This window comes from Pseudomonas sp. ANT_J28 (genome assembly GCF_008370005.1).
Lineage (GTDB): Bacteria > Pseudomonadota > Gammaproteobacteria > Pseudomonadales > Pseudomonadaceae > Aquipseudomonas > Aquipseudomonas frigoris.
Map to the genome: position 1 here is coordinate 1 of NZ_VOBM01000021.1, position 57,157 is coordinate 57,157.

52 protein-coding genes (1 of these 52 cut by a window edge) are annotated in these 57,157 nt (G+C 59.5%); 23 read left to right on the forward strand and 29 right to left on the reverse strand.

All coding sequences use genetic code 11. The annotated features are described in order from the left end of the window. Positions 1–213: 213 nt before the first annotated feature. From FQ187_RS16095 to FQ187_RS16110, 4 genes are all read right to left on the reverse strand, one after another. Positions 214–948, reverse strand: a complete 735-nt coding sequence (locus FQ187_RS16095; RefSeq protein ID WP_149630261.1) for a helix-turn-helix transcriptional regulator — start codon at positions 946–948, stop codon at positions 214–216. 69 nt (positions 949–1,017) lie between these two features. Continuing rightward, positions 1,018–1,575: a Smr/MutS family protein gene (locus FQ187_RS16100; protein WP_008146127.1), complete on the reverse strand. Its 558-nt coding sequence runs from the start codon at positions 1,573–1,575 to the stop codon at positions 1,018–1,020. A 75-nt stretch (positions 1,576–1,650) separates the two neighbouring features. Beyond that, the gene (locus FQ187_RS16105) at positions 1,651–1,971 is read right to left on the reverse strand and encodes a hypothetical protein (protein ID WP_129436945.1); all 321 of its coding nucleotides are present in this window, start codon (positions 1,969–1,971) and stop codon (positions 1,651–1,653) included. 131 nt (positions 1,972–2,102) lie between these two features. Beyond that, positions 2,103–2,693 carry a cysteine hydrolase family protein gene (locus FQ187_RS16110; protein WP_008146122.1) on the reverse strand — a complete coding sequence of 197 codons (591 nt, stop codon included), beginning with the start codon at positions 2,691–2,693 and terminating at the stop codon, positions 2,103–2,105. Between the two features lie 238 nt (positions 2,694–2,931). Here FQ187_RS16110 and prmB point away from each other — a divergent pair, with 238 nt between their 5' ends. Next, positions 2,932–3,840, forward strand: coding sequence for a 50S ribosomal protein L3 N(5)-glutamine methyltransferase (gene prmB / locus FQ187_RS16115; RefSeq protein WP_149630262.1), 909 nt, complete (start codon positions 2,932–2,934; stop codon positions 3,838–3,840). A gap of 49 nt (positions 3,841–3,889) precedes the next feature. On the opposite strand, the gene FQ187_RS16120 is transcribed toward prmB, so the two are convergent. Together FQ187_RS16120 and FQ187_RS16125 are read right to left on the reverse strand one after the other, a co-directional pair. Continuing rightward, on the reverse strand, positions 3,890–4,681 hold the full coding sequence (locus FQ187_RS16120; RefSeq protein ID WP_149630263.1) for a hypothetical protein: 792 nt from the start codon (positions 4,679–4,681) through the stop codon (positions 3,890–3,892). Positions 4,682–5,048: 367 nt separating this feature from the next. Next, the gene (locus tag FQ187_RS16125; protein WP_149630264.1) at positions 5,049–6,047 is read right to left on the reverse strand and encodes an alpha/beta hydrolase; all 999 of its coding nucleotides are present in this window, start codon (positions 6,045–6,047) and stop codon (positions 5,049–5,051) included. A gap of 83 nt (positions 6,048–6,130) precedes the next feature. On the opposite strand from FQ187_RS16125, the gene aroC reads away from it, so the two are divergent. Genes aroC through mtnC form a run of 5 tightly spaced genes read left to right on the forward strand, consistent with a single transcriptional unit; the run spans position 6,131 to position 10,279 of the window. After that, complete coding sequence (gene aroC, locus FQ187_RS16130) at positions 6,131–7,222, forward strand: chorismate synthase (RefSeq protein WP_149630265.1); 1,092 nt, start codon at positions 6,131–6,133, stop codon at positions 7,220–7,222. A 34-nt stretch (positions 7,223–7,256) separates the two neighbouring features. Further along, complete coding sequence (locus tag FQ187_RS16135; RefSeq protein WP_149630266.1) at positions 7,257–8,402, forward strand: MFS transporter; 1,146 nt, start codon at positions 7,257–7,259, stop codon at positions 8,400–8,402. Next, the gene (locus FQ187_RS16140) at positions 8,399–9,025 is read left to right on the forward strand and encodes a methylthioribulose 1-phosphate dehydratase (protein ID WP_149630267.1); all 627 of its coding nucleotides are present in this window, start codon (positions 8,399–8,401) and stop codon (positions 9,023–9,025) included. The genes FQ187_RS16135 and FQ187_RS16140 overlap by 4 nt, the downstream gene beginning before the upstream one ends. A gap of 20 nt (positions 9,026–9,045) precedes the next feature. Then, the gene (locus FQ187_RS16145; RefSeq protein WP_149630268.1) at positions 9,046–9,591 is read left to right on the forward strand and encodes an acireductone dioxygenase; all 546 of its coding nucleotides are present in this window, start codon (positions 9,046–9,048) and stop codon (positions 9,589–9,591) included. Positions 9,592–9,595: 4 nt separating this feature from the next. Continuing rightward, a complete protein-coding gene (gene mtnC, locus FQ187_RS16150; protein WP_149630269.1) occupies positions 9,596–10,279 on the forward strand; it encodes an acireductone synthase in 684 nt (227 codons plus the stop codon). Between the two features lie 188 nt (positions 10,280–10,467). Here mtnC and FQ187_RS16160 read toward each other — a convergent pair whose 3' ends face one another. Continuing rightward, complete coding sequence (locus FQ187_RS16160) at positions 10,468–10,746, reverse strand: DUF3509 domain-containing protein (RefSeq protein ID WP_149630270.1); 279 nt, start codon at positions 10,744–10,746, stop codon at positions 10,468–10,470. Between the two features lie 344 nt (positions 10,747–11,090). Here FQ187_RS16160 and FQ187_RS16165 point away from each other — a divergent pair, with 344 nt between their 5' ends. Both FQ187_RS16165 and FQ187_RS16170 read left to right on the forward strand, forming a co-directional pair. Further along, complete coding sequence (locus FQ187_RS16165) at positions 11,091–12,929, forward strand: long-chain-acyl-CoA synthetase (protein ID WP_149630271.1); 1,839 nt, start codon at positions 11,091–11,093, stop codon at positions 12,927–12,929. A gap of 111 nt (positions 12,930–13,040) precedes the next feature. Beyond that, positions 13,041–13,559, forward strand: coding sequence for an ankyrin repeat domain-containing protein (locus FQ187_RS16170; protein WP_123366263.1), 519 nt, complete (start codon positions 13,041–13,043; stop codon positions 13,557–13,559). A 159-nt stretch (positions 13,560–13,718) separates the two neighbouring features. Here FQ187_RS16170 and FQ187_RS16175 read toward each other — a convergent pair whose 3' ends face one another. Further along, complete coding sequence (locus FQ187_RS16175; protein ID WP_149630272.1) at positions 13,719–15,059, reverse strand: substrate-binding domain-containing protein; 1,341 nt, start codon at positions 15,057–15,059, stop codon at positions 13,719–13,721. Between the two features lie 79 nt (positions 15,060–15,138). Continuing rightward, a complete protein-coding gene (gene xthA / locus FQ187_RS16180) occupies positions 15,139–15,951 on the reverse strand; it encodes an exodeoxyribonuclease III (protein WP_149630273.1) in 813 nt (270 codons plus the stop codon). A 329-nt stretch (positions 15,952–16,280) separates the two neighbouring features. Between xthA and FQ187_RS16185 the strand changes: the two genes are divergently transcribed. The 7 genes from FQ187_RS16185 to FQ187_RS16215 all read left to right on the forward strand — a co-directional run bounded on the left by FQ187_RS16185 (position 16,281) and on the right by FQ187_RS16215 (position 27,392). Beyond that, positions 16,281–16,931, forward strand: coding sequence for an N-acetyltransferase (locus tag FQ187_RS16185; protein ID WP_149630274.1), 651 nt, complete (start codon positions 16,281–16,283; stop codon positions 16,929–16,931). A gap of 65 nt (positions 16,932–16,996) precedes the next feature. Further along, the gene (locus tag FQ187_RS16190; RefSeq protein ID WP_149630275.1) at positions 16,997–18,724 is read left to right on the forward strand and encodes an autotransporter assembly complex family protein; all 1,728 of its coding nucleotides are present in this window, start codon (positions 16,997–16,999) and stop codon (positions 18,722–18,724) included. After that, positions 18,721–22,395 carry a translocation/assembly module TamB domain-containing protein gene (locus FQ187_RS16195; RefSeq protein WP_149630276.1) on the forward strand — a complete coding sequence of 1,225 codons (3,675 nt, stop codon included), beginning with the start codon at positions 18,721–18,723 and terminating at the stop codon, positions 22,393–22,395. The genes FQ187_RS16190 and FQ187_RS16195 overlap by 4 nt, the downstream gene beginning before the upstream one ends. A gap of 244 nt (positions 22,396–22,639) precedes the next feature. Then, positions 22,640–23,113 (forward strand): MarR family winged helix-turn-helix transcriptional regulator, encoded by a 474-nt coding sequence (locus FQ187_RS16200; protein ID WP_134422670.1) that lies wholly within the window; start codon positions 22,640–22,642, stop codon positions 23,111–23,113. After that, on the forward strand, positions 23,110–24,579 hold the full coding sequence (locus tag FQ187_RS16205) for an efflux transporter outer membrane subunit (protein ID WP_149630277.1): 1,470 nt from the start codon (positions 23,110–23,112) through the stop codon (positions 24,577–24,579). The genes FQ187_RS16200 and FQ187_RS16205 overlap by 4 nt, the downstream gene beginning before the upstream one ends. Positions 24,580–24,594: 15 nt before the next feature. Next, positions 24,595–25,797, forward strand: a complete 1,203-nt coding sequence (locus FQ187_RS16210) for an efflux RND transporter periplasmic adaptor subunit (protein ID WP_149630278.1) — start codon at positions 24,595–24,597, stop codon at positions 25,795–25,797. A gap of 65 nt (positions 25,798–25,862) precedes the next feature. Then, positions 25,863–27,392 carry a DHA2 family efflux MFS transporter permease subunit gene (locus tag FQ187_RS16215; protein WP_149630279.1) on the forward strand — a complete coding sequence of 510 codons (1,530 nt, stop codon included), beginning with the start codon at positions 25,863–25,865 and terminating at the stop codon, positions 27,390–27,392. A gap of 10 nt (positions 27,393–27,402) precedes the next feature. On the opposite strand, the gene lpxH is transcribed toward FQ187_RS16215, so the two are convergent. Then, the gene (gene lpxH, locus FQ187_RS16220) at positions 27,403–28,155 is read right to left on the reverse strand and encodes a UDP-2,3-diacylglucosamine diphosphatase (RefSeq protein WP_149630280.1); all 753 of its coding nucleotides are present in this window, start codon (positions 28,153–28,155) and stop codon (positions 27,403–27,405) included. Continuing rightward, positions 28,152–28,655, reverse strand: coding sequence for a peptidylprolyl isomerase (locus tag FQ187_RS16225; RefSeq protein WP_128869400.1), 504 nt, complete (start codon positions 28,653–28,655; stop codon positions 28,152–28,154). The genes lpxH and FQ187_RS16225 overlap by 4 nt, the downstream gene beginning before the upstream one ends. A gap of 260 nt (positions 28,656–28,915) precedes the next feature. Between FQ187_RS16225 and FQ187_RS16230 the strand changes: the two genes are divergently transcribed. After that, positions 28,916–30,613: a glutamine--tRNA ligase/YqeY domain fusion protein gene (locus FQ187_RS16230; RefSeq protein ID WP_149630281.1), complete on the forward strand. Its 1,698-nt coding sequence runs from the start codon at positions 28,916–28,918 to the stop codon at positions 30,611–30,613. Positions 30,614–30,628: 15 nt separating this feature from the next. Then, positions 30,629–32,011 (forward strand): cysteine--tRNA ligase, encoded by a 1,383-nt coding sequence (gene cysS, locus FQ187_RS16235; protein WP_149630282.1) that lies wholly within the window; start codon positions 30,629–30,631, stop codon positions 32,009–32,011. A gap of 217 nt (positions 32,012–32,228) precedes the next feature. Here cysS and FQ187_RS16240 read toward each other — a convergent pair whose 3' ends face one another. Next, complete coding sequence (locus tag FQ187_RS16240; RefSeq protein ID WP_149630283.1) at positions 32,229–34,061, reverse strand: sigma-54-dependent Fis family transcriptional regulator; 1,833 nt, start codon at positions 34,059–34,061, stop codon at positions 32,229–32,231. A gap of 272 nt (positions 34,062–34,333) precedes the next feature. Between FQ187_RS16240 and FQ187_RS16245 the strand changes: the two genes are divergently transcribed. From FQ187_RS16245 to FQ187_RS16270, 6 genes are read left to right on the forward strand one after another with little or no spacing between them, the layout of a single operon-like run. After that, entirely contained in the window at positions 34,334–35,428 is a 1,095-nt protein-coding gene (locus FQ187_RS16245; RefSeq protein WP_149630284.1) for an ABC transporter ATP-binding protein, read from the forward strand. Continuing rightward, a complete protein-coding gene (locus tag FQ187_RS16250; RefSeq protein ID WP_149630285.1) occupies positions 35,428–36,519 on the forward strand; it encodes an ABC transporter ATP-binding protein in 1,092 nt (363 codons plus the stop codon). The genes FQ187_RS16245 and FQ187_RS16250 overlap by 1 nt, the downstream gene beginning before the upstream one ends. A gap of 2 nt (positions 36,520–36,521) precedes the next feature. Then, a complete protein-coding gene (locus FQ187_RS16255) occupies positions 36,522–37,388 on the forward strand; it encodes a carbohydrate ABC transporter permease (protein ID WP_129436920.1) in 867 nt (288 codons plus the stop codon). Between the two features lie 8 nt (positions 37,389–37,396). Continuing rightward, a complete protein-coding gene (locus FQ187_RS16260; protein ID WP_017339615.1) occupies positions 37,397–38,197 on the forward strand; it encodes a carbohydrate ABC transporter permease in 801 nt (266 codons plus the stop codon). Between the two features lie 10 nt (positions 38,198–38,207). Next, positions 38,208–38,480: a DUF2160 domain-containing protein gene (locus tag FQ187_RS16265; RefSeq protein WP_149630286.1), complete on the forward strand. Its 273-nt coding sequence runs from the start codon at positions 38,208–38,210 to the stop codon at positions 38,478–38,480. A gap of 47 nt (positions 38,481–38,527) precedes the next feature. Next, positions 38,528–40,270, forward strand: a complete 1,743-nt coding sequence (locus FQ187_RS16270) for an ABC transporter substrate-binding protein (RefSeq protein WP_129436918.1) — start codon at positions 38,528–38,530, stop codon at positions 40,268–40,270. 45 nt (positions 40,271–40,315) lie between these two features. Here FQ187_RS16270 and FQ187_RS16275 read toward each other — a convergent pair whose 3' ends face one another. The 17 genes from FQ187_RS16275 to nuoC all read right to left on the reverse strand — a co-directional run. Further along, on the reverse strand, positions 40,316–41,191 hold the full coding sequence (locus FQ187_RS16275; protein WP_149630287.1) for an alpha/beta fold hydrolase: 876 nt from the start codon (positions 41,189–41,191) through the stop codon (positions 40,316–40,318). Next, on the reverse strand, positions 41,191–42,150 hold the full coding sequence (locus tag FQ187_RS16280; RefSeq protein WP_149630288.1) for a trans-aconitate 2-methyltransferase: 960 nt from the start codon (positions 42,148–42,150) through the stop codon (positions 41,191–41,193). Before FQ187_RS16280 ends, FQ187_RS16275 begins: the two co-directional genes overlap by 1 nt. Beyond that, a complete protein-coding gene (locus FQ187_RS16285) occupies positions 42,147–43,382 on the reverse strand; it encodes a YcaO-like family protein (RefSeq protein ID WP_149630289.1) in 1,236 nt (411 codons plus the stop codon). Before FQ187_RS16285 ends, FQ187_RS16280 begins: the two co-directional genes overlap by 4 nt. Before the next feature lie 45 nt (positions 43,383–43,427). Continuing rightward, positions 43,428–43,556, reverse strand: a complete 129-nt coding sequence (locus FQ187_RS30410; protein ID WP_256667330.1) for a hypothetical protein — start codon at positions 43,554–43,556, stop codon at positions 43,428–43,430. A gap of 510 nt (positions 43,557–44,066) precedes the next feature. Then, entirely contained in the window at positions 44,067–44,444 is a 378-nt protein-coding gene (locus FQ187_RS16290; RefSeq protein WP_134422646.1) for a type II toxin-antitoxin system VapC family toxin, read from the reverse strand. Next, positions 44,441–44,872 carry a type II toxin-antitoxin system Phd/YefM family antitoxin gene (locus tag FQ187_RS16295; protein ID WP_149630290.1) on the reverse strand — a complete coding sequence of 144 codons (432 nt, stop codon included), beginning with the start codon at positions 44,870–44,872 and terminating at the stop codon, positions 44,441–44,443. Before FQ187_RS16295 ends, FQ187_RS16290 begins: the two co-directional genes overlap by 4 nt. Before the next feature lie 206 nt (positions 44,873–45,078). Continuing rightward, positions 45,079–46,542 carry an NADH-quinone oxidoreductase subunit NuoN gene (gene nuoN, locus FQ187_RS16300; RefSeq protein WP_149630291.1) on the reverse strand — a complete coding sequence of 488 codons (1,464 nt, stop codon included), beginning with the start codon at positions 46,540–46,542 and terminating at the stop codon, positions 45,079–45,081. 7 nt (positions 46,543–46,549) lie between these two features. Then, positions 46,550–48,082, reverse strand: a complete 1,533-nt coding sequence (gene nuoM / locus FQ187_RS16305; protein WP_149630292.1) for an NADH-quinone oxidoreductase subunit M — start codon at positions 48,080–48,082, stop codon at positions 46,550–46,552. A 39-nt stretch (positions 48,083–48,121) separates the two neighbouring features. Then, positions 48,122–49,975: an NADH-quinone oxidoreductase subunit L gene (gene nuoL, locus FQ187_RS16310; protein WP_149630293.1), complete on the reverse strand. Its 1,854-nt coding sequence runs from the start codon at positions 49,973–49,975 to the stop codon at positions 48,122–48,124. Then, positions 49,972–50,280: an NADH-quinone oxidoreductase subunit NuoK gene (nuoK, locus tag FQ187_RS16315; protein ID WP_007946416.1), complete on the reverse strand. Its 309-nt coding sequence runs from the start codon at positions 50,278–50,280 to the stop codon at positions 49,972–49,974. The genes nuoL and nuoK overlap by 4 nt, the downstream gene beginning before the upstream one ends. 2 nt (positions 50,281–50,282) lie before the next feature. After that, complete coding sequence (gene nuoJ / locus FQ187_RS16320; RefSeq protein ID WP_149630294.1) at positions 50,283–50,786, reverse strand: NADH-quinone oxidoreductase subunit J; 504 nt, start codon at positions 50,784–50,786, stop codon at positions 50,283–50,285. Positions 50,787–50,795: 9 nt separating this feature from the next. After that, on the reverse strand, positions 50,796–51,341 hold the full coding sequence (gene nuoI / locus FQ187_RS16325; protein ID WP_019648466.1) for an NADH-quinone oxidoreductase subunit NuoI: 546 nt from the start codon (positions 51,339–51,341) through the stop codon (positions 50,796–50,798). Positions 51,342–51,353: 12 nt separating this feature from the next. Then, positions 51,354–52,361 carry an NADH-quinone oxidoreductase subunit NuoH gene (gene nuoH, locus FQ187_RS16330; protein WP_008146046.1) on the reverse strand — a complete coding sequence of 336 codons (1,008 nt, stop codon included), beginning with the start codon at positions 52,359–52,361 and terminating at the stop codon, positions 51,354–51,356. After that, positions 52,358–55,072 carry an NADH-quinone oxidoreductase subunit NuoG gene (gene nuoG / locus FQ187_RS16335; protein WP_149630295.1) on the reverse strand — a complete coding sequence of 905 codons (2,715 nt, stop codon included), beginning with the start codon at positions 55,070–55,072 and terminating at the stop codon, positions 52,358–52,360. Before nuoG ends, nuoH begins: the two co-directional genes overlap by 4 nt. Before the next feature lie 137 nt (positions 55,073–55,209). Then, positions 55,210–56,565, reverse strand: a complete 1,356-nt coding sequence (nuoF, locus tag FQ187_RS16340; RefSeq protein ID WP_008146041.1) for an NADH-quinone oxidoreductase subunit NuoF — start codon at positions 56,563–56,565, stop codon at positions 55,210–55,212. After that, positions 56,562–57,059 (reverse strand): NADH-quinone oxidoreductase subunit NuoE, encoded by a 498-nt coding sequence (gene nuoE / locus FQ187_RS16345; protein WP_008146039.1) that lies wholly within the window; start codon positions 57,057–57,059, stop codon positions 56,562–56,564. The genes nuoF and nuoE overlap by 4 nt, the downstream gene beginning before the upstream one ends. Before the next feature lie 2 nt (positions 57,060–57,061). Then, positions 57,062–57,157: the end of an NADH-quinone oxidoreductase subunit C/D gene (gene nuoC, locus FQ187_RS16350; RefSeq protein WP_008146037.1), read on the reverse strand. Its footprint extends 1,689 nt past the window's final position; only the last 96 of its 1,785 coding nucleotides appear in the window; its start codon lies off the right edge, out of view — the gene reads right to left on this strand; it ends in the stop codon at positions 57,062–57,064.

A 57,157-nucleotide genomic window follows, 5' to 3' on the forward strand; every position in this document is an offset into this window, starting at 1 on the left:
TCAGCAAAATCCAAAACCGCGCTTAAATCCTGAGCAACAGACATAAAAAATCCGGAATCCTTATCAGATTCCGGATTTTCCTGCTGCCTGAGGATTAGTCAACAATCCTTAAGTGAACAGCATTGCGCGCTTGGCGGGCTTCCCTTGGGTGGGCGTCAATTTGCCGTATTGCACGTCATGGCACTGGACACTCCCGAATCACTGCAACTCAGTTCACCGCGAATACATCGCCCACCAAAAGACATGACCCAGGATTGCAATCTGCTGCTCCTGAATCTGGGCGAACGTGTAGTCCTCGTCCGGATGCTCGTCACGGTTGAAACTGCGTAGGCGGATCCCACCGGGCAGCCGGTAGACCTGTTTCACGCGGAGCTGGCCGTTGTGGTTGATCGCGTACATGTCGCCGTCGACGATGTCGCCCAACGAGTTCTTTCCGACGTTCATGCCAACGGTAGCGCCGTCGCGCAGTACCGGGAGCATGCTGTTTCCGCTCACCACCACGCACCTGGCGTTGCTGAATTGCACGTTGTTGTGACGCAGGTCTTTCTTGAAGAAACGCAGCTTGGCGCTGTCGCTTTCTGAGATCACGAAACGGCCTGAGCCGGCCGCCAGTTCAACTTCACGCAGGAAGGGGACATAAACCTCATCGTCATCCAGGGGCGTGCTGTCGTCCCAAGGCTGGATGTCTGACATTGAAACGCTTGGAGGGGTGCGCTTCAACGGAGCAGCATCAGACACCCCTTTAAGCATGTCACCGACCCCTTCAGCCAGCCACATCGGTGAAACGCCACACGCTGAAGCGATCTGGGCAGCAAAGGCTGTTGCCTTCGATTTCCCGCGCTCAAGGTCGGAGATAGAGGTTTGCGTCAGGCCTGCGCGCGCGGCAAGCTCGGTCTGATTGAGCTTGGCGTGTTGGCGGGCTGCTTTGAGTCGTTTATTAAATTCCATTTGCGGAGTATTACGGGAGCTCCCATATCATTGCAAATCGTTATCCCGATAATTTGCTAGGCGACAGCTTTATTCGTCGCGACCTTCCATCATGGTCCGTTTGAGCATCACATAAACCGCTCCGGCGCCGCCGTGTTTCGCTTGGCACGAGGTGAAGCCGAGCACTTGTGAATGTTGGCGCAGCCAGGTGTTGACGTGGCTTTTGATCATCGGTCGCTTGCCGTCCAGTCGCACAGCCTTGCCGTGGGTGACGCGCACGCAGCGGATTTCGAATTTGGTCGCTTCGGCCAGAAACGCCCAGAGGGTTTCCCGAGCCTTTTCCACGCTCATGCCGTGGAGGTCGAGGCTGCCTTCGAACGGAATCTGTCCGATCTTGAGCTTGCGCATCTGGCTTTCCTGAACACCGTCACGCGCCCACATCAGCTCGTCTTCCGGGCCAACATCGATGACGAACTGATCGGACAGCCCGTCAACGGTGGTGGCATCGGTGCGCACGGTGGCGGCCTGACGCAACTTGGCGATTTGCGCGCGGTCAGCTTTGGGTTTGCCGGTTTCGGCGCGATCGTGTTTGATCGGCTTGACGCCTTGGATCGCGCTTTTGAACAGGGAAAAATCGTCGTCTTGCATGTCAGCCTCCGCGAAGGGCGGCCAGTTTACCCAACTCGAGGCGAATGGGGCGCGAGAAAACGCGCAACGCTCGGCTCAGTCGTGCTTTTTCATCAAATGCGGGGAGATGTTCAGCTCTTGCGACTGCCGCGAGCGGCGACGGCAGCGACGCCACAGCCACACGCCGAGGTACAGCACGAACAGGCCAATCGCCAGAATCACTGCCGAACCGACCCGGTTGGTATTCAACTCGCCCAGGGCGGGTGCGTGGCCAAGCAGGCTGGCGGCACCGGCCATCACCAGCAACACACCGCACATCGACAGCAAGGCAGCAAATGCCGCGCCGATTCGAAAACGCCAGTTGCGTTGGCCTTTGGGCCGCAAGCGGCGAGCGTCAAAACCATCGGATAACTTCATTCCGACCTTCCTCAATGGGTATCGGCCCTTCGACCGGGAGTTGACCGGGATGTTCCTGAGGCTAAAACAATTACAGCAAATGATAGATTTTTGCGGATGAGCGGCGGCATGGACCGCTCATCGAGCGTCGATCAGATCAGTTCGTGAGTCAGTGCGAGGGTGGCAAAGTTGTCCGCCATGATCGCCATTTCAGTCTGCTGAACGTGGTCTGCGCTCAATACGCCGCCCTTGTAAGGCAGGTCGCGAGTCGCGCAGGCGTCTTCCACCAGCGTGCAACGAAAGCCCAGGTTCTTCGCGGCGCGCACCGTGGTGCTGACGCTGGAGTGGCTCATGAAACCGCATACGATCAGGTCCAGCGAACCGAGATTCTGCAGGCGTTCCAGCAGTTCGGTGCCGTGGAACGCGCTCGGCAGCAATTTGCCGATGATGGTTTCGTCGCCCTGTGGTTCCAGGCCCGGGATGAACTCACCGCGTTCGCCTTGTGGATCGAACAGCCCACCGACGGTCCCGAGGTGGCGGACATGGACGATCGGCCGGCCGGCTGCACGGGCAGCGGCCACCAGTTGCTTGATGTTCGCGACGGCAGCATCCATGCCACTCAAGGCCAACGGGCCGCTGAGGTATTCTTTCTGGGCATCGATGATGACAAGGGTCGCATGGCTCAGAACGGCAGCTGCATAACCGCGGCCGCTGAGTTGAAACATCGTTTTTGGAACGGACATTCTGGGGCTCCTTCGAGTGGGGCTTTTGCGACATTGTCCTCTGGCTGAGCGCTTCTGTGAATCGCTACCATCGTAGGCGCCGTCTTTGCTGGCTCGCAGCCTTGTCAATAGGCGCGTTTTGTTCAATAGCCAGTCGAAAAAATAGAATAGTCCTACATTTGCCCTGGTGGTTTTCCCGCGTCGTCGAGACGCGTTTTGGCTGTTAGAATCGCCAGTCGTTTTTTTTGGAGTTTGCCCCGTGATCACTTCCCGACTTCGTACCCTGCGTGACCATATCCGTTGGGCCGTCAGCCGCTTCCATGGGGAGGATCTGTTTTTCGGCCATGGGACCGACAACGCCTGGGACGAAGCCCGTCAGTTGGTATTGGGTGCCTTGCACTTGCCGTGGGAAATCGCCGACAGCTACCTCGACTGCAATCTTGAAGAAGACGAGTTGGTCAACCTGCAACGCTTGCTCAAGCGCCGTATCGAAGAACGCATTCCTACCGCCTACCTGTTGGGTGAAGCGTGGTTCTGTGGCATGTCGTTCATTGTTGATGAGCGCGTATTGATCCCGCGTTCGCCGATTGGCGAGCTGATCGAAAAACGTTTCGAGCCGTGGCTGGGCGCCGAACCTGCGCGGATTCTCGACCTGTGCACCGGTTCCGGCTGCATCGGTATCGCCTGTGCCTACGAGTTCCAGAACGCCGAAGTGGTGCTGGCCGACCTGTCGTTCGAAGCACTGGAAGTGGCCAACCAGAACATCGAGCGTCATGGCGTCGATGAGCGGGTGTACACGGTGCAGGGCGACGGATTCGATGGTTTGCCGGGTCAGCGTTTTGACCTGATCGTGTCGAACCCGCCTTACGTCGATGCGGAAGATTTCGCCGACATGCCGGACGAATACCAGCACGAACCGGAGTTGGGCCTGGCCTGCGGTGATGATGGTTTGAACCTGGTGCGTCGCATGCTTGCCGAAGCGGCGGATCACCTGACCGAGAAAGGTTTGCTGATTGTCGAAGTGGGCAACAGCCAGATTCATGTCGAGGCACTGTACCCGGAAGTCGACTTCGCCTGGCTTGATTTCGAGCGCGGCGGGCATGGTGTATTCATGCTGACGGCGGAACAGTGCCGTGATCATCAGGCGCTGTTCGCTTCCCGCGTCTGACCCCGCAATGATCGTTCCCACGAGCGTGGGAACGATCAGATCTGCGCGATCAGCGGTGCGTGGCAATCCAGATCAGCAATCCAGCCTGAAACACCGCAAACGCCACCAGGCAGGTAATGATAAAGCGCAGCCCGGCGTCTTCGCGCTTGTACTTGCTGACTTTTTCTTCGTGTTTCTTGAGTTTGACTTCCTGCTCGGCCAGATTTTGCTCGGCTTGCTGGAGCATCTGCGCCGCCTCAAGAATTTCCACGACCTGCAGTTTTTCCGTACTCCAGTCACCCAACAGGTCGCCGACTTGCACTTCTTTGACGCTGCCCTTCAAATGCTGGGCGTCGGCGTAGATCACATCGAAACCGTGCATCCGCAAAAAGTGATCGCGGCGCAGGCGAGTGTCTTCGTTCAGCGCATCCTTGTTTTTCAGGTCTGTGCCGTCGACGGTGTAGCCGGGCCATTTCTTTTTCGCCCAGGTAATGCCCTGAGCGGCCATGAAGCGACCGATGCCACGATTCATCGGTTCGATCTGCAAACCGCTGTCAGGCCCGAAATGCACGCGCTTGGTGGCGTGATCGACCCACACGTCAAGATGATTCTGTTCCTTGCGCACGCGCTGGCCGGGCAGCGAAATGCTCATGCGCATCAGGCTGTGTTCCTTGTTGTTGCGCTCGGCGTAACCGAATTCAACAAAGCGCAGCGGCCGTCCACCGGTGTTGCGGTCGGTTTGCAATGGCGCCAGACGGAGCATCTTGTGGTGCTCGGCGTGGACGTCCGCCCACGGCAGCTCGACTACTGGTGGTGCGTCTTTTTCAGCAGTGGTGTCGGGTGAAGTCTGGGTATCAGTCATAACGGCGAGATCCTGTCCAAGCTCTGCTTGCCGCCAGTCATAGCGCTGGCGACAAAGGCTTATCGGCCGTTTTTTTCAGGACTGGAGGGCCAGGGGGCGTTCTCAACTGGTTTTCACGCCGCGCCGGGTCTGCTGTTGTGCAGGGCAAGGCGCGAGAAGCGTGGTTTGGTCATTCCAAATAAGCTTTGAGCAACGCAGCCCTGCACAACAGCAGACCCGGCCCTTCGGGTTGTGCCTTAAAGCGGGCCAGCCTGCGTTGCAGGCCTTGGAAAGGGAACAACCATTACCAGCGGCCTGCGCCTTGCCTGGCCCGCTTTAAGGCGACAACGCGGCGTGAAAACCAGTTGAGAACGCCCCCTAGCACCGCTTAACGGGTGCGAAGTCCGTCAATAAACCCGAGGATTCGCGTGCCGAGTTCAGCCGCCAGTGGCAATTGCGGATCTTTGTAAGAGGCCAATTGCCGTTTTACATCGTTGGTCACGATGCGCATGACGTGGTTCATGCCTTCGATCAGCGCCAGCTCGGCGTCCGGTTTGGCGGCCTTCAACAGCTTGGCGTCACCGACACCGACCTGGATGTCATTGCTGCCCTGGATGATCAGCGCCGGCATCTTCAACTTGGCAAACGCCGCCGCCGGGTCCTGGCGGAACAATGAAATCAGATACGGCTGCACGCTTGGGCGGAAAATCACCTGCAACTGCGGCGGCACGTTGTCGTCGGTGTGGCCGGCCTTGAGGCTGTCGAGCAATTCATTGCTGCGCAGCATCAGCGGTGGCGGCAGGCGATTGCTCAATTGTTGGCGCAGTACTTGATCGATCGGCCGGGCGCTGCCAGACATGGAGATGACTGCGGCGGCATTCAGGCTCGGCGCCGCGAGGCTGGCGATCAAGGCGCCTTCGCTGTGGCCCAGCAGAATCAGTTGGCCAAAGCGCGGGTCGGATTTGAGCTTGCGGCCCCAGGCCTCGGCGTCGGCCACGTAGGCTTCAACCGACAGATTGCGTTCATCCGGGGTCGCCGCAAGGCTCGCCGCCACGCCGCGTTTGTCATAACGCACGCTGGCGATGTTGTGTTTGGCCAGTACCCAAGCGAGACGCTTGAGGCTGTCGTTGCGTCCGCCGTCGGGGTTGTTTCCGTCACGATCTGTAGGACCGGAGCCAGAAATAATCAGGACAACCGGTACCGGGGTGTCGGACTTTGGCAGCAATAACGAGCCGAAAAGCTCGCCGGTGCCGGTGTCCAAAGTAATCGGGCGTTGCAGGACAGTGGCCTGTACAAAGCCGGTAATCAGGGTAAGGCTCAAGGCTATAACTCGCAGCATCATCACGCCATCATGAACAAGATGCCGGTTGGACTCGCAGGCACCCATAAGGTTCGAGGATGAACTAGTTGGGTAGCCTGCGTATACTGGCGCGCATTACGTATTTGGTTCGAATTCACGGAGCGTCCTGCATGTCCGGCAATACCTACGGCAAGCTGTTCACTGTCACCACCGCAGGCGAAAGCCATGGTCCGGCGTTGGTCGCCATTGTCGACGGCTGCCCGCCGGGCCTGGAGATCTCTCTGGAGGATCTGCAGCGTGACCTGGATCGCCGCAAACCCGGCACCAGCCGCCACACCACCCAGCGCCAGGAAGCCGACGAAGTCGAAATCCTCTCCGGCGTGTTCGAAGGACGCACCACCGGTTGCGCCATCGGCTTGTTGATCCGCAACACCGACCAGAAGTCCAAGGACTACTCGGCGATCAAGGACCTGTTCCGCCCGGCCCACGCCGACTACACCTATCACCACAAATATGGCGAGCGCGATTACCGTGGCGGCGGTCGCAGCTCGGCCCGTGAAACGGCCATGCGCGTGGCCGCCGGAGCGATTGCGAAAAAATACCTGGCCACTCAGGGCATCGTCATTCGTGGCTACATGAGCCAGCTCGGCCCGATCGAAATCCCGTTCAAGACCTGGGATTCGGTGGAGGAGAACGCTTTCTTCAGCCCTGATCCGGACAAGGTCCCGGAGCTGGAGGCCTACATGGACCAGTTGCGCCGCGACCAGGATTCGGTTGGCGCGAAGATCACCGTAGTCGCTGAAGGCGTAATGCCGGGCCTCGGCGAGCCGATCTTCGACCGTCTCGATGCCGAACTCGCTCACGCGCTGATGAGCATCAACGCGGTCAAAGGCGTGGAAATCGGCGCCGGTTTCGCCAGCGTTGCCCAGCGCGGCACCGAACACCGCGATGAAATGACCCCGCAAGGTTTCCTCAGCAACAACGCGGGCGGCATTTTAGGTGGCATTTCGTCGGGGCAGCCGATCGTCGCGCACCTGGCGCTCAAGCCAACCTCGAGCATCACCACGCCGGGCCGTTCCATCGACATCCATGGCAACCCGGTGGAAGTTGTCACCAAGGGGCGTCATGACCCGTGCGTTGGCATCCGCGCCACGCCGATTGCCGAAGCGATGATGGCCATCGTGCTGATGGATCACCTGTTGCGTCATCGCGGGCAGAACGCCGACGTGCGCGTGAGCACGCCGGTGCTGGGTCAGCTTTAATGGCTGACCTCAACGCCGCTGCGGTCTGACGGCAGTGGCGGCGCTCCCCTACTGGCGGCTCTCCAGTTTCTATCTGTTCTATTTCGCCTTGCTCGGTTCGACAGCGCCGTTCCTGGCGCTGTACTTCGATCACCTGGGGTTCTCCAGCGCGCGCATCGGCGAGCTGGTGGCGATCCCGATGCTGATGCGCTGCGTGGCGCCGAACATCTGGGGCTGGCTCGGTGATTACACCGGCCGACGCCTGGCCATCGTGCGCTTCGGTGCGGTCTGTACGTTACTGACGTTCTCGCTGATCTTCGTCAGCAAAACTTACGCCTGGCTGGCAATGGTCATGGCCCTGCACGCGTTCTTCTGGCACGCGGTGTTGCCGCAGTTCGAAGTCATCACGTTGGCGCACTTGCAGGGCCAGACTAACCGTTACAGTCAGATCCGCCTGTGGGGTTCCATCGGTTTCATCATCACCGTGGTCGCGCTTGGCCGGTTGTTCGAGTGGCTCAGTCTCGATATTTACCCGGTGGCGTTGGTGCTGATCATGGCCGGCATTGTCGTCAGCAGCCTGTGGGTGCCTAACGCTCAACCCGTCCAGGGTGAACGACCGGCGGGGGACGGTTTTCTCAAGCAGTTGCGCAGTCCCGGGGTGTTGGCGTTTTACGGTTGCGTGGCGCTGATGCAGATGAGCCACGGTCCTTATTACACCTTTCTGACCTTGCACCTGGAGCGACTCGGCTACAGCCGTGGGCTGATCGGCGTGCTCTGGGCGGTCGGCGTGGTCGCCGAAGTCTTGATGTTTCTGGCCATGAGCAAAATCCTCGCGCGTTTCTCTGTGCGTCGGGTGTTGCTGGCGAGTTTTCTGCTGGCGGCGTTGCGTTGGTTGTTGCTCGGTTCGTTCGCTGAGTTCCTTTGGGTGCTGTTGTTTGCCCAGGTACTGCACGCGGCGACATTCGGCAGCTTTCACGCGGCTGCCATCCAGTTCGTGCAACGTAGCTTCGGCGCGCGCCAACAAGGGCAGGGCCAGGCGTTGTACGCCGCACTGGCCGGCACCGGCGGCGCACTGGGCGCGTTGTATTCCGGCTATAGCTGGAATGCCCTCGGCGCCACATTGACCTTTAGTATTGCCAGTCTCGCAGCCCTGGCGGCTGCCGTTATCATTGCGACACGTATGCAAGAGGACAGGCCATGAGCCTCACCCGTGAGCAACTCGTCCAGGAAATCATCGATGCCGGGCGTTTTCTGTATGGCCGCGGCTGGTCGCCGGCCACCAGCAGTAACTACTCGACGCGGCTGTCGCCGACTGAAGCGCTGCTGACGGTGTCCGGCAAGCACAAAGGCCAACTTGGCCCCGACGATGTGCTGGCGACCGATCTGTCCGGCAACAGCCTGGAGCCGGGCAAAAAACCGTCCGCCGAAACCTTGCTGCACACCCAGCTCTACAACTGGCGTTCGGAGATCGGCGCGGTGCTGCACACGCATTCGGTGAACGCCACGGTGCTGTCGCGCCTGACGCCGCAAGACTTCATCGAGTTCGAAGACTACGAACTGCAAAAAGCCTTCAGCGGTGTGTCGACCCACGAGTCCCGGGTACGTGTGCCGATTTTCGACAACGATCAAGACATTGCACGCCTCGCCGCCAAGGTGCAGCCTTGGCTCCAGGCCCATCCCGATTGCGTCGGTTACCTGATCCGCGGCCACGGTCTCTACACCTGGGGCGCGCGCATGAGCGATGCACTGCGGCAGATCGAGGCCTTTGAATTTTTGTTCGAGTGCGAGTTGAAGACGCGCTCGCTCTCGAACCATAAAGCATGAACCGTTAAGGAGTTGCCCTGATGAGCAGCCTGTCCGTTTACCACGTCTCAAGCCCTGACTTGCCAAACAAGGTGCTGACGCATTTCGAAGACATCGCCTCGACCCTGGCCGAGCAGGGCGTGCGTTTCGACCGCTGGCAAGCCACTGCGAAAATCCAGCCCGGCGCCAGTCAGGAAGAAGTGATCGCCGCGTATCAGGAGCAAATCGACAAGCTGATGACCGAACGCGGTTACATCACCGTCGACGTCATCAGCCTGAACAGCGATCACCCGCAAAAAGCCGAATTGCGCGCCAGGTTTCTCGACGAACATCGCCATGGCGAAGACGAAGTACGAATTTTCGTCGCCGGCCGGGGCTTGTTCACCCTGCACATCGACGATTACGTCTACGCGGTGCTGTGCGAGAAAAACGACCTGATCTCGGTGCCGGCCGGCACCCCGCACTGGTTCGACATGGGCGAGCATCCGCATTTCGTCGCGATCCGTCTGTTCAACAACCCTGACGGCTGGGTGGCCAATTTCACCGGCGAAGACATCGCCAGTCGCTTCCCGCGTCTTGAGGACTGAGGCGATGCCGATCAAAGCGATTCTCACCGACATCGAAGGCACTACGAGCGCGGTGAGTTTTGTGTTCGACGTGCTGTTTCCCTACGCCGCCAAACACTTGCCGGATTTTGTTCGCCAGCACGCCGAGCGTACGGATGTTGCCGAGCAACTGGCCGCCGTTCGCCGGGATACCAACGAGCCGAGCGCCGACGTCGAGCGGGTGATCGACATACTTCTGAGCTGGATCGCCGAAGACCGCAAAGCCACGCCGCTGAAAGCGTTGCAAGGCATGGTCTGGGAGCAGGGCTATCAGGCTGGGGAGTTGAAAGGCCACATTTACCCGGACGCCGTTGAAGCGCTCAAACGCTGGCATCAGGAAGGCTTCAAACTGTTTGTTTATTCGTCCGGTTCGATCCAGGCTCAAAAGCTGATCTTTGGCTGCTCGCAAGCGGGGGATCTGTCACCACTGTTCAGTGGCTATTTCGACACCACCCCGGGGCCCAAGCGTGAAGCGCAGTCCTACGAGCGCATTACCCAGGCTATTGGCCTGGACGCTTCGCAGATCCTGTTTCTGTCCGACATCGTCGAGGAACTGGACGCGGCGCACACGGCGGGAATGGCTACGTGCGGGCTGGCCCGAGAGGGCGGGGAGTTGGCGGGGCATGTGACCGTCGAAAGTTTTGCGCGGATCGATCCTGCCGCGTTTTAAGCCACGACGCACATAACCTGTGGGAGCGGGCTTGCTCGCGAATGCGGTGTGCCATTCAACATTGACGCTGTCTGACACACCGCATTCGCGAGCAAGCCCGCTCCCACAGGGGATTGCGTGATTCCAGAAACAAAACAGGCCGTGAAGCGAAAGTCTCACGGCCTGTTTGTTTACAGCTCTGGAACGGTTTAAACCGAGTGATACGTCGGCAGGGCAAACCGCTGCTGGCTTTGCAGCATGGAAATCTGCGGCAGTTCGCTGGCCTGTTCGGCGATGTCACGGCGAATTGCACTGATCACCCAGGAAAGCTGATCACCCGCATGCAATTGCTGGTAGGAAATCGAGCGTTTGAAGACTTTGCCGTCGGTGCTGCTCAAGGTCAGCAGAATGCCACCGTCAGGACGTGGCTGGGTGGCCACTTCGAAGTTGGAGAACAGGGACGAAAATTTTTCTTGGATCAGGTTCATGTCTATCAGCTCCGTTAGCTCTTGAATGGCAAGCATGCAGAGGTAGTTGCAGTGATTGTGCCAGCACCTTAATTTTTAAAAAGCGTTATAAATCAATAAGTTAATTTTCTATTGATTTTTGGATTTCGTGCAATCTGCATGAATGGCCATCGTGCATCCTGCATTTTGCGTGGTCGACATCGATTCGATGGAACCAATTGCCCGGCGCAAGCTCACGATTTCAAGTACCGCAGACGTGGATACAAATCATTTCAAAAACCGCGTGTACAGGTCAGGAACCGCTGACGTATTTTCGGCCTCAATCAACGCCGCCCGAACAATAAAAAGATCGACCGGGAGCAACCATGAGCCGCACGCCGAACGACACGATTACGTGGAGCATGATGCTCCGCAAGCTGCCTTCCATTGCCAAAGCCATTCCTCGCGTGGTGAAGGGCATTAAAGCCGCCAACGTCAAGGACCCGACCCAACCGTGTGGCCTGGGCTGGAGCTTCGAGCAAGCGACGTTGCGCAATCCCGATGGCCCGGCATTGCTGCAGGGCGAGGTAGCGCTGACTTATTTTCAGGTCAACCAATGGGCCAATCGCATTGCCCATCATCTGATTGCCCAAGGCATCCGCAAGGGCGATGCGGTGGCGGTCTTTATCGAGAATCGCCCGGAGCTGCTGGTAACGATTCTGGCGGTGGCCAAGGTCGGCGCGATCAGTGCCTTGCTCAATACCTCGCAAATCCGCGATACCCTGGCTCACAGCCTGAACCTGGTGGCACCTGCGGCGATCATTGTCGGAGAAGAGCTGGTGCCGGCGTTTTCGGCAGTTCGCGAACGGGTGTCGATCGAGGCGGCGCGCATCTGGTTCGTCGCTGATCAAGACACCTTCAGCCATCCGGGCATTGCGCCCGACGGGTTCATCAACCTGATGACAGCCAGTGCCGACAGCTCCAGCGCCAACCCCGCCAGCAGTCAGCAGGTTTTTTTCGACGACCCTTGTTTCTATATCTACACCTCAGGCACCACCGGCTTGCCCAAGGCCGGGGTGTTCAAGCACGGACGCTGGATGCGCAGCTCCGCAAGCTTCGGGATGATCGCCTTGGATATGCGCCCGGAGGATGTCGTCTATTGCACCTTGCCGCTCTATCACGCCACTGGGCTGTGCGTATGCTGGGGCTCGGCGATCAGTGGCGCCTCGGGCTTTGCCATTCGCCGCAAGTTCAGCGCCAGTCAATTCTGGAACGATGTGCGCAAGTACCGCGCGACCACCCTCGGTTACGTCGGCGAACTGTGCCGCTACCTGGTGGATCAACCGCCCAGTGCCGACGACAGCAAGCACCGCGTGACGAAGATGATCGGCAATGGCCTGCGCCCCGGCGCGTGGGGCGAGTTCAAGACACGATTTGCGGTGAATCACATCTGCGAGCTATACGCCGCCAGCGACGGCAACATCGGCTTCACCAACATCCTCAACTTTGATAACACCGTCGGTTTTTCCCTGATGTCATGGGAGTTGGCGGCGTACGACCACGACAGCGGCGCGCCGACTCGGGATGCCAAGGGCTTCATGCGCAAAGTCGCCAAAGGCGAGCAGGGGCTGTTGCTGGCGAAAATCGACGACAAGGCACCGCTGGACGGCTACACCGATCCGCAGAAGACTGAAAAGGTTGTGCTGCACGACGTGTTCGAGAAGGGCGACCGTTACTTCAATACCGGTGACCTGCTGCGCAACATCGGTTTTGGTCACGCGCAGTTTGTTGACCGTTTGGGTGATACCTACCGCTGGAAGGGCGAAAACGTCTCGACCACCGAAGTCGAAAACATCCTTTTGCAACACCCGAATATTTCCGAAGCCGTGGCCTACGGCGTGGAAATCCGCAACACCAACGGGCGTGCGGGGATGGCGGCGATTACGCCAGCGGAGTCCCTGGCGACCCTGGACTTCAGTGAACTGCTGGCCTTCGCCCGGGAGCAAATGCCCGCCTATGCGGTGCCGTTGTTCCTGCGAGTGAAAGTGAAAATGGAGACCACCGGCACCTTCAAATACCAGAAGACCCGCCTCAAGGACGAAGCCTTCGACCCCGGCAAAACCGGCGATGATCCGATCTACGCCTGGCTGCCGGGGACCCAGACTTACGTGCAGGTCACTCCGCAGTTGCTGGCGGATATTCACGGCGGCGCTTTTCGTTATTGAATGCAGCGCTATTGAATGTGCCTATGGCCTTTCATGAGAAAAAAGAAGTGACAGCCTCGGGGCTGCTCGGGAAACTGTCGGCTTTGCGAATAACCGAACGTGGAGTGCCCAATGTCAGACCAAAGCCGCCAGATGACCCCCGAAGAAGCCGCTGAATTTGCCGAACAGGTATTCAACAAAGCGCGCGAGGGCGATGCGGCCATGATGGCTGCGCTGTTGACCAAGGGCCTGCCGCCGAACCTGCGTAACCACAAGGGCGACACCTTGCTGATGCTGGCTGCGTACCACGGCCATGTGGAGACGGTAAAAGTCCTGCTCGAACACAAGGCCGACCCGGAAATCCGCAACGACAACGGCCAGAGCCCGATTGCCGGCGCGGCGTTCAAGGGTGATCTGGCGGTGGTCAAGGCACTGGTTGAAGGCGGCGCGCAAGTGGAGGGTTCGTCCTTCGATGGTCGCACTGCGCTGATGATGGCGGCGATGTTCAATCGCGTCGAAATCGTCGACTACCTGATCAGCAAAGGCGCCGACCCGAAAGCCAAGGATGCCAATGGCGTCTCTGCGCTGGATGCCGCCAAGACGATGGGCGCGGTGGATACCACGGCGCAGTTGCAGAAGCTGCTGGGCTGATTTGCACCCTGTAGCAGCTGTCGAGCTTGCGAGGCTGCGTTCGGCTGCGCAGCAGTCGTAAAGCCTATATATGCGGTCTCCCTGAAACACCGCATCGTCTGATTTTACGACTGCTTCGCAGCCGAACGCAGCCTCGACAGCTGCTACACACACACACCGTCAATACACCCACACCTCAACCCGCCGATTCTTGATTCGCCCCTCATCCGCGCTATTGGCCGCCACTGGCATCTCGGCGCCAAAACCACGAATCTCGCGAAACACCACACCGCTTTTCACCAGTTCCCGCCGCACCGCCATGGCACGCAGTTTCGACAGCAGATCGGCCCGCGCCGGATCACTTTTGGCGTCGCCAAACCCCACCAACGTCACCTGCCGATTGGTTTTCTCGCGCTGCTTTATATAGTCGAGTACCCGCGACAGGTCCTGCCGGGCCTTATTGTCCAGCGTCGCACTGCCTTCTTCGAAACGGAAATTCACCGTCAGGCGCTGGGCGTGACGGCTGAGTGCCTGATAACCCTCCGGCATCAATGCATTCGGCGTGACCGTCATGGCCTGGACGGTCTGGGCGATAAAACCATTGGCCGCGACGATCGCCTGACCCTTGCTGCTTTGGGCGAACGCCACCAGTGCTTCGGCCCAGTGGTTTTTTCCATTGGGCGGCAGGTAAAAGAACAGCCGCCGGGACAAGGGATAGTCTTCCGTGGCAATCAGGCTGTTGAGCGGCAGCATGGCTTGGGATTGGCCATCGGCAATCGCTACGGCTTTGGCCTGACGCACGTAAGGCAGGCCGATGAAGCCGATACCTAGCGGGTCGAGGCTGACCGCGTCGGACAATTGCTCGCTGGATTCGAACCGTTTCGCCGCGCTGCTCAGCGTTTTCCCACGGCGGCTGAGGACCAATTCCTTGAACGTATCGTAGGTGCCCGATTGGTCATCCCGCGCATAGAGATGAATCGTCCCACCGGTGCCGCCGAGTTCTTCCCAGGTTTTTGCCTCGCCGCTGAAGATTCGCGCCAGTTGTTCGATGTTCAGTTCACTCAACGGATTTTGCGGATGAAGGATGATCGCCAGGCCGTCGATGGCGATAACCTGCTCGGCGCCAGCACTTTTAAAGTCGCCCAAGCGTGCAAGGTCTGCCCGTTCGCTGTCCTTGATCGGGCGCGAGGAGGCGGCGAGGTCGGCGGTGGCGGTTTTCAGGGCGGTGAAACCGGTGCTGGAACCGTGGGCCGCGATGTCCACCGCGACCCGGCGGCCCTGAACGGTTTCGCCGATGACGCGCAGTTCGTTGGCTTTGTCCGGGGCCTCGCTGTGAATCTTGAGCAGGCCCTGTTCGCGCATCAATCCCTCAACCAGCGCCGGGCCCAATGCCGCGCCAATGGTGTTGGAACCCTGGATGCGCAGCACCGGGCCAGACTCGGGCGTCGGCAACGCGCCAGCCGAAGTCGTCATCGGCAGGCAGGCGCACAGCATCAACAGGAACAACACGCGCAGCGTCATGCCGGCACCCTTATAAGCCAAAGGAAGTGCCGGGAGAATAAGTCAGCCAGGTTTCTGAAAGATGACAGGTCTTTTGCTTTTAGCTCAGCTCAAGCCAGATCGGCGCGTGATCCGACGGCTTTTCCATCCCGCGCAATTCGTAATCCACACCCGCATCCTTCACCCGTGGCAACAACCCGTGGGACGCCATGATCAAGTCAATCCGCAGCCCACGCTTGGGCTCATCCTCAAAACCGCGGCTGCGGTAGTCGAACCAGCTGAAACGGTCGGTCACCTGCGGGTTCAAGTGACGGAAGCTGTCCACCATGCCCCAGTTCTTCAAGCGGGCCATCCACTCGCGTTCTTCCGGCAGGAAGCTGCATTTACCGGTTTTCAGCCAGCGTTTCATGTTGTCCGGGCCGATACCGATGTCGCGGTCTTCCGGGGAAATGTTCACGTCGCCCATTACCACCAGCGGCTGATCGTTGCTGAACTGGCTTTCCAGCAATTGCTGCAGATCGTTGTAAAAGCGTTCCTTGGCCGGGAACTTGGTCGGGTGATCGCGGCTTTCGCCCTGTGGGAAATAGCCATTCATGATGGTCACTGGCACGCCATTGGCGTCGGCGAACGTGCCCCAGATGAAGCGGCGCTGAGCGTCTTCTTCATCGGTGGCGAAACCTTTGTGCAGCGCGATAGGTTCCTGGCGCGAGAGCAGGGCCACGCCGTAATGACCTTTTTGACCGTGGAAATACACGTGATAACCCAGCGCCTGAACCTCGGCCAGCGGGAATTGGTCGTCGTGAACCTTGGTTTCCTGCAGTCCGATCACGTCTGGCTGATGCTTTTCGATCAGCGCCGCCAGCTGATGGGGGCGAGCGCGCAGCCCGTTGATGTTGAAGGAGACGATCTTCATGGTCGGCAGTCCTGGCAAAAGGGCGATGCTAGCTGACATGTAGGAATGGGGCCAGTGTGGGGTGAGGGCATTCGTGTTTGTCAGTAAGGGTTGAGTCGTCCGGTCCGGCCTCTTCGCGAGCAAGCCCGCTCCCACAGGGTTCTCGAGCGAACACAAAATTTGTGTACGCCACAAAACCTGTGGGAGCGTGGCTTGCCCGCGAAGAGGCCAGTCCAGTCGATGAAGATCCAGCCTTGGTCTATACCTGTGGGGGAACTGTATTACCACCCAAAGGCTCGTACCAATAAGAGCGCAGTCATTTGAGCTGTGCCCCGGGGAGAAATACCGTTATGCCCGAAACCTCGACCGTCATCGCCGATATTCACATGCTCGACAGCGGCTATTCACGCGAAGCACGTTCGTTGCTGTACCAGGCTTACCGGCATGAGCCGACGTTCGGCTACCTGTTCGAAGCGGAGCGTTCCGGTTATGAACAGCGGGTCCGGGCCACCGTGCGCGAACTGGTAAAACAACACTTTCTTCAGGACTTGCCGGCCATCGGCCTGCTGGTCAACGACCGGTTGATCGGCATCGCGTTGATCGCGCCGCCGCAACGTCGCCTGGGCATCACTGAAAGTTGGGCCTGGCGTCTGCGCATGGTGCTCAGCACCGGGTTTCGCTGCACCCGACGCTATCTCGAGTATCACGATGCCGTGATGGCTTGCGTGCCGTCCGACTCGGTGCACCTGCTGCCGTTGCTGGGGGTTCATCCGCAATTTCAGGGCAAGCACTTCGGCGAACAATTGCTGCAAGCGGTGCACAACTGGTGTGCGGTGGATGAGCACTCCGAGGGCGTGATCCTCGATACCGGGAATCCTCGCTATCTGGAGTTCTATAAGCGCCAGGGCTATGAGGAAATCGGTGAGGTTGCTGTAGGACCGATTCGCGAGCACGTGTTTTTCCACGCCAATCCGCAGGTGTTACAAACAGCAACGGCATAAAGGTAGAACTTTCACCGCACGCCAGGCTCTATCACGCTCCCAAGCTCGTGATAGCATCCGCGCCTATGAAGTTTCCAGGAAGAATTACCAGCGGCGTGCTGATGCTGATTACCAGCTGCGCGGCGCTGGCGCAAAGTGAATTGGATGTTCGGATCAAACCGTCCAACGATGAACTGAAAGCCAATATAGAGGGCTATATCGGCAGCCTCGGCGATCGTGACGAGGAAGCCTTGCTGCGCTTCAGTCGTGGCGCCGAAGAACAGGCGCGCAAGGCCGCCCAGGCCTTGGGTTACTACCAGCCGCAGATCGACACGGATGTGAAGGGCGGCAAGACGCCTCGCCTGGTGCTGAACATCGATCCCGGCGAGCCGGTGCATTTGCGCAACGTCACTATTCGCATCGACGGCCCGGCCGCCTCCCTCAAATCCTTCCGTGTACCCAAAAGCAATGCGCTGAAAACCGGCGCCGTGCTCAACCATGGCCATTACGAAGACGCCAAGCGCCTGATTCAGAATCAGGCCTCGCGCTACGGTTTTTTCAGCGGTTACTTCAGCAGCCAGAAATTGTCGGTCGACCCGCGAGCCGGCGTTGCCGACATCGAACTGATCTATAACAGCGGCCCACGCTATTCACTGGGCAAGGTCAGTTTCGAAGGTGACACGCCGTTCGACGAAGACCTGCTGCGGCGTATGGTGCCATTCAAGGCGGGCGCGCCTTATGACTCCGAACTGATTGCCGAGCTCAATCAAGCCATGCAATCGAGTGGCTATTTCGAAAGCGTGCGGGTGGATGCGGCACCGACGGCATCCAAGAACGACGTGATCCCGGTGGACGTCAAACTCGAAACGCGCAAACCACGGACCATGGGCCTGGGGCTGGGCTATTCCACCGACGTCGGCCCACGGATCAAGGCCAACTGGACCCGGCACTGGGTCAACCCTCAGGGGCACAGCTATGGCTGGGAGACCGAAGTTTCGGCGCCCCGGCAGAACGTCGGTGTGTTCTACGACATTCCCCTGGACCCGCCGCTGACCGACAAGCTACGGTTCGCCGGCGGTTATCAGAACGAAGAAATCGCCGACAAGGACTCCCTCAGCAAACTGCTGACCCTCGGCCCGGAGTGGCACAGCAAGCTGCCCAGTGGTTGGCAGCGGGTGGTGTCGCTCAAATGGCAGCGCGAGGAATACAGGCTCGGCGACGACTCGGGGCTCAGCACGTTGCTGATGCCTGGCGTCAGCTATTCCTACCTTAAAAGTGATAACCGCATCGACCCGCACAACGGTTATCGCCTGGAATTCGCGACTAAAGTGGCCAAAGAAGGTTTGGGCTCGGACACCAACCTGGTCTACGGCACCGCGCTGGTGAAAGGCTTGACCACGGTCTTCGACAAACACCGCTTCCTCGGGCGGGTGCAGGTCGGCGGCAGTGCCACCAATGGCTACCAATCGGTGCCGCCGTCGCTGCGCTTCTTCGCCGGTGGCGATCAGAGCGTGCGCGGTTACGACTATCAGAGCCTGTCCCCTGAAAACTCCGAGGGCGACCGCATCGGTGGCCGCTACATGGTTGCCGGCAGCGTTGAGTATCAGTACTCCATCGCCGAAAAATGGCGGGTCGCGACCTTCATCGACCAAGGCAACTCCTTCAATACCCTCGAACTGCCAAACCTCAAGACCGGCGTCGGTATCGGTGTGCGCTGGGTTTCGCCGGTAGGGCCGATACGCCTCGACCTGGCCCATGCGATGGACGACGACGGCGGCATTCGACTGCACTTTTCCATGGGGCCTGAGCTGTGAATCGTGGTTTGAAAATAACGCTGTCGGTGATTCTGGCGCTGCTGATGCTGGTCGTCCTGACCATGGCCACGGTGCTGGGTACGGCAACGGGCAGTCGCTGGGCGCTGGGGTTTGTGCCCGGTTTGACCATCGAGAATTTCCAGGGTCGTTTGGGCGGACAGTGGAGTGCCGACCATGTGCTGTGGCAGCAGGACAGCAGTCGGGTTGAGCTGAACAAGGTGATTTTCGCCTGGTCGCCGTTGTGCCTGACGCGCATGACCCTGTGCATCGAGCAGTTGAAGGCCGATCAGGTCAGCCTGCAATTCCCGCCAGGCACGCAAGAAGAAAGCAGCGGGCCGATCAGTCTCCCGGATTTGAAACTGCCCTTGGCCATCGAGCTGGGCGATGTCCAGGTCGGCAGCCTGCTGTTCAACGGCAGCGAAGAACTCAAGGGTTTGCAACTGGCGGCGCACTGGACGGCCAACGGCTTGCAGATCGATTCCGTTCATTTGCAAAGGGATGACCTGAGTCTGAATCTTTCAGGCCTGCTGCAACCCAGCGGTAACTGGCCGCTCAAGGCGGAAGGCAAACTGACCCTGCCAACCCCCGGCACCGGGCCTTGGACGCTGGCCCTGAAGGTCGACGGCGACCTGCTGAAAACCCTGAACCTGAAAGCCGACAGCAGCGGTTACCTCAACGGGCAATTGACCGGCGAACTGCAACCGCTGGTGGAAAACCTGCCGGCCAAGGTGCGGATCACCGCTGACGGCTTCAAGCCCAGCGCCGATCTGCCGGACACCCTGCAACTCAATCAACTGGAACTCACCGGCGACGGCGACCTGAAAAACGGTTACCAATTGCTCGGCAAAGCCACGTTGCCGGCAGAACTTGGCCCGGTCGCGCTGTTGTTGCAAGGCAAGGTCGACGCCAACGGCGCTCAGATCGCCGGGTTGGACCTCACGGCCAACGACAAGCAACGCCTCAAACTCACCGGCAACCTCGACTGGAGCAAAGGCCTGAGCGCTGATGCGAAAATCGATTGGCTGGATTTCCCCTGGCATCGCCTCTATCCGCTGATCGACGAGCCAGAAGTGGCGTTGCGCAGCTTCAACGGTGAAGTCTCCTACACCGACGGCAAGTACATGGGTCACTTCAACGCCGCACTCGACGGCCCGGCCGGGGCATTCAGCTTGACCAGCCCGTTCAGCGGCGACCTGACAAAAATCTACCTGCAACAAATTCAACTCGAAGCCGGGCAGGGCAAGGCCGAAGGGCATCTGAACCTGCAATTCGCCGACGGAATTGCCTGGGACACGGCGCTGGATCTGTCGGCGATCAACCCTGCGTACTGGGTCGCGGAGTTGCCGGGCACGCTGGCCGGACCGTTGCGCAGCAAAGGCGAGATGAAGCATGAAAAACTCAGCCTGACCGCTGATCTGGACTTGAAAGGCAAACTGCGCGGCCAACCGGCAGTGATCCAAGCCAAAGCCGATGGCGGCGGCGAGCAATGGAACCTCAACACGCTGCAAATTCGCCTCGGCGACAACAGCATCAACGGCAAGGGCAGCCTGCAACAGAAGCTCGCCGGTCAGATCGATATCAAGCTGCCGCACCTGGCCCAGCTGTGGCCGCAACTGCGCGGCCAGCTCAATGGTCGCGTCGATGTCGCCGGGACACTCAAGGCCCCGCAAGGCAAGCTCGGGCTTCAAGGCACGCAGCTGGCCTTCGAAGACAATCGCCTGCAAAGCCTGAATCTGGACGCCACCCTAGACAGCGCGCAACGGGCCAAAATCGACCTCAAAGGGAGCGGCATTCAGGCCGGTGAGACGTCACTGGGGACGCTGACCGCCAGCGGCCAGGGCGATATCAAAAACCAGAAACTCACCCTCGACCTGCAAGGACCGAAGCTGAAGCTCGCGCTCGGCCTCGACGGCAATCTGGACAACGGCAATTGGCGTGGGCGCCTGGCCAGCGGCGATATCCAGGCCGGCGGTCAAGACTGGAAGCTGCAAGGTCCGGCGAAGCTTGAACGGCTGGCGGACGGCAAGATCAATTTTGGCGCCCACTGCTGGACGTCCGGCCCGGCCAGCCTGTGCGGTGAGGATCAGCGCCTGATGCCTGAGCCAAAGCTGCGTTATCACCTCAAACAGTTCCCGATAGACAGCCTGGCGCAGTGGTTGCCCAAGGATTTCGCCTGGAAAGGCCGGCTCAACGCCGACCTGCAATTGGACCTGCCGGCCAGCGGCCCGAACGGCCAGATCAGCGTCGATGCCAGCGGCGGCACGTTGCGCATCAAGGAGAAGGACCAGTGGCTGGACTTCCCGTACCAGAGCCTGAAACTCAACAGCAAACTCACGCCCAAGCGCATCGACACTGACCTCAACTTCGTCGGCGGCAAGCTCGGTGAGCTTATGCTCCAGGCGCAGATCAATCCGTTACCGAAGGACAAGCCACTGACCGGCTCATTCCGTTTGAAGGGACTGGACCTGTCGGTAGCGCGGCCGTTTGTGCCGATGGTCGAGAAACTGACCGGACGCTTGAATGGCAGTGGCACGCTCGCAGGTACGCTGCTGGCGCCGCAGGTCAACGGCAATCTGCTGCTCAGCGACGGCGAGATTTCCGGGCCTGAACTGCCGATGGACCTTGAAGCGCTGCAACTTCAAGCCGTGATTGCCGGCGAAACCGTGCAGTTGAACGGCGGCTGGAAAAGTGGCAAGACCGGGCAGGGCACCTTGAGCGGCAACATCGCTTGGGGTCAGGCGTTGGTGGTGGACTTGGCGCTCAAAGGCACGCAATTGCCCGTCACCGTCGAGCCGTACGCCAAGCTGGAAATAGCGCCGGACCTGAAGATTTCGATGAAGGACGACAAACTGGCGATCACCGGCAAGGTGTTGGTGCCAAAAGGCAAGATCACCGTGCGCGAGTTGCCGCCGTCGACGGTCAAGGTGTCCGGTGACACGGTGATCGTCGGCCAGCAGACCGAAGAGGGCAAACCGCCGATGGCCATGGCGATGGACATCGATGTCGTCGTCGGGCAGGACAAACTCAGCTTTGCCGGGTTTGGCCTGACCGCCAACCTGCAAGGTCATGTCCACATCGGCGACAACATGGACACCCGCGGCGAGCTCTGGCTCAACGATGGGCGTTATCGCGCCTACGGTCAGCGATTGACCGTGCGCCGGGCGCGCTTGTTGTTTGCCGGCCCAATTGACCAGCCGTATCTGGACATCGAAGCGATTCGCCAGACCGACGACGTGATCGCCGGCATTCGCCTGAGCGGCAGCGCCGAGCAGCCGACGACCCAGATCTTTTCCGAGCCGGCGATGAGCCAGGAACAGGCGTTGTCCTATCTGGTGCTGGGGCGTCCGCTGAGCACCAGCGGTGAGGACAACAATATGCTGGCTCAAGCGGCGCTCGGGTTGGGCTTGATGGGCAGTTCCGGTGTGACCAGCGGCTTGGCCAAGGACCTGGGCATTCAGGACTTCCAGCTCGACACCCAAGGCAGCGGCAATGCAACGAGCGTGGTGGCCAGCGGCAATATCTCCGAGAAACTCAGCCTGCGTTATGGCGTTGGCGTGTTCGAGCCGGCCAACACCATTGCCTTGCGTTACAAGCTGAGCAAGAAGGTCTACCTCGAAGCGGCGGGCGGCGTGGCCAGTTCGCTGGATATCTTCTACAAGCGGGATTTCTAAGCCCCGCCCCCTCCAAAACCGGGTCGCTGCCTTCGCGAGCAAGCCCGCTCCCACACAGATCACACCAAACCTGTGGGAGCGGGCTTGCTCGCGAAGGGCGCGCTGCGGTCATCGATCCGAAGCAACTTTCCCGCGCCATTTATCAACTAAATAGCAAGCAACCTAACTATTACGTTGACATTCGCTGCCTAGGCAGTAACATCTCGTCATACATTCTCTGCCTAGGCAGCTAATTGGTGGTCAGATGAAACATTTCACCCCAGACGCATTCCACACTTGCCATCTCGGCCTCCTGCTAGGGCGCGCTGCGCTACTCAAGGACCGGATCATCGATACGCACATGGAACCCCACGGCATCACCGCCGCGCAGTTCAAAGTGCTGATCATCATGGCCCAGTTCGGCGTCGATACGCCGGCCGAGCTGTGCCGGCACCTGTCGCTGGATAGCGGATCGATGACCCGCATGCTCGATCGTCTGGAACAGAAAGGCTTCCTCGCCCGCCAACGCTCCGAAGCGGACCGCCGTCAGGTTCAGTTAGTGCTGACCGAGCAAGGCCAGCAGTTGACTGATCGCCTGCCGGAGATCGGCGCCGACGCCATGAATGAACTGGCTGGCGCGATCACCCCAGAGGAATTGAAAACCCTGGAACAGATCCTGAAGAAAATTTTGGTGGCAGCCGGTGACTCGATCACGTTGCTGCGGGTAGGTGACAAATGAGCAGTAAAACCCTGCGTACTGGCCTGAGCCTGGTGCTGGCGGCCATGACCCTCGCGGGTTGCGCCAGCTCCAGCGGCTTGACGACCGAGGGCAAAAGCCTCGATGCGAAAACCCTCAAGGCCGGGCAATCCCTCAGCGGTGTGACCCTGTCGCCCGCGGCCTGGCCGAAAGGCGACTGGTGGAAAAGCCTCGGCGACCCACAGCTCGACGGCTTGATCCGCGAAGCCCTGCACGACAGCCCCGACATGCAAATCGCCGACGCCCGCGCCCACCAAGCCAGCGCCGCCGCCTATGCCGCAGATGCCGCACGCATGCCGACCCTCGATGCCAGCGCTGGTGTCAGCCGTTCGCGTCTGGCCCGGGATCAGGACCCGAGCGGGCAGGGCGGCACTTATTCCACCGTGCGAAACATCGGCGCCAGTTTCAATTACAACTTCGATCTCTGGGGTGGGCAGCGTGATGCCTGGGAAGCCGCACTGGGCCAGGCCCGTGCTGCCGAAGTCGATCAACAGGCCGCTCAGCTGACATTGTCCGCCGACGTGGCTCGCGCCTACAGCGATCTGGGGCAAGCGCATATCGTCTACGACCTGGCCAGTGAAGACCTCAAACGCACCAGGCAAATGCTCGACCTGAGCCAGCGTCGCCTGAGCTCGGGGATCGACAGTCAGTACCAGTTCCAGCAAACCGAAAGTCTGGAAGCCACCTCCGAAGCCAGCCTGATCGACGCCGAGAAACGCCTGCAAAGCGCGAAAATCGCCTTGGCCGTCTTGCTCGGTAAAGGCCCGGATCGCGGCAATGAAATCGCCCGACCGAAAATTCTTCAGGCCAGCGCCGTCGCGTTGCCATCGGTGCTGCCAGCCGAGTTGCTCGGTCGTCGTCCAGACCTGGTGGCCGCGCGTTGGCGGGTCGAGGCGGCGAGCAAGAACATTGACGCTGGCAAAACCCGCTTCTACCCCAACCTCAACTTGAGCGCCGCGGCCGGTGCCGAGTCGTTGCTGGGCGATGCGATGTTCGGTTCGGCCAGTCGTTTCTTCAACATCGCGCCGACGATCTCGGTGCCGATTTTCGACGGTGGCCGCCTGCGTGCCGACCTCGATTCCCGCGACGCCGATTACGACCTCGCGGTGGCGCAGTACAACAAAAGCCTGGTGAAAGCCCTGGGCGATGTCAGCGACACCATCAACCAGTTACGCGATATCGGCCGGCAGATCGGGGCTCAGCAGCACGCCACCGACATTGCCCAGGATTCTTACAACACCGTGGTCCAGCGTTACGGTTCCGGCATCGGCAATTACCTGGACGTGCTCAGCATCGAGCAGCAATTGCTCCAGGCCCAGCGTCAGCTGGCCAACCTGAATGCCGAGCAGATCGACCTGTCGATCCAACTGATGCAGGCGCTGGGCGGCGGCTTCCAGGGCGAATCCCTGACAGCAGCCAACGCAACCCCAGCCACGCAGCACAACTAATTCAAGGTACTTGTCATGGCCACTGCCGATAAAACCCAATCCCCTGACAACGCTCAAGACACGAGCAACCCGCGCAAACGCAAAGTCATGCTGGTAGTGCTCGCGATCGTGGTGATCCTCGCCGGTGTCGGCGTCTGGGGTTATCACGAATTCTACGGGCGCTGGAACGAAAGCACCGACGACGCCTACGTGAGCGGCAACGTGGTGGAAATCACTCCGTTGGTCACCGGCACCGTGGTCAGCATCGGTGCCGACGACGGCGACCTGGTTCACGAAGGCCAGGTGCTGATCAACTTCGACCCGAACGACGCCGAAGTCGGTCTGCAAAGTGCCCAGGCCAATCTGGCCCGCACCGTGCGTCAGGTTCGTGGTTTGTACAGCAACGTCGATGGCATGAAAGCCCAGGTCAACGCCCAACAGGCTGAAGTGCAAAAGGCTCAGGACAACTTCAATCGCCGGAAGAACCTCGCCGCTGGCGGGGCGATTTCCCAGGAAGAACTGTCCCACGCTCGCGACGATTTGACCTCGGCGCAAAACGCCTTGGCCAACGCCAAACAGCAACTGAAAACCACCAGTGCTTTGGTGGATGACACTGTGGTGTCGTCGCACCCGGACGTGATGTCCGCTGCCGCGCAATTGCGTCAGGCTTACTTGAATAACTCGCGCAGCACTTTGATTGCGCCGGTCACCGGTTATGTGGCCAAGCGCTCGGTGCAACTGGGCCAACGCGTCCAGCCGGGCACCGCGTTGATGGCGGTCATTCCGCTGGATCAGCTGTGGATCGACGCCAACTTCAAGGAAACCCAACTGCGTGACATGCGCATCGGCCAACCGGTGGACATCGAAGCTGACCTCTACGGCAGCGATGTGAAGTTCAGCGGCACCATCGACAGCCTCGGCGCCGGTACCGGCAGCGCGTTTGCCTTGCTGCCAGCGCAGAACGCCACCGGTAACTGGATCAAGATCGTCCAGCGGGTGCCGGTGCGGATTCACATCAACGCCGAAGAACTGGCCAAGCACCCGTTGCGGGTCGGCCTGTCGACTCAGGTCGATGTGAACCTGCGCGACCAGAGCGGCCCGGTGCTGGCGCAACAGCCGCCGCAAAAGGCCTCGTTCAGCACCAATGTGTATGACCGTCAGTTGGCCGAAGCCGACGCGATGATCACTCAGTTGATTCACGACAACAGCGCTGCGGTCAGTAAAACCGTTCAACGCTGATTCGCCAATCCCTCAGCGGCGCCCGTTAAAAGGCGCCGCGCCAGCCGAGTTCCAAAGGATTCGCGATGAGCAATAACGCCTCTTTTATGCCGCCCAGCCTGTTGCTCAGCACCATCGGCCTGTCGCTGGCGACCTTCATGCAAGTGCTCGACACCACCATCGCCAACGTGGCGCTGCCGACGATTTCCGGCAACCTGGGCGTGAGTTCGGAGCAGGGCACTTGGGTGATTACCTCGTTCGCCGTGAGCAACGCCATCGCGCTGCCGCTGACCGGTTGGCTCAGCCGGCGCTTCGGCGAGGTGAAGCTGTTTCTCTGGGCGACGATTCTGTTCGTGCTGGCTTCGTTCCTGTGCGGTATCTCGACCTCGATGCCGGAGCTGATTGGCTTTCGGGTGCTTCAAGGTCTGGTGGCGGGTCCCCTGTACCCGATGACTCAAACGCTGCTGATTGCCGTCTATCCGCCCGCCAGGCGCGGCATGGCCCTGGCGTTGCTGGCGATGGTCACGGTGGTGGCGCCGATTGCCGGCCCCATCCTCGGCGGCTGGATTACTGACAGCTATAGCTGGCCGTGGATCTTCTTTATCAACGTGCCGATCGGTGTTTTCGCGGTGATGGTGGTGCGCCAGCAACTCAAGGCGCGGCCGGTGGAAACCAGCTATCAGCCGATGGATTACGTCGGTTTGATCACCCTGATCATTGGCGTCGGTGCGTTGCAGGTGATCCTCGACAAGGGCAACGACCTGGACTGGTTCGAGTCGAACTTCATCCTCATCGGCGCGGCCATTTCGGTGATAGCGCTGGCGGTGTTCGTGATCTGGGAAATGACCGACAAACACCCGGTGGTCAATCTGCGGCTGTTCGCTTACCGCAATTTCCGCATCGGCACCATTGTGTTGGTGTTGGGTTACGCCGGGTTCTTCGGGATCAACCTGATCCTGCCGCAATGGCTGCAGACCCAGATGGGTTACACGGCGACGTGGGCGGGGTTGGCGGTGGCGCCGATCGGGATTCTGCCGGTGCTGATGTCGCCGTTTGTCGGCAAATACGCACACAAATTCGACCTGCGGCTGCTGGCCGGTCTGGCGTTCCTGGCAATTGGCCTGAGCTGCTTCATGCGTGCCGGGTTTACCAACGAAGTGGACTTCCAGCACATCGCTCTGGTGCAGCTGTTCATGGGGATTGGCGTGGCGCTGTTCTTCATGCCGACCTTGAGCATTCTGATGTCAGACCTGCCACCGAGCCAGATCGCCGACGGCGCAGGCCTTGCGACGTTCCTGCGGACCTTGGGCGGTAGTTTTGCGGCGTCGTTGACGACCTGGATCTGGATTCGCCGGGCCGATCAGCACCACGCCTATATGAGCGAAAGCATCAGCACCTATGAGCCGGCTACCCGCGAGGCGCTGAACAGCCTGGGCGGAGCGAGCAGTCCGGCGTATGCGCAACTGGATCATGTGCTGACCAGTCAGGCGTACATGCTCTCCACCGTGGATTACTTCACGTTGCTGGGGTGGGCATTCTTGGGGTTGATTGTGCTGGTATGGCTGGCGAAACCGCCGTTTGCGGCGAAGGCGGGGCCGGCGGCCTCGGGTCACTGAGGCCGGAAGATCAGGCAGAAGGTGCTGCCAGCTGCGGCGGCGGGGCGAAGTCGAACGGCGCCAACGCAAACCCTTGCTCATCCACCTGCAACGCCCACCCCTGACGATCCCAATCCCCCAACACAATGCGTTTGGCCGCCTGCTCGCCAATCTGCAACTTGTGGATGGCCGGACGATGGGTATGCCCATGGATCAGCGTTTTCACGCCAAATGCCTGCATGATCCGCGGCACTTCTTCCTGCGTGACATCAACAATGTCATTGGCCTTCATCCGCGTCTGCGCACGGCTTTCACTGCGCAGCTTGCGCGCCAGTTTATGGCGAGTCCGCAGAGGCAAGTGCCGGAGGATGAACAGGGTGATCGGATTACGCAGATAGCGACGCAGCTTCATATAGGCTTCGTCGCGGGTGCAGAGGCTGTCGCCGTGCATCAATAGCACCGGCTCGCCGTAAAACTGCACGACACTCGGGTCTTTCAACAACGTGCAGCCGGCCTGTTTGCAAAAGGCCTGGCCGAGCATGAAGTCGCGATTGCCGTGCATCAGAAAAATGGCCGTGCCGCTGTCGCTAAGATCGCGCAGGGCCTGGCAGATGGAACGCTGGAACGGCGTCATGGCATCGTCGCCAATCCACGCCTCGAAAAAGTCGCCCAGGATGTACAACGCACTCGCCGAGCGGGCGCGTCCGGCGAGCAAATCCAGAAACGCCCGGCTGATGTCCGGGCGCTCCTCTTCCAGATGCAAGTCTGAAATCAGCAGTATCACTCAATGATCTCGGCTTTCTCGATGATCACGTCTTCTGCAGGTACGTCCTGGTGGCCGGACTTCATGGTGGTGGAAACACCTTTGATCTTGTCGACCACGTCGGTGCCTGCAACGACTTTGGCGAATACCGCGTAGCCCCAGCCCTGAGTGGTCTTGGCGCTGTGGTTCAGGAAGCTGTTGTCAGCCACGTTGATGAAGAACTGGGCGGAAGCCGAATGCGGTTCCATGGTGCGAGCCATGGCCACGGTGTACTTCTCGTTCGGCAGGCCGTTGTCGGCTTCGTTCTGGATGCTTGGGCGCTTGTCTTTCTTTTCTTTCATGCCTGGCTCGAAGCCGCCGCCCTGGATCATGAAGTTACCGATGACGCGGTGGAAAACGGTGTTTTCGTAGTGACCGGCTTTGACGTACTCGATGAAGTTGGCAACGGTCAGCGGTGCCTTTTCAGCGTTCAGTTCCAGGACGATGTCGCCATGGTTGGTGGTCAGTTTGACTTGGGTCATGATCGGTACTCTTGATATGAATTCGTGGGTTCCGGGGCGTTGAAGCCCTCAACCGGTCCGGCCAATTTTGGCCAAGATGCGCAGTTTAGCGTGCCAAGCGCGAATTTCGAGGCTGTTTTTCATTTGCATCCGATTAAATGCAGCCGTTTTTTGCCCTGCGCTGTCAGCGACTTGACGGCATCGGCTATGATAAGCCCCTTTGTTTTAACAGCCGCTTTGATTTGGCCAACTGGCCGCGCACTTGTACGTTCAAGGATCCTATGAGCAAGCCCACTGTCGACCCTACCTCGAATTCCAAGACCGGCCCTGCCGTGCCGGTCAATTTCCTGCGCCCGATCATCCAGGCGGACCTGGACTCGGGTAAGCACACGCAGATCGTCACCCGTTTCCCGCCTGAGCCCAACGGCTACCTGCACATTGGTCACGCCAAGTCGATTTGCGTGAACTTCGGCCTGGCCCAGGAATTTGGCGGCGTCACCCACCTGCGTTTCGACGACACCAACCCGGCCAAGGAAGACCAGGAATACATCGACGCGATCGAAAGCGACGTCAAATGGCTGGGCTTCGAATGGTCCGGTGAAGTGCGCTACGCCTCGCAGTATTTCGACCAGTTGCACGACTGGGCCGTTGAACTGATCAAGGCCGGCAAAGCCTACGTCGACGACCTGAGCCCTGAACAGGCCAAGGAATACCGTGGCAGCCTGACCGAGCCGGGCAAGAACAGCCCGTTCCGCGATCGTTCCGTGGAAGAAAACCTGGACTGGTTCACCCGCATGAAGGCCGGTGAATTCAAGGACGGCGCACGTGTGCTGCGGGCCAAGATCGACATGGCCTCGCCGAACATGAACCTGCGCGACCCGATCATGTATCGCATCCGTCACGCTCACCACCACCAGACCGGTGACAAGTGGTGCATCTACCCGAACTACGACTTCACCCACGGTCAGTCGGACGCCATCGAAGGCATCACCCACTCGATCTGCACCCTGGAGTTCGAAAGCCATCGTCCGCTGTACGAGTGGTTCCTCGAGAACCTGCCCGTGCCAGCGCAACCGCGTCAGTACGAATTCAGCCGTCTGAACCTGAACTACACGATCACCAGCAAGCGCAAGCTCAAGCAACTGGTCGATGAAAAGCACGTTCTTGGCTGGGACGATCCGCGCATGTCCACGCTGTCCGGCTTCCGCCGCCGTGGTTACACGCCGAAATCGATCCGCAACTTCTGCGACATGGTCGGCACCAACCGTTCCGACGGCGTGGTCGACTTCGGCATGCTCGAATTCAGCATCCGTGACGACCTCGACCACAGCGCCCCGCGTGCCATGTGCGTGCTGCGTCCGCTGAAAGTCGTGATCACCAACTACCCGGAAGGTCAGGTCGAGAACCTCGAATTGGCATGCCACCCGAAAGAAGACATGGGCGTGCGTGTTCTGCCGTTCGCCCGTGAGCTCTACATCGACCGTGAAGACTTCATGGAAGAGCCGCCAAAAGGCTACAAACGCCTTGAGCCGAACGGCGAAGTGCGTCTGCGCGGCAGCTACGTGATCCGCGCCGACGAAGCGATCAAGGACGCCGATGGCAACATCGTCGAACTGCGTTGTTCCTACGATCCGGAAACCCTGGGCAAGAATCCTGAAGGCCGCAAGGTCAAAGGCGTGGTGCACTGGGTGCCGGCCGCGGCCAGCGTCGAGTGTGAAGTGCGTCTGTACGATCGCCTGTTCCGTTCGGCCAACCCTGAGAAGGCCGAAGACAGCGCCAGTTTCCTGGACAACATCAACCCTGACTCGCTGCAAGTCCTCACCGGTTGTCGTGCTGAACCCTCGCTGGGCAATGCACAGCCGGAAGACCGTTTCCAGTTCGAGCGCGAAGGCTACTTCTGCGCGGATATCAAGGACTCGAAACCCGGTCATCCGGTATTCAACCGTACCGTGACCTTGCGTGATTCGTGGGGCCAGTGATTCAAGGAATCTAACGTGCTTTCTATCTACAACACGCTCACCAAGAGCAAAGAAGTCTTCAAGCCGCTGGATGGCAACAATGTGCGCATGTACGTCTGCGGGATGACCGTGTACGACTACTGCCACATTGGCCACGGCCGCAGCATGGTCGCGTTTGACCTGGTGACCCGCTGGTTGCGCTTCAGTGGCTACAACCTGACCTACGTGCGCAACATCACCGATATCGAAGACAAGATCATCAATCGGGCCAAGGAGAACGGCGAGCCGTTCGACGTGCTGACCGAGCGCATGATCACCGCGATGCACGAGGACGAGGCGCGCCTCAACATCCTCAAGCCGGACATGGAACCGCGGGCCACCGACCACATCCCGGGCATGCTGAGCATGATCCAGGTCCTGATCGACAAGGGTTACGCCTACGCCCCGGGCAATGGCGACGTGTACTACCGCGTCGCCAAGTTCATGGGCTACGGCAAGCTGTCGCGCAAGAAAATCGAAGACCTGCGCATCGGTGCGCGGATCGAAGTCGACGAGTCGAAACAGGACCCGCTGGATTTCGTGCTGTGGAAAGGCACCAAGCCGGGCGAGCCAAGCTGGCCATCGCCTTGGGGCGACGGTCGTCCGGGCTGGCACATCGAGTGCTCGGTGATGTCGACCTGCTGCCTGGGCGAGACCTTCGACATTCATGGCGGCGGCAGCGACCTCGAGTTCCCGCACCACGAAAACGAAATTGCCCAGAGCGAAGCGGCCACCGGCAAGACCTACGCCAACGCGTGGATGCATTGCGGCATGATTCGCATCAATGGCGAGAAGATGTCCAAGTCCTTGAACAACTTCTTCACCATTCGCGACGTGCTGGAAAAGTACCACCCGGAAGTCGTGCGTTACCTGCTGGTGTCGAGTCATTACCGCAGCGCGATCAACTATTCGGAAGACAACCTCAAGGACGCCAAGGGCGCACTCGAGCGGTTCTACCACGCGTTGAAAGGCCTGCCGAGCGTGGCGCCGGCTGGCGGCGAAGCCTTTGTCGAGCGCTTCACCCAGGTGATGAACGACGACTTCGGCACGCCGGAAGCTTGCGCGGTGTTGTTTGAGATGGTCCGCGAGATCAACCGTCTGCGTGAGAGCGATCTCAATGCGGCAGCAGGTCTGGCGGCTCGTTTGAAAGAACTCGCGAGCGTGCTGGGTGTGTTGCAGCTTGAAGCCGATGACTTCCTGCAGGCCGGTGCCGAAGGGCGGGTTGATGCGGCTGAGGTTGATGCGCTGATTGCTGCGCGTCTGGCGGCTCGTGCGGGTAAAGACTGGGCCGAATCCGACCGTATCCGCGACCAGCTCACCGCCATGGGTGTGGTGCTGGAAGACGGGAAGGGCGGGACGACCTGGCGTCTGGCTGACTGATTGCTGCTTCTGTTACAGACAAAACCCGCCTTGTGCGGGTTTTTGTTTTTGGTTTGTTCGCGAGTGCAGCGGTGTCTGGGCAGGCGCTTTCGCGAGCAAGCCCGCTCCCACATTGGATCTTCGCCATGTTTGAGTTGTGTGTACGACTCAATTCCCCTGTGGGAGCGGGCTTGCTCGCGAAGGTCTCAAACCGAACACCGGCAGTGCGGCCTACGCGTCACTCAGACTGGCGCAATCGCTTGTAGAGGGTATTGCGACTAACCCCCAACCGCCGCGCCAAATGGGAGATGTTCCCCCCAGCCGCCTGCAACTGCCGATTCAAATCCTCGGCATCATTCAGATCGACCGCCAGCGGCTCCGGCGTTTCAACCGGCTCCATCTCCATATCCACAAAAAAATCATCCGGCAAATGCTCCGGCCGCACCGGTTGTTCCTCGGCCATGGCCAGCGCCACCTGCATCACGCTGCTGACCTGGCGCAAATTCCCCGGCCACGGGTGGCGCCCGAACAACTCCAATACCTCTCTGCTCAAACCGGCCCATTGGCTCGGTTCGCGGTGCTGTTCCCACAGGCGTTTGAACAAGGCCGCTTTATCACTGCGTTCTCTTAACGGCGGCAGTTCCAGGGTCAAACCACCAATCCGGTAATAGAGATCTTCACGAAACCGCCCGAGTTGCACCTGTTCGCGTAACGAGCGGTTGGTCGCGGAAATAATCCGGATATCCACCGGGAACAACTCGCTGCTGCCCACCGGTTGCACGCAACGCTCCTGCAACACTCGCAGCAGCCGAGCCTGAGTCGGCAACGGCATATCACCGATTTCATCGAGGAATAGCGTGCCTTTGTCAGCCTTGCGGATCAGCCCGATGCTGCCTTTCTGGTTAGCACCAGTGAACGCGCCTTTCTCGTAGCCAAATAGCTCAGACTCCACCAGTTCGGCGGGGATGGCGGCACAGTTGACGGCAATGAACGGTTTTTTACTCCGGGAACTGGCCTGATGCAGGGCTTTGACGAAGACTTCCTTGCCGACCCCGGTTTCGCCGTGGATCAACAACGGAATGTCTTTTTCCAGCAACCGCTCGGCCTGGCGCACGGCTTTTTCCACGCGGCTGTCACCGAAATGCAGGGTATTGAGGCTGATCGCTGCCGGTGCCGCCACCGTGGGCTCGGCAAACACCCGCGCCTGAATCACTGCCTGTTTCGGCCGCTTCAACAGGCACTGGAAGCGGTTGCGTCCTGAGGTTTGCAAGGCGAAGGGCAGGCCGTCCGGCTGGTTCAACAACTCCAGCAGCGAGACTTTGAACAGGCTTTCGACACTGACCCGCGACAGACTGATGCCCAGCAGATTGTCGGCCCTGCGGTTGGCAGACAGCACCTGACCGGTTTCGTCAAAGATCAGCAGCCCGGCCCATTGACTGTCGAGGTTGTTCAGCCCGGTGTTGAAGGTCAGTTGGAAATGCTGGCCATGGAACAGGTTGAGGATCAGCCGGTTTTCCACGGTCTGACTCATCATCTTGACCATGCCAAGCGTGTGGGACGGCGGCAGGTAGCTGTCGCTGGACACATCCAGCACCGCGATGACTTTGCGTTCGGCATCGAAAATCGGTGCGGCGGAACCGGTCATGAAACGGTTGGCCTTGAGGAAATGTTCGTCGTGCTCGATGTGCACCGCCTGCTCGCAGGCGAGGGCGGTGCCGATCGCATTGGTGCCGCTGCAGCGTTCCATCCAGCTGGCACCGGCGCTGAAACCGCGGGTCAGGTTCGGCTCGATAAAACGCTGGGTGCCCCAGGACGTCAGCACCTGGCCCTGATTGTCGGCGAGCATGATCAGGCAGTTGGAGTTGCTGAGGATGTTCTCGTAGTACGGCAGGACTTCCTGGTGAGTGGTTTGCACCAGTGAGTGCTGACTCTCCAGCAATTGCGCGATGCCCTCGGCCGGCAGCTGGTCGAACGCCGGGGCGCTCTGATGATTGAGGCCGAACGCGCGGCAACGGGACCAGGAGTCCTGAATGATGGCGTCGTGGGAGAGCGGCAAGGCGGGTACGACCATGGCAGTCGATCTCTGAAAATGCTTTGTTTTTTTTGTTATGCGCTCGTCTTTGCGAGCCAAAAGCATCCGTAGAGTGTTGTTCACTATTGTTCATTGTCAACGGTTGGATTGTTCAATTGTTCAGCCGCGGTTGTTCATTTCTGTTCAGCAACGAATGCGGTTGCTCCTCCATTTGAAGGATTTTCAAGCCGGATCAACGGCTTGCAATTTGTGGCACGAATGTCGCTCTATCGCTTCGGTCGCTTGACTCCAAATAAAAAAAAGGCCGAGCCATGTCATTAACCCTGGAGCACGTCAGCCGCACCGTCGAGGGCCAGACCTGGATCGATGATGCGTGCCTTAGTTTCGAAGCCGGATCCTTCAACGTTTTGCTCGGGCGCACGCTGTCCGGCAAAACCAGTCTCATGCGCCTGATGGCCGGTCTGGACAAGCCTGACAGCGGCCGCATCCTGATGAACGGCGTCGACGTCACCCAGCGCCCGGTGCGTTTGCGCAACGTGTCGATGGTTTATCAGCAGTTCATCAACTATCCGACCATGACGGTGTTCGAGAACATCGCCTCGCCATTGCGCCAGGGCGGCGTTTCCAATGAGCTGATCCAGAGCAAAGTGCTGGAAACCGCGAAGATGCTGCGCATCGAGAAATTCCTCCAGCGCCACCCCCTCGAACTCTCCGGTGGTCAGCAACAGCGCACGGCCATGGCCCGGGCGCTGGTCAAGGATGCCGAGCTGATCCTGTTCGACGAACCGCTGGTGAACCTCGACTACAAACTGCGCGAAGAACTGCGCCAGGAAATGCGCGAGCTGTTCAAGGCCCACCACACCATCGCCATCTATGCCACCACCGAACCCAACGAAGCGTTGGCGCTGGGCGGCACCACCACCATTCTTCACGAAGGCCGGGTGATCCAGAGTGGCAAGTCTTCCGAGGTGTATCACCAGCCGCAAACCGTGCTGGCGGCAGAGCTGTTCTCCGAGCCGCCGATCAATCTGATGCCGGGACGTATCGTCGGCAACGAAGTCAGCTTCGCCAATTTCGTGCACTTCCCGCTCAACGTCGATTTGCGGCCGGTGGGCGAGGGCGAGTTCCGCTTTGGCGTACGGCCCAGCCATATTTCGCTGGTGCCGAGCAACGACGATGACCTGGAGTTGGCGGTGACCGTCGAGGTGGCCGAGATCAGCGGTTCGGAAACCTTCCTGCACGTGCGCAACGAGCATTTCCTGTTGGTGCTGCACTTGCCCGGCGTTCACGAATACGACGTCGATGCGCCGATTCGCATCTATATCCCGACCCATAAACTGTTTGTCTTCGATACGCAGGGGCGGCTGGTCCAGGCGCCCGGTCGACGTATCGCGAGGGTTGCCTGATGGCCGAAATTCGTTTGCAGCACCTCGCCCACAGTTACACCCGCACGCCTTCTGGCCCCGAGGATTATGCGATTCGTGAGATGGACCACGTCTGGGAGCAGGGCGGTGCTTATGCGCTGCTCGGGCCTTCGGGCTGCGGCAAGTCGACCTTGCTCAACATCATTTCGGGGCTGCTCAGTCCGTCTCAGGGCCAAGTGCTGTTCGACAGCAAAGTGGTCAACGACCTGACCCCGGAGAAACGCAACATCGCCCAGGTTTTCCAGTTTCCGGTGGTCTACGACACCATGACGGTGTTCGACAACCTGGCCTTCCCGCTGCGCAATCAGGGCATGGCCGAGGCGAAAATTCACAGCAAGGTGCAGGAAATCGCCGAAGTCCTCGACCTCCAGGCGCTGCTGAGCAAGAAGGCGCGCAACCTCACCGCCGATGAAAAACAGAAAGTCTCCATGGGCCGTGGGCTGGTGCGCGATGACGTGTCGGCGATCCTGTTCGATGAGCCGCTGACCGTGATCGACCCGCACCTGAAGTGGAAGCTGAGGCGCAAGCTCAAGCAGATCCACGAGCAGTTCAACATCACCATGGTCTACGTCACCCACGATCAGCTCGAAGCCTCGACCTTCGCCGACAAGATCGCGGTGATGTACGGCGGGCAGATTGTGCAATTCGGTACGCCGCGAGAACTGTTCGAGCGGCCGAGCCACACCTTTGTCGGCTATTTCATCGGTAGTCCGGGGATGAACCTGATCGAGGTTCAGCCGCAGCCAGGCGGTGTCGGTTTCGCCTCGACTCATTTGCCACTTTCCGATGCTCAACAGAAACGCATCGCAGAGTCCGAGTGGAAAACCCTGAAAGTCGGCATCCGTCCGGAGTTCGTGCATGTGTGGGACGAGCCGTTTGATGAGGCGATGCAGGCACAGGTCGTACACGTCGAAGACCTTGGCACCTACAAGATCATGACCCTGAACCTCGACGGCGCCCCTTTGAAAGTGCGCCTGGCCGAAGACAAGCCAGTGCCTGAGGGAACCGCCTACATCAGCTTCCCGGCTCAATGGTTGATGGTGTATGCCGACGAATATCTCCTGGAGACGTAGCCATGAACAAGGTGCAGAACAACAAGGCCTGGTGGCTGGTGTTGCCGGTGTTTTTGCTGGTGGCGTTCAGTGCGGTGATCCCGATGATGACGGTGGTCAACTACTCGGTGCAGGACATCTTCGACCAGTCCAGCCGCTACTTCGTCGGCGCCGACTGGTACAAGCAAGTGCTGCTCGATCCGCGCCTGCATGACTCATTACTGCGTCAGTTCATCTACTCCGGCTGTGTGCTGCTGATCGAAATCCCGCTGGGCATCGCGATCGCCCTGACCATGCCGACCAAGGGTCGTTGGTCGTCGCTGGTGCTGATCATTCTGGCGATTCCGTTGCTGATTCCGTGGAACGTGGTCGGCACCATCTGGCAGATCTTCGGTCGGGCGGACATTGGATTGCTCGGCGCCAGCCTCAAGGCCATGGGCCTGAACTACAACTACGCGGCCAACACCATGGACGCTTGGGTCACGGTGCTGGTGATGGACGTCTGGCACTGGACGTCGTTGGTGGCGCTGTTGTGTTTCTCGGGGCTGCGGGCGATTCCGGACGTGTACTACCAGGCGGCGCGGATTGATCGGGCATCGGCCTGGGCGGTTTTCCGACACATCCAGTTGCCCAAGCTCAAGAGCGTGCTGTTGATCGCGGTGATGTTGCGGTTCATGGACAGTTTCATGATCTACACCGAGCCGTTTGTGCTGACCGGTGGCGGTCCGGGGAATGCCACGACGTTCTTGAGCCAGACCCTGACGCAAATGGCGATCGGGCAGTTCGACCTCGGCCCGGCGGCGGCTTTCTCGCTGGTGTACTTCCTGATCATCCTGTTGGTGTCCTGGCTGTTCTATACGGCCATGACTCACTCTGACGCCAACCGCTGAGGTCTGCCATGAGTAAAAGAAAGCTCATTCCGCTGCTGATCTACATCCTGTTCCTGCTGGTGCCGATCTACTGGCTGCTGAACATGTCCTTCAAGAGCAACACCGAAATCCTCAGCGGCCTGACGTTGTTTCCGCAGGATTTTACCTTCGCCAACTACAAGGTGATCTTCACCGATCCGGCCTGGTACACCGGTTACCTCAACTCGCTGTACTACGTGAGCCTGAACACGGTGATTTCGCTGAGCGTGGCATTGCCAGCGGCGTATGCGTTCTCGCGCTATCGGTTCCTCGGTGACAAGCACCTGTTTTTCTGGCTCCTGACCAACCGCATGGCACCACCGGCGGTGTTTTTGCTGCCGTTCTTCCAGCTGTATTCCTCGATCGGTTTGTTCGATACGCACATCGCCGTCGCGTTGGCTCATTGCCTGTTTAACGTGCCGTTGGCGGTGTGGATTCTTGAGGGCTTCATGTCCGGCGTGCCGAAGGAGATCGACGAAACCGCCTACATCGACGGCTACAGTTTCCCCAAGTTCTTCGTGAAGATTTTCGTTCCGCTGATTGGCTCCGGGATCGGTGTGACGGCGTTTTTCTGCTTCATGTTTTCCTGGGTCGAACTGCTGCTGGCGCGAACGCTGACGTCGGTCAACGCCAAACCGATTGCGGCGGTGATGACGCGCACGGTCTCGGCGTCCGGTATCGACTGGGGCGTGCTGGCGGCAGCGGGGGTGTTGACCATCCTGCCGGGTATGCTGGTGATCTGGTTTGTTCGCAACCACGTGGCCAAGGGCTTTGCCCTGGGCCGGGTCTGAGGAGCTGATGATGGAATGGATGAGTTGGACCGGCCCTACGGCGGCATTCTTCAGCGTCATTGCCTTGATCCTGGTGGGCATGACGACCTGGGAACTGCGTTCGCCGAGCATTCTTCGGCGTGGTTTGTTGCCGATTGCCACCACCCGTGGCGATCGGTTGTTTATAGGTCTTCTCGGCAGCGCCTACCTGCATTTGCTGGTAATCGGCGTCACCGACTGGAGCATCTGGGTTGCGTTCGCGTTGTCCCTGGTGTGGCTGTTTGCTGTGATGCGTTGGGGCTAGTCGAATCGCTCGGCAAAGTTGCTCCGAAACCCTAAAAGGAGGTCTCTATGTTCGACAAAAACAATAAGCTGCGACATAGCGTTTCATTGGCAGCCATGCTGGCACTCAGCGGGTTGAGCGCTGCGGCCTGGGCCGATGCCTATGAAGACGCCGCGAAGAAATGGATTGGCAGCGAATTCACACCGTCCACCCTCACCCCAGAGCAGCAGCTCGCGGAGTTGAAGTGGTTCATCAAGGCGTCCGAACCGTTTCGCGGGATGAGCATCAAGGTGGTTTCGGAAACCATCGCGACCCACGAATATGAATCCAAAACGCTGGCCAAAGCCTTTACCGAGATCACCGGGATCAAGCTGACCCACGACTTGCTGCAAGAAGGCGACGTGGTGGAAAAGCTGCAGACCCAGATGCAATCGGACAAGAACATCTATGACGGCTGGGTCAACGACTCGGACCTGATCGGCACGCACTTTCGCTACGGCAAAACCGAATCGATCACCGACCTGATGGCCAACGAAGGCAAGGCCTACACCTCGCCGACCCTGGACATCAAAGACTTCATCGGCATCTCGTTCACCACCGCGCCGGACGGCAAGATCTATCAGCTGCCTGACCAGCAGTTCGCCAACCTCTACTGGTTCCGCGCCGACTGGTTCGAACGGCCAGAGTTGAAGGCCAAGTTCAAGGAAAAGTACGGCTACGAATTGGGCGTCCCGGTGAACTGGTCGGCCTATGAAGACATCGCCAAATTCTTCAGCGAAGACGTCAAGGAAATCGATGGCAAGCGTATCTATGGGCACATGGACTACGGCAAGAAAGACCCGTCCCTGGGCTGGCGCTTTACCGATGCCTGGTTCTCCATGGCCGGCGCTGGCGACAAGGGCATTCCCAACGGCTTGCCGGTGGACGAGTGGGGCATCCGCGTCGAGGACTGCCATCCGGTCGGTTCCAGCGTGACCCGCGGCGGCGACACCAACGGCCCGGCGGCGGTCTATGCAACCACCAAATACGTCGACTGGCTGAAGAAATATGCGCCACCGGAAGCGGCGGGCATGACCTTCTCCGAATCCGGTCCGGTGCCGTCCCAGGGCAACATCGCGCAGCAGATCTTCTGGTACACCGCGTTTACCGCCGACATGACCAAACCGGGCTTGCCGGTGATGAATGCCGACGGCACGCCGAAATGGCGCATGGCACCGTCGCCGCGCGGGCCGTACTGGGAGGAGGGCATGAAACTCGGGTATCAGGACGTGGGTTCCTGGACTTTCATGAAGTCCACGCCTGAGAAGCAAAAACTGGCGGCCTGGCTGTATGCACAGTTCGTGACCTCGAAAACCGTATCGTTGAAGAAAACCATCGTCGGCCTGACGCCGATCCGCGAGTCGGACATCAACTCGCAAGCGATGACCGACCTGGCACCGAAACTCGGTGGTCTGGTCGAGTTCTATCGCAGCCCGGCCCGCGTGCAGTGGACCCCGACCGGGACCAACGTGCCGGACTACCCGCGTTTGGCGCAACTGTGGTGGAGCCACATCGCCGAAGCCGCCAGCGGCGAGAAAACCCCGCAACAGGCGCTGGATGGTCTGGCCAAGGATCAGGACGCGATCATGACCCGTCTGGAACGCTCGAAAGCACAAGCCACCTGCGCACCGAAAATGAACCCCGAGCGCGACGCGCAGTACTGGTTGGACCAACCGGGTGCACCGAAGCCGAAACTGGCGAACGAGAAGCCTAAAGGTGAAACCGTGAGCTATGCCGAACTGCTGAAATCGTGGGAGGCGGCGCGTAAGTAACAGGCTCTCTGCAGTGTTGAACGGCACTTTCGGGTGCCGTTTTTGTTAACGGTCACTTTCACGTTTCAGTGACTGCTGCACGGTTTTCAGTATCGGGAGTTCGAAGGCGTTGTGTCCGGCGTGGAGCAGACGACAACGGATGTTCTGGCGCTGGCGAAGCCAACGTACGCTGGACATGCCGAAGGTGTCTCTGATGCCTTGTATCACCATGGTATTGGCGTCGACCGAGAGACTTTCGTCCGCCCGTGTGAAGAAGTAGTGATTGATGTGGTAATGCAACTCCAGCCGGATGGCACGCACGGCTTCTTCATTGACGAAATCTTCGAGTGCGCACAGGCGCGTCGATTGCCCGTTCAATTGCAAAATGGCCTGCAACCAGTGGATGGCTGCCTGACGTTGTTGCACCTCGCAACCCTTGCTCAGTATCTGGTAGATAACCCGCGCACTGGCGCCGTGGGAGCCATTGGTTATTTCAGATAAACCCTCGCTCAAGGTTTTATCGTAGGCGCTTACATTCGCCGCAAACGGTATGAACACCGAGACCAATGTGGTTTTAAGAATGACATCGGGATAGCGCTGCTGGTATTGAATGGCCAGCCAGCTTCCCCATGAAACGCCCACCAAGCTGATTTTGTCGAAACCAAAATGTCGACGCAGGGCGTCGATGTCTTCAACGGATAGCCCGGTATTGTTGTGCTGGAGCTCTCCGAGAGGACGGGAGCGACCGCAGCCACGCTGGTCGAACACAATGATGTCGAAACATCGCAGATCAAAGAACGCAAGGTGCTGGGGAGTGCTGCGACCACCCGGCCCGCCATGCAGGAAAAATATCGGTTCGCTGCCCGGTGTACCGTGCCGCTCCCAGTAGAGATGGTGGCCGTCACCGGTTGGGTAGTAGCCTTTGTTCAGGAAGGCAGCCATCAGAGGGGAACCCTCAGCCGATAGAACTGAAACAATTCCTTGTGCCCAGGGCGGGCCGCTACGCTGGAAATCAACTCCAGTTTCAATACCTGGGCCATGTAGGGAACAGCGATCAATACTGGCGTATGACCAAAAACGATAATCGTGCCGCCCGGGTTCACGCACGGTGCCATATCGAGCAATGTTTGCTGCGCGTCGGTGCGAGTCATCACTTCGGCATTGAGGAAACGCAGTATCAGAACATCACATTTAACGCCGGATGAGGCGACGTTGCGGGCATCGGCCAGGTAAAACTCGGCGGATGAGGTGGCATGACGAATTTTGGCGTGCTCGATCATCGAAACCGATCGATCAGAGCCCAGACAACGACGATCCGGGAGCTCGCGGGCCAGGTGCGCAATGAACTCGCCAGTCGAACACGCCGGATCATGGATCACTGTGCCGGCGCCCGATATCGTTTTGAGTAAGGCTGCACAATGCTGGCGAAAGTGACTTTCGTCGGCATCCAGTTGCGTGACGAGCGACTTGGTGCACTGCCAGTATTCGGGCGGGCATACAAACTCCTGCCCTGTGCCGTCAGTGGCAGGAAACGGGAAATAGACTTCGCTGTCTGGCTGAGTCTGCGCGATGTGGAAAGCCGTTTCCTTTTCTTGCGGGGTCACCCCTCGAAAAGAGATCACTGCACCTTCATTACCCCAATGCAGTTGAGCCAGCGGGCCGAGCAACATCCAGGGCCTAAGCAGGCTGTTGATGTGCCAGCCGTCAGGCTCAGTATGTTGCAGGACTTTTCGGCCTACCCAGTCGCGGTCATTAATACGCAAAACGAAGAGATGGTGCAGTCCTGGCCCCAAAGGCTCGATGTAGCGATTGAGTTCGCCCGGGGATGCAAGGGAATGGGCGAAGGTATCAGCCAGCCGTTGTTCTCGAAAGGGGTCGCTCGTATCGAATCGAGGGTTCATGCCGGCACTCCATGCCTGTTTTCCAGGTGCTGCCCCCGCGCCTGCGGGATCACCACATTGCCGCTGGAAACAACGAAAAAACGCTCCAGCCCCGGAATGAGGACATTGACCAGGGTGGTTCCGAGCTCAGTCTGATGAAGCTGCGCAATGCCCAGCGTGCGCCCATGCCGGTGCAGGTCTTCGGCCAGCAAGTCGATTTGCTCGGCCAATGGCCGATCATCGTGGGCGACGGGCAAGTTCACCGTTTGTTGCTCGCACAGGTTCAACAGTGGGTACAGATCGAATCGCAGGCAGCGCAACAGGCGAGGGAATTTAGTCAAATGACGTTGGGCGTTGTTCAGATAGTCTCTGAACTCAGGTTCCGAGGCCGAGTGATGCAACTGCACCAGTTCGGTTAGCGCTCGCCAGGCACCATGCCGGGCACTGATCGAGCAACCGGTGCCGAAGACTCGTGGCGGGGCCCAAGGTGCGGTTGAAAAGGCCAGAAAGGTTCGCGCAAGAAATTCAGTGCTGATGTCGACAAGGATAATCTCAGCGCCGATCTCCGCTTCGGCGTCCAGCCATAGCCGACCCAGAGCGTCTTGAGGGGACATACGCGCAATGCGGCGCAAGGGAGGGTGGACTTCGTAGTAAAAGTGTTTCAGTAGAAACAACGAAAGTGCATCACGCTCTATGCATTCATTGGCCGCATGCAATACCGCCTCGTTATAACTTGCGCCAATAGCCGTTCCACTATTGCTGGCATAACGCTGCAGTGCGCCGTAGTTTGTTGTGTCTTGTTCCAGCGCGTGCCGTGAATATCCGGGAGTGCTCAGCGCGACCGGATAAGAAAATGAAGTGTGATTTAGAGCGCTCGTATACGTTCGGCAGCCTGTTAAGGCATGGGGTTGTTTGACGATATGTGCAAGGACAGTATCGTCGGCAAATAGTGGCGTATTGGAAAAATACCGCGGGGCTACATAGTGAATATCGGAAGTATTGAACGGGTCACTTAAATAATGTTCCAGCGTTTCATAAAGCGCACCGACACGGGCGTGTTGCAGGTAACCTTTACCCGATCCTCTGGCGGTACGGTGTGGATCGGTGGCGCTGACAGAAACATGGACCGCGACGATCTGCCGGCCAAGTGTGCGGGTGTCGACGCTGAGTCCCAGGCCATCCAGTTCGGCATGAATCCTCTGCTCGGCCTGCTCCAGGTTGAGTTCTCGTTCAGCAATTGTGAACCTGTCCATTGTCCGTTCCCTTGAGAAACGGGGGGCAGGGCCCCCCCCGTTTTTTTATACAGCTTCCAGTTCGGCCTGTTCAGCCTCAGTCAGTTGCAGCTCTTCGATTTGCTCTGCCGTAGGGGCTTCCTGTTGTTCAAGATCGATAACTTTGTTGGCGTTCCAGCTACTCATGTAACCCATGATTAAACTCCGTTTGTTAGAAGTTGGATGTGCCGTATCGAGCACGGAGCAAATGTATAAGTCAGGGGTTGGGTTGGTCAAAAATGACTGGAAGTTTCAATGTCATTTTTCAAGGGGGGATGAAATACGTACACATCATTTGTCGGGTTGACGATTTTTTCGTGATTAATGGGTGGGCGCTGAATAGGGCTGTATTTCAAAACATACTCGCCCAACGATTTTGGCGTACGCATTTGTCGGAAATTTCAGCTGCATGGAGGGGTTAAAATCGTGATGACTGAGATTTGTGATCCTTTGGGTGCTGTGCGCAACGACTTTGCCTATAACGCACAAAGAGGTTTCTAACAAAACGGCGTGTTGAGTCAGCGACTTTTTACCGCCGAATCTGCGCTCGAACCCACAAACGCAAAAACGGTACCCGAAGGTGCCGTTTCTGTAGTGTTTGTGTCGGTTCAAGTTAACGCTGCGGGCCTTTCCAATATCAGGGGAGGATAGGGAAGAGGTGGCCGGTTAAACCAGGATTGCTAAATCTGTGTACCTGGCAACCAACGGGTCCGCGGTGAGCAGTTTCATCGGCTCTGTCATGGCGGTTGCAACAATAAGGCGGTCGAACGGGTCGCGATGGTGATGTTCGAGGTCTTTTACGGCGATGGCATGTTCCGAAGTCACCGGCAGTTCGATGAACCCGCTTTCGAGGCAGTACTGCCGGATTTCTTCCAGGTCAACGTTCAGCTTTCCCAGCCCGACCTTGATCGCCATCTCCCAGAATGTCGCTGCGCTGACGTAAATATCAGCAGCGTTCTCAATTAGCGTTCTGGCTTTGCCGGATAGCCTGGAGTCATCACTGAGCGTCCAGAGCAAAATGTGCGTGTCGAGCAGAAGCCTCATTCTTGAGCGCCTTCAAAAGCATCAAGCATGTCGTCCGGCAATGGGGCGTCGAACTCTTCGGGCAGTACCAGTTTGCCTTTCATTGCTCCGATACGCTGTCCGCAGGGTTTTCCCACGGGAACGAGGCGGGCAAGTGCCCGACCATGTTTAGTAATCGTGATGACCTGTCCCGCGGCGGCGTCATCGACGAGTTTAGATAGATTGTTTTTTGCTTCTGCCAACGGAACGATGATCATCATGTGTCCCCCGTATTCTGGACAAATATAGCCAGAATTTTTGGTGGCGGCAAAGTTGTGTGGTTCCTCATTGATGACGGAGGCTAGTTTGGCGGCTTTCGCTTTTGGGTGTAGCAGCGAGACTTTACCTTGGCGCTCAGCGGCCAAGGCGTCGAAGCCTTCTACCAATTCTAAAAAGATGTCACGTTTCATTATTCGTTCTCGCCTCGATTGCTCTATCCAGCAGTCACTCAAGATAGAGCCAAGTGCTCAATGCTGGCTGTAGGACGAGGCGGATAGTCCGGCGAGAGCTTTCGGGGATAGCGAGAGGAGGGGAGTGCAGCGGTAACAAATCGTACAAACGCAAAAACGGCACCCGAAGGTGCCGTTTCTGTTTTCTACCAAGTATCGCTACGCGATCAACCCGCCAGCCCCGCCTGCTGAACCAGGATCAGCAACGGCTGCGGATACAGCCCAAGGAAGAACGCCAGTGCAGCGATGGCCAGCAGCATCACGCCGCCTGCACGTTGTTCCCAGTGCAGTTGCGCATCGTGGCGACGCAGGTTCGGTTCGATCAGGTACAGGGTGACCATCACACGCAGGTAGTAGAAGACGCCGATGGCGCTGCCCAGTACCAGGGAACCGACCAGCCACCATTGGTGCGACTCGACACCGGTAGCGATGATGTAGAACTTGCCGATGAAGCCCGCGGTGAGCGGGATACCGGCCAGGGACAGCATCATCACGGTCAGTACGGCGGTCAGGTACGGACGGCGCCAGAACAGGCCACGGTATTCGTACAGGGCATCCGCGTCACGGCCGTTGTACGGCGAGGACATCAGGGTGATCACACCGAACGCGCCCAGGCTGGTGATCACGTAGGTGACCAGGTACACGCCGATGGCTTCCACGGCCAGACCTTTGCTCGCCACGAGGGCGATCAGCAGGTAACCGAAGTGAGCGATAGACGAGTAACCCAGCAGACGCTTGAGGTTGCTCTGGGTCAGTGCCAGCAGGTTACCGAACAGGATCGACGCGATGGCGATGATGGTCAGCACGTCGCTCAGTACACCGCTGCTCGCCGCCGGCGAGATCTGGAACAGACGCACCATCACTGCGAACACAGCGACTTTCGACGCGGTGGCCAGGAACGCGGCCACCGGTGCCGGAGCACCTTCGTAAACGTCCGGGGTCCAGAGGTGGAACGGTACCAGCGACAGCTTGAACGCCAGACCGATCAGCATCATGCCCAGGCCCAGTTGCGCCAGCGAGCTTGGCAGGCCGGTGGCCGCGAGGGCCTGGCCGATACCGACGAAGCTCAGGCTGCCGGAGTCGGCATAGAGCAGCGCCATGCCGAACAACAGGAACGCGGAACCGGCGGCCGACAGCACCATGTACTTGATACCGGCTTCCAGCGAACGCTTGTTGAAGAAGGCATACGCCACCAGACCGTAGACCGGTACCGAGAGCAGTTCCAGACCGACGAACAACCCGGCCAGGTGCTGCGCGCTGACCAGTACCAGGCCACCGGCGGCGGCCATCAGGATCAGCAGGTAAAGTTCTTCACGGTTGCCCGGGTAACCCGAGCCGCCATCGCCGAGGTAGGCGTGGGCGAGGGTCACACAAGCGAGGGTGGCGACCAGGATCAGCGCCATGTACAAGCAAGCGAAGGTGTCGATCTGCAGCAGTGGAGTCACGGCCAGAGGCGCGACTTTCAGGGCTGGCAGGATCGACAGCAACGCCAGGTTCAGACCCGCCACGGAAATCAGGAAGGTCTGCGAGTGGTTGCGGCGCCAGGCGATTGCCAGCATCACCACGATGATCGTGGCGCTGGTGATCAACAACGGCGCAAGCGCGATAAAGTGTTGAGTCGTGAATTCCATAGCGCTCTTACCGGGCCGAAGCGAGTTGAGTGAAGGCGGTGCCGAGCCATTGCTGCACGCCATGCATCGTCGCAGCAGAGGTATCGAGGAACGGTTGCGGGTACACGCCGATGAAAATCAGCAACGCTGCCAGACCGACCACCATGATCAGTTCGCGACCATCCATGCCATGCAGCACCGCGTCCGATTTGGACGGGCCGAAGTAGGCACGGTGGATCATGATCAGTGAGTAGACCGAACCGAACACCAGACCGGACGTCGCGAGGACAGTGATCAATGGAGCGCTCGGGAACGTGCCGATCAGGATCAGGAACTCACCCACAAAGTTACCGGTAGCCGGCAAGCCCAGCGACGCGGCTGCGAAGAACAGGCTGATGGCCGGCAGGTAAGCAATCTTCGACCACAGGCCACCCATCTCACGCATGTCGCGGGTGTGGGTACGCTCGTACAGTTGACCACTGAGGATAAAGAGTGCCGCCGCCGACAGGCCGTGCGCCAGCATCTGCATCACCGCGCCCTGCAGTGCCAGTTGGCTGCCGGAGTAGATGCCGATCAACACGAAACCCATGTGGGAAACGGAGGAGTAGGCGATCAGACGCTTGATGTCGGTTTGGGCGAAGGCCAGGAACGCACCGTAGAAGATCCCGATCAGACCCAGGGTCATGGCGAACGGCGCGAACTCGGCCGAAGCATTCGGGAACAGCGGCAGGGCGAAACGCAGCAGACCGTAAGCAGCCGTTTTCAGCAAGATACCGGCCAGGTCGACCGAACCCGCGGTCGGTGCCTGGGCGTGAGCGTCAGGCAACCAGGAGTGGAACGGCACGACTGGCAGCTTCACCGCGAAGGCGATGAAGAAACCGAGCATCAAAATGTACTCGGTGGTCAGCGACATCTTGGTTTTCAACAGGTCGGCGTAGTTGAAGGTAATCACGCCGGTGTCGTTGAAGTTGACCAGGACCAGACCCAGGATCGCCACCAACATGATCAGGCCGGAAGCCTGAGTGAAGATGAAGAACTTGGTCGCCGCGTAGATCCGGGTTTTCTTGCCGTCCGAAGAGCTGTGACCCCAGAGCGCGATGAGGAAGTACATCGGCACCAGCATCATTTCCCAGAAGAAGAAGAACATGAACAGGTCGAGGGCGAGGAACACGCCGACGACACCGCCCAGGATCCACATCAGGTTCAAGTGGAAGAAGCCAACGTGACGCTGGATCTCTTTCCACGAGCAGAGTACCGAGAGGATACCCAGCAGACCGGTCAGCAGGATCATCAACAGCGACAGGCCGTCGAGGGCCAGGTGCACGCTGATGCCGAAGCGCTCGATCCAGATGTGCTTGAACTCAAGCACCCAGGTCGGATCGGCGCCAGGTGCCGGAGCAAATGAATAATTACCGTGGGCCCACAGCCAGAGGCCGAGCGCGAGTTCCAGGGTCATGGTCAACAGCGCAATCCAGCGGGGGAGGGTAGCGCCGAAGCGCTCACCCATCCAGCACAGCAGGCCGCCGATGAAGGGGATCAGGATTAGCCAAGGCAGAATCATGACGGGCTCAATTCCTTTCGCAAGTTCGCAAGGTTCATATCAGACCGCTACCAGCACGATGGCGCCGATGACCAGCACGGAGCCGGCTGCCATCGATGCCGCGTACCAACGCAGTTGACCGGTTTCGGTACGGCTCAGGGCGGTGTGACCACCTTTGGCCATACGCGGGATCAGACCGATGGTCTGGTCGAGCGGGTCTCTGCGCAGTGCGTGGCTGATCGCAAGGTATGGCTTGACGAACAGTTTGTCGTAGATCCAGTCGAAGCCCCAGGCAGCGAACCACCAGGCCGAAAGGAAGCGGCCGATGCCGCTGTTGGCGATTGCAGTGACGAAACGACGCTTGCCGAGGAACAACAGCGCGGCCAGCAGGATACCGGACAGGGCGATGGCGCCCGATGCGATTTCCAGACTGTGCTTGGCTTCGCCGCCGGCATGGCCGACGCTTTCCGGCAGCACGCCGTGCAGCGGTGGAACGATCATCGCGCCAATGGCGGTGGACAATACGATCAGCACCGACAGTGGCAGCCAGTGAGCGATGCCGTGACCGGCGTGCGCTTCGGTCTTCACTTCACCGTGGAACGCGATGAAGATCAGGCGGAAGGTGTACAGCGACGTCATGAACGCACCGACCAGACCTGCGTAAAGCAGACCGTGGTTGCCGCTGGCGAACGCTTCCCAGAGGATTTCGTCCTTGGAGTAGAAGCCTGCGGTGACCAGTGGCAGGGCCGACAGAGCCGCGCCGCCGACGATGAAGCTGGCGTAGGCCAGTGGCAGTTTTTTCCACAGGCCGCCCATCTTGAAGATGTTCTGCTCGTGATGGCAGGCAACGATCACCGCACCGGACGCAAGGAACAGCAGCGCCTTGAAGAAGGCGTGGGTCATCAGGTGGAAGATCGCGCCATCCCACGCGCCAACGCCCAGTGCCAGGAACATGTAGCCGATCTGGCTCATGGTCGAGTAGGCGAGGATACGTTTGATGTCGGTCTGGACCAGTGCGGCAAAACCGGCGAGTACCAGGGTCACACCGCCGACGATGCCGACGAGGTGCAGGATATCCGGCGCCAGGGCAAACAGACCGTGAGTACGGGCGATCAGGTAGACACCGGCGGTCACCATGGTTGCGGCGTGGATCAGTGCCGAAACCGGAGTAGGACCGGCCATCGCATCCGCCAGCCAGGTTTGCAGCGGCAGTTGCGCGGATTTACCGACAGCGCCGCCCAGCAGCATCAGGGTCGCCATGACCATCCAGAAGTCGCCGGCCTGGAATTTCTGTGGCGCCAGAACCAGCAGTTCCTGGATGTTCAGCGTGCCCAGTTGCGCGAACAGGATGAACAGGCCGATGGCCATGAACACGTCGCCGATACGGGTAACGATGAAGGCTTTCAGTGCCGCGTTACCGTTGTTGCGGTTGCTGTAGTAGAAACCGATCAACAGGTACGAGCACAGGCCCACGCCTTCCCAACCGAAGTACAGGAACAACAGGTTATCGCCCAGGACCAGGAACAGCATGCTGGCGATAAACAGGTTGGTGTAGGCGAAGAAGCGCGAGTAACCGGCTTCACCGCGCATGTACCAGGACGCGAACAGGTGGATCAGGAAGCCGACGCCGACCACCACACCGAGCATGGTCAGGGACAGACCATCCAGGTACAGCGCGAAGTTCGGCGTAAAGCCTTCCACCGCCATCCACTGCCACAACACCATGGTGTAGTGACCGCCTTCAGGTGGCGCGACGTTGAATTGCCAGATCACATAAGCCGTGACGATGGCAGACAAGCCGATGGAACCGACGCCAATCAGCGCCGACAGGTTTTCCGAGAGGCGGCCGCGTGAGAACGCCAGCAGCAGGAAACCTATAAGAGGGAATACGAAAGTCAGATAGAGAAGATTCATCCGCGCATCTCGCTGGCAGCGTCGATATCGAGAGTGTGGAAGCGGCGATACAGCTGCAACAGAATCGCCAGGCCAATACTGGCCTCGGCGGCTGCCAGGCTGATCACCAGGATGAACATGATCTGTCCATCCGGCTGCGCCCAGCGGCTACCGGCAACGATGAACGCCAGTGCGGAGGCATTCATCATGACCTCCAGGCTCATCAGCACGAAGAGAATGTTGCGGCGGACCATCAGGCCGACCAGACCGAGGCAGAACAGGATGCCGGCGACCGCCAGACCATGCTCCATAGGGATAGCAGGCATCGTCATTGCTCCTTGGCTTCGTTGCGGCCCAAGTGGAACGCCGTGACGGCTGCGGCGAGCAGCAACATCGAGGCGAGTTCGACCACCAGCAGATAAGGACCGAACAGGCTGATGCCCACGGCCTTGGCGTCTACGGTGGTATGGCCTACGGCCTGACCGCTGGAGTGGCTGAACAGCACGTACAACAGTTCAATCAGCAGCAGGGCGCCAAGTGCGACCGGGCCGAGCCAGATGCCGGGCTTGAGCCAGACGCGCTCTTGCTGAACCGAGGCGGGCCCCAGGTTCAGCATCATCACCACGAACACGAACAGCACCATGATGGCGCCAGCGTAGGCGATCACTTCCAGCACACCGGCAAACGGTGCGCCGAGGGTGAAAAAGGTCATCGCCACGGCAAGCAGCGAAATGATCAGGTAGAGCAGGGCGTGCACAGGGTTGGTGTTGGTGATCACGCGAAGCGTGGACACAACAGCGATACCCGATGCGAAATAGAAAGCGAATTCCATCTTTCTTCCTTAAGGCAGCAAGCTCTTCACGTTGATCGGTTCGGCTTCATTCTGCGCGGCGCCTTTCGGCTTACCGGCAATCGCCATACCTGCAACACGATAGAAGTTGTAATCAGGGTTTTTGCCGGGGCCGGAGATCAACAGATCTTCTTTCTCGTACACCAGGTCCTGACGTTTGAACTCGGCCATCTCGAAATCCGGTGTCAGCTGGATCGCGGTGGTCGGGCAGGCTTCCTCGCAGAGGCCGCAGAAAATGCAGCGCGAGAAGTTGATACGGAAAAACTCCGGGTACCAGCGACCGTCATCGGTTTCAGCTTTCTGCAGCGAGATGCAACCGACCGGGCACGCCACGGCGCACAGGTTGCAGGCTACGCAGCGCTCTTCGCCGTCGGGGTCGCGGGTCAGCACGATACGGCCACGGAAGCGCGGCGGCAGGTACACCGCCTCTTCCGGGTATTGCAGCGTGTCGCGCTTGCGGAAGGCGTGGCCGAAGATCATCACCAGGCTGCGAAGCTGGGTGAAGAAGCCATGCACGATGTCAAATATGTACTTCATGATTCTCTATCCTCACTGAGCCGCGACGGCGGGCGTGTTGAGCAACACGATCGCAGCGGTCACCAGCATATTGACGAGGGTCAGCGGCAGGCAGAACTTCCAGCTGAAATCCATCACTTGGTCATACCGTGGGCGCGGAATCGAGGCGCGCAGCAGGATGAAGAACATGATGAAGAACGCGGTTTTCAGTGCGAACCAGATGAACGGGATCTGCGGCAGAATGCCGAACGGACCGTGCCAGCCACCGAAGAACAGGGTCACCAGCAGCGCCGAAATCAACACGATGCCGATGTACTCACCGACGAAGAACATGCCCCATTTCATACCGGCGTATTCAATGTGGTAACCGTCGGCCAGTTCCTGCTCCGCTTCCGGTTGGTCGAACGGGTGACGGTGAGTCACGGCAACGCCGGCGATGAAGAAGGTCAGGAAACCGAAGATCTGCGGGATGACGAACCACAGGTTCTGCGCCTGGTATTCAACGATGTCGCGCATGTTGAACGAGCCAACCTGGATCACGATGCCCATCAGCGACAGGCCCATGAACACTTCGTAGGACACGGTTTGCGCCGAGGCCCGCAAGCTGCCCAACAGGGCGAACTTGTTGTTACTCGACCAGCCAGCGAACAGCACCGCGTAGACCGACAGACCGGCCATGGCGAAGAAGAACAGGATGCCGATGTTGATGTCCGCCACACCCCAGGTCGGGGTGATCGGGATGATCGCGAAGGCAATCAGCAAGGCGCTCATGGCCACGACCGGTGCCAAGGTGAAGATCACTTTGTCGGCGAACGGCGGGGTCCAGTCTTCCTTGAAGAACATCTTGATCATGTCGGCCGCGATCTGGAACGCGCCGAACGGGCCGACGCGGTTCGGACCGTAACGGTCCTGCCAGAGGGCGAGCAGACGACGCTCGACCCAGCTCAGCAGCGCGCCGCACACCACGACGGCGAGCAGAATCACGATGGCCTTGAGGACCGCGATGATCACGTCAATCACTTCAGGCGTGAACCAGGTCATTGAGCTGCCTCCTGCAGACCGTCAACGGATTTGCCAAAGATCGCTGGCGGAATACCGGCGATACCGGCCGGCAATGCGACCAGACCGGCACCCAGCTCTTCGTTGATGCGCAGCGGCAGACGCAGGGTCTGGCCAGCAACGCTCAAGCTCAGCAGGGCGCCGTCATTGACACCCAGACGGTCGGCTTCGGATTTGGCCAGCGACACGTAAGCGGCCGGGATGCGTTCCTGAACCGGCGCGGCTTTGGAAGAGTTCTCTTCGCTGCCGAACAGGTGGAAGAACGGCACAACCTGCCAGGTGCCCGGAGCCGGGTTGAACGCGCGAGGAACACTGGCGAACCAGTTCAGCGAATCACCGGTGCTTTCGATCAGGCGGGTGCCCGGGTCGCCAGCGCGGATGTGACCACCGACTTCGTCCTGGAACTTGTTCCAGGCTTGCGGCGAGTTCCAGCCCGGCGACCAGGCGAATGGCACTTGCTGACGCGGTTCGACCGAGCCCGAGTAACCTTCCATGGAGAACGAGAACGCGGTGTCGTTGTCCTGGGAAGTACGCGGTTCGTGCACGCTGATGTCGGCGCGCATGGCTGTCCGGCCGCTGTAACGCAGCGGTTCGCGAGCCAGTTTCAGGCCTTTGATGCGGAATGCGGCGGACGGTGCGGCGCTGACAATGCCGGCCAGTTGCGGAGTGCTTGCGGCACAGGCAGCGGTGACGTGGTCCAGTTGGGTCCAGTCGATCGGCTGGTTCAACAAGGTAGAGCGCAGGGCGTGCAGCCAGCGCCAGCCTTCGTGAACCATGATGCTTGCGTCGAGGTAAGTCGGATCGAAGACCTGGAAGAAGCGCTGGGCGCGACCTTCCTGGCTGACCAGCGTACCGTCGCCTTCAGCGAAGCTGGCGGCTGGCAGAACCAGGTGCGCGCGATCGCTGGTGGCGGTCTTCTGATGGTCAGCCACGATCACCACTTTCGCGGCGTTCAGGGCCGCATCGACACGGGCTTTGTCGGTACGGGTGTACAGATCGTTTTCCAGTACGACGATGGCGTCAGCTTTACCGTCGATCACCGCTTGCAGGGCTGCGTCGACCGATTCACCACCGAGCATGGCCAGGCCGAGGCTGTTGGCCTCTGGCACGATCAGGCTGATGGAACCGTTCTTCTCGCGCAGCTTCAGGGCTTTGGCGATGTTTGCCGCGGCTTCGATCAGCGCCTTGGAACCCAGCGAGGTACCGGCAATGATCAACGGACGCTTGGCGGCGAGCAGAGCGTCGGCAATACGCTTGGCCAGTTCAAGGGCTTCCGCGTCCAGGCCTTCAACGGCAGGCGCGCTGGCGTCGAGGGCGTGAGCCACGGCGAAACCGATGCGGGCCAGGTCGTCTGGTGCAGCGTGAACGCATTCTTCAGCGATGTCGTCGAGCTTGGTTTCAGCCAGGCTGGCGATGAACAGCGGGTTCAGAGCGTTCTGACCGATGTTCTTCACGGCGGCGTCGAGCCAAGGCTGAACGCGCATGGCGTCGGCCATGTCTTCGGCTTTGCCTTTGACCGATTGACGCAGGGACAGGGCCATACGCGCAGCGGTCTGGGTCAGGTCTTCACCGAGGACGAAGATCGCATCGTGGTCTTCGATGTCGCGCATGTTCGGGATCGGCAGCGGGCTGTCTTTGAGCACCTGCATGACCAGACGAATGCGTTCCAGCTCAGCGGCTTCGATACCGGAGTAGAAGTGCTCGGCACCGACCAGTTCGCGCAACGCGTAGTTGCTTTCGAGGCTGGCACGAGGCGAACCGATACCGACGATGTTGCGACCGCGCAGCAGGTCGGCGGCTTTATCCAGCGCTTCGTCGAGCGTCAGCTTGGCGCCGTTGGCCAGCAGTGCCTGACGCGGGCGATCCTTGCGGTTGACGTAGCCATAGCCGAAACGGCCACGGTCGCACAGGAAGTACTGGTTCACCGAACCGTTGAAACGGTTTTCGATGCGACGCAGTTCACCGTAGCGTTCGCCCGGGGAGATGTTGCAACCGCTGGAGCAGCCATGGCAGATGCTCGGCGAGAACTGCATGTCCCACTTGCGGTTGTAGCGCTCGGAGTGAGTTTTGTCGGTGAACACACCGGTCGGGCAGACCTCGGTGAGGTTGCCGGAGAACTCGCTTTCCAGGGTGCCGTCTTCAACGCGACCGAAGTACACGTTGTCGTGGGCGCCGAATACACCGAGGTCGGTACCGCCGGCGTAGTCCTTATAGAAGCGCACGCAGCGGTAGCAAGCGATGCAGCGGTTCATTTCGTGGGAAATGAACGGGCCCAGTTGCTGGTTCTGGTGAGTACGCTTGGTGAAGCGATAACGGCGCTCGTTGTGGCCGGTCATCACGGTCATGTCTTGCAGGTGGCAGTGACCGCCTTCTTCACAGACCGGGCAGTCGTGAGGGTGGTTGGTCATCAGCCATTCAACGACGCTGGCGCGAAACACTTTCGCTTCTTCGTCGTCGATGGAGATCCAGCTGCCGTCGGTGGCAGGGGTCATGCAGGACATGACGATCCGCCCACGCTTGTCGTTTTCGTCGGTGTACTGCTTGACCGCGCACTGGCGGCAAGCGCCAACGCTGCCTAGGGCTGGGTGCCAGCAGAAATAAGGGATATCGAGGCCTAGCGACAGACATGCCTGTAACAGGTTGTCTGCCCCATCGACTTCGAGCTCTTTGCCGTCTACGTGGATAGTGGCCATGGTTCAAAGTTCTTCGTTGGCCCGGTGTCAGCGGGCGTGGCTAATGGAATCTTGTTATTCGCGTGAATCAACACAGCCGCTTGCGGCGTCATCACACGACAAAGCGAAGGGCACGGACCCTTCGCTTTTTAAAGCGTTTACGCGCCGACTACGATCGGCCTTGCCAGAGGCGGGACGACGGCGCTGGTAGGCGCGATGCCGGCTTCGAACTCATGGCGGAAGTATTTGATTGCGCTGCCCAACGGCTCCACGGCGCCCGGTGCGTGAGCACAGAAGGTCTTGCCCGGGCCGAGGAAGCCGACCAGACCCAGCAGGGTCTCGATATCGCCGGCTTGCCCTTCACCGTTCTCGATCGCGCGTAGAAGCTTGACGCTCCACGGCAAACCGTCACGGCACGGGGTGCAGAAGCCGCAGGATTCGCGGGAGAAGAACTCTTCCATGTTGCGCAGCAGGGAAACCATGTTGACGCTGTCGTCCACCGCCATGGCCAGGCCGGTACCCATACGGGTGCCCACTTTGGCGATGCCGCCGGCGTACATTTGTGCGTCCAGGTGTTCCGGCAACAGGAAACCGGTACCGGCGCCGCCTGGCTGCCAGCACTTGAGCTTGTAACCGTCGCGCATGCCGCCGGCGTAATCTTCGAACAATTCGCGCCCGGTGACGCCGAACGGCAGTTCCCACAGACCCGGGTTCTTGACCTTGCCGGAGAAGCCCATGAGCTTGGTGCCCATGTCTTCACTGCCTTCGCGGGCCAACGATTTGTACCAGTCCACGCCGTCGGCAATGATCGCCGGCACGTTGCACAGGGTTTCAACGTTGTTCACGCAAGTCGGCTTGCCCCACACGCCAACGGCGGCAGGGAAGGGCGGCTTGGAGCGCGGGTTGGCACGGCGACCTTCGAGGGAGTTGATCAGTGCGGTTTCTTCACCGCAGATGTAACGCCCGGCGCCGGTGTGGACGAACAGCTCGAAATCGAAGCCGCTGCCCAGAATGTTTTTACCCAAAAGGCCTGCAGCCTTGGCTTCTTCCACGGCACGGTTCAGGTGCTTGGCGGCGGTGGTGTATTCGCCACGCAGGAAGATGTAGCCACGGTAGGTTTTCAGCGCGCGAGCACTGATCAGCATGCCTTCGATCAGCAGATGGGGCAGTTGCTCCATCAGCATGCGGTCTTTCCAGGTGTTCGGTTCCATCTCGTCCGCGTTGCACAGCAGGTAGCGGATGTTGATGGATTCGTCTTTGGGCATCAGGCCCCACTTCACGCCCGTGGGGAAGCCTGCACCGCCGCGACCTTTAAGACCGGAGTCTTTCACGGTCTGGACGATGTCGTCCTGAGCCATGTCGGCAAAGGCTTTGCGCGCAGCCGCGTAACCGTTCTTGGCCTGGTACTCGTCGAGCCAGACAGCTTCGCCGTCGTCACGCAGACGCCAGGTAAGCGGGTGAGTCTCGGCCGACCGCTTGATGCGGTTGGCAGGACCGAAGGAAGTCAGGGTCATACGTAGCCCTCGAGCAATTTGGCAACGCCGGCAGGCTGCACATCACCGAAAGTGTCGTCGTCGATCATCAACGCCGGCGCCTTGTCGCAGTTGCCGAGGCAGCAGACCGGGAGCAGGGTGAAACGACCGTCGGCGGTGGTCTGACCCAGGCCGATGCCCAGATTGCTCTGGATTTCGCTGACAACGGATTCATGGCCGCCGATGTAGCAGACCATGCTGTCGCAGACGCGAATGATGTGACGGCCGACCGGCTGACGGAAGATCTGGCTATAGAACGTCGCCACGCCTTCCACGTCGCTGGCCGGGATGCCAAGAATTTCGCCGATGGCGTAGAGCGCGCCGTCAGGCACCCAGCCACGTTCCTTCTGGACGATCTTCAGGGCTTCGATCGACGCCGCGCGCGGGTCTTCGTAGTGATGCAGCTCGTGCTCGATGGCCGAGCGCTCGGTTTCGCTCAGGGCGAAACGGTCTGTCTGGATAAGCGTGCTGTTCATGCTTAGCGGTCCACGTCGGCCATAACGAAATCGATACTACCCAGGTACGCAATCAAGTCCGCGACCATGCTGCCTTTGATCACCGAAGGGATCTGCTG

Excerpts from the sequence above, each read along its gene's own strand:
- FQ187_RS16095 (WP_149630261.1), bottom strand. The coding sequence starts at position 948 with ATGGAATTTAATAAACGACTCAAAGCAGCCCGCCAACACGCCAAGCTC.
- FQ187_RS16100 (WP_008146127.1), bottom strand. The coding sequence starts at position 1,575 with ATGCAAGACGACGATTTTTCCCTGTTCAAAAGCGCGATCCAAGGCGTC.
- FQ187_RS16105 (WP_129436945.1), bottom strand. The coding sequence starts at position 1,971 with ATGAAGTTATCCGATGGTTTTGACGCTCGCCGCTTGCGGCCCAAAGGC.
- FQ187_RS16110 (WP_008146122.1), bottom strand. The coding sequence starts at position 2,693 with ATGTCCGTTCCAAAAACGATGTTTCAACTCAGCGGCCGCGGTTATGCA.
- FQ187_RS16120 (WP_149630263.1), bottom strand. The coding sequence starts at position 4,681 with ATGACTGATACCCAGACTTCACCCGACACCACTGCTGAAAAAGACGCA.
- FQ187_RS16125 (WP_149630264.1), bottom strand. The coding sequence starts at position 6,047 with ATGGGTGCCTGCGAGTCCAACCGGCATCTTGTTCATGATGGCGTGATG.
- aroC (WP_149630265.1), top strand. The coding sequence starts at position 6,131 with ATGTCCGGCAATACCTACGGCAAGCTGTTCACTGTCACCACCGCAGGC.
- FQ187_RS16140 (WP_149630267.1), top strand. The coding sequence starts at position 8,399 with ATGAGCCTCACCCGTGAGCAACTCGTCCAGGAAATCATCGATGCCGGG.
- FQ187_RS16145 (WP_149630268.1), top strand. The coding sequence starts at position 9,046 with ATGAGCAGCCTGTCCGTTTACCACGTCTCAAGCCCTGACTTGCCAAAC.
- mtnC (WP_149630269.1), top strand. The coding sequence starts at position 9,596 with ATGCCGATCAAAGCGATTCTCACCGACATCGAAGGCACTACGAGCGCG.
- FQ187_RS16160 (WP_149630270.1), bottom strand. The coding sequence starts at position 10,746 with ATGAACCTGATCCAAGAAAAATTTTCGTCCCTGTTCTCCAACTTCGAA.
- FQ187_RS16165 (WP_149630271.1), top strand. The coding sequence starts at position 11,091 with ATGAGCCGCACGCCGAACGACACGATTACGTGGAGCATGATGCTCCGC.
- FQ187_RS16170 (WP_123366263.1), top strand. The coding sequence starts at position 13,041 with ATGTCAGACCAAAGCCGCCAGATGACCCCCGAAGAAGCCGCTGAATTT.
- FQ187_RS16175 (WP_149630272.1), bottom strand. The coding sequence starts at position 15,059 with ATGACGCTGCGCGTGTTGTTCCTGTTGATGCTGTGCGCCTGCCTGCCG.
- xthA (WP_149630273.1), bottom strand. The coding sequence starts at position 15,951 with ATGAAGATCGTCTCCTTCAACATCAACGGGCTGCGCGCTCGCCCCCAT.
- FQ187_RS16185 (WP_149630274.1), top strand. The coding sequence starts at position 16,281 with ATGCCCGAAACCTCGACCGTCATCGCCGATATTCACATGCTCGACAGC.
- FQ187_RS16190 (WP_149630275.1), top strand. The coding sequence starts at position 16,997 with ATGAAGTTTCCAGGAAGAATTACCAGCGGCGTGCTGATGCTGATTACC.
- FQ187_RS16200 (WP_134422670.1), top strand. The coding sequence starts at position 22,640 with ATGAAACATTTCACCCCAGACGCATTCCACACTTGCCATCTCGGCCTC.
- FQ187_RS16205 (WP_149630277.1), top strand. The coding sequence starts at position 23,110 with ATGAGCAGTAAAACCCTGCGTACTGGCCTGAGCCTGGTGCTGGCGGCC.
- FQ187_RS16210 (WP_149630278.1), top strand. The coding sequence starts at position 24,595 with ATGGCCACTGCCGATAAAACCCAATCCCCTGACAACGCTCAAGACACG.
- FQ187_RS16215 (WP_149630279.1), top strand. The coding sequence starts at position 25,863 with ATGAGCAATAACGCCTCTTTTATGCCGCCCAGCCTGTTGCTCAGCACC.
- FQ187_RS16225 (WP_128869400.1), bottom strand. The coding sequence starts at position 28,655 with ATGACCCAAGTCAAACTGACCACCAACCATGGCGACATCGTCCTGGAA.
- FQ187_RS16230 (WP_149630281.1), top strand. The coding sequence starts at position 28,916 with ATGAGCAAGCCCACTGTCGACCCTACCTCGAATTCCAAGACCGGCCCT.
- FQ187_RS16240 (WP_149630283.1), bottom strand. The coding sequence starts at position 34,061 with ATGGTCGTACCCGCCTTGCCGCTCTCCCACGACGCCATCATTCAGGAC.
- FQ187_RS16245 (WP_149630284.1), top strand. The coding sequence starts at position 34,334 with ATGTCATTAACCCTGGAGCACGTCAGCCGCACCGTCGAGGGCCAGACC.
- FQ187_RS16250 (WP_149630285.1), top strand. The coding sequence starts at position 35,428 with ATGGCCGAAATTCGTTTGCAGCACCTCGCCCACAGTTACACCCGCACG.
- FQ187_RS16255 (WP_129436920.1), top strand. The coding sequence starts at position 36,522 with ATGAACAAGGTGCAGAACAACAAGGCCTGGTGGCTGGTGTTGCCGGTG.
- FQ187_RS16260 (WP_017339615.1), top strand. The coding sequence starts at position 37,397 with ATGAGTAAAAGAAAGCTCATTCCGCTGCTGATCTACATCCTGTTCCTG.
- FQ187_RS16265 (WP_149630286.1), top strand. The coding sequence starts at position 38,208 with ATGGAATGGATGAGTTGGACCGGCCCTACGGCGGCATTCTTCAGCGTC.
- FQ187_RS16270 (WP_129436918.1), top strand. The coding sequence starts at position 38,528 with ATGTTCGACAAAAACAATAAGCTGCGACATAGCGTTTCATTGGCAGCC.
- FQ187_RS16275 (WP_149630287.1), bottom strand. The coding sequence starts at position 41,191 with ATGGCTGCCTTCCTGAACAAAGGCTACTACCCAACCGGTGACGGCCAC.
- FQ187_RS16280 (WP_149630288.1), bottom strand. The coding sequence starts at position 42,150 with ATGAACCCTCGATTCGATACGAGCGACCCCTTTCGAGAACAACGGCTG.
- FQ187_RS16285 (WP_149630289.1), bottom strand. The coding sequence starts at position 43,382 with ATGGACAGGTTCACAATTGCTGAACGAGAACTCAACCTGGAGCAGGCC.
- FQ187_RS30410 (WP_256667330.1), bottom strand. The coding sequence starts at position 43,556 with ATGGGTTACATGAGTAGCTGGAACGCCAACAAAGTTATCGATCTTGAA.
- FQ187_RS16290 (WP_134422646.1), bottom strand. The coding sequence starts at position 44,444 with ATGAGGCTTCTGCTCGACACGCACATTTTGCTCTGGACGCTCAGTGAT.
- FQ187_RS16295 (WP_149630290.1), bottom strand. The coding sequence starts at position 44,872 with ATGAAACGTGACATCTTTTTAGAATTGGTAGAAGGCTTCGACGCCTTG.
- nuoN (WP_149630291.1), bottom strand. The coding sequence starts at position 46,542 with ATGGAATTCACGACTCAACACTTTATCGCGCTTGCGCCGTTGTTGATC.
- nuoM (WP_149630292.1), bottom strand. The coding sequence starts at position 48,082 with ATGATTCTGCCTTGGCTAATCCTGATCCCCTTCATCGGCGGCCTGCTG.
- nuoL (WP_149630293.1), bottom strand. The coding sequence starts at position 49,975 with ATGAATCTTCTCTATCTGACTTTCGTATTCCCTCTTATAGGTTTCCTG.
- nuoK (WP_007946416.1), bottom strand. The coding sequence starts at position 50,280 with ATGCCTGCTATCCCTATGGAGCATGGTCTGGCGGTCGCCGGCATCCTG.
- nuoJ (WP_149630294.1), bottom strand. The coding sequence starts at position 50,786 with ATGGAATTCGCTTTCTATTTCGCATCGGGTATCGCTGTTGTGTCCACG.
- nuoI (WP_019648466.1), bottom strand. The coding sequence starts at position 51,341 with ATGAAGTACATATTTGACATCGTGCATGGCTTCTTCACCCAGCTTCGC.
- nuoH (WP_008146046.1), bottom strand. The coding sequence starts at position 52,361 with ATGACCTGGTTCACGCCTGAAGTGATTGACGTGATCATCGCGGTCCTC.
- nuoG (WP_149630295.1), bottom strand. The coding sequence starts at position 55,072 with ATGGCCACTATCCACGTAGACGGCAAAGAGCTCGAAGTCGATGGGGCA.
- nuoF (WP_008146041.1), bottom strand. The coding sequence starts at position 56,565 with ATGACCCTGACTTCCTTCGGTCCTGCCAACCGCATCAAGCGGTCGGCC.
- nuoE (WP_008146039.1), bottom strand. The coding sequence starts at position 57,059 with ATGAACAGCACGCTTATCCAGACAGACCGTTTCGCCCTGAGCGAAACC.